This window comes from Kitasatospora sp. NPDC051914 (assembly GCF_040680995.1).
In the GTDB taxonomy this organism is placed as follows: Bacteria; Actinomycetota; Actinomycetes; order Streptomycetales; family Streptomycetaceae; genus Kitasatospora.
Genome location: NZ_JBFAXX010000015.1, coordinates 55,918 through 113,457 on the forward strand (window position 1 = coordinate 55,918; position 57,540 = coordinate 113,457).

Sequence of the window (57,540 nt, forward strand, 5' to 3'; positions counted from 1 at the left end):
CGCGAGGGCCCGCTGCGCCGCCACGCCAGGCGCTCGGACGGCACCTGGCGCGACACCCTCGTCTACGCCGTGCTCGCCACGGAGTGGCGGGACGGCCTCCGGGCCGGCATCCCCTGACGCGACCCCGCGTCCCCGGGAACGGATCCCGGGGACGCGGGGCGACGGGAGGTGCGGTCCGCACCCGAGGACGTCCGGATCAGGCCGGGGCCGCCCCGGGCTCGGGCGAGGCCGTGGATGCGACCGCGCCGATCGCCGCGCTCTTGACGAGCCACGCGACACCGAACGCGAACACCGACACCGCCTCGCCGACGTACGTCAGGGTCAGCGGGAGGTCCCACGCGAAGTGCAGCACACCGGCTGCGGCGATCATCACGGTGCAGCCGACGACGACCCACCCGCACACCAGGTAGACCCCGTTCCGGAACCGGTGTCCGGCCTGGCCCCGGCTGTTGCCGAACAGCCGGAGGCAGAAGAACGCGAGCACGCCGAACAGCCCGGCGGCGAAACAGAGGTGGAGGATGCCGACCGTCGTCTGCACCTGGGTCGGGTGCGGTGTGACGGACGACGGCGGCAGGGTCGGGAACAGGGCCACCAGGATCGCGAACACCCCGGCCAGTGAGCTCAGCCGGTCCTCGCGTCGGTCGTGGCGGTAGCAGATCAGGAAGACGCCGATGGCGCACAGACTGCCGACGAAGACGTTGCGCATGTGCGTGTAGTACGACGCGCTCATGGAGGCGAGCAGCGTGAGTCGCGCCGACGTGACGATGTTTCCGATCGGGAGGACGATCGGCAGGAGGAACCCGATGATGCCGACGCCGAAGCGAAGGCGCTGCACGGTCTGCGGGTCCTGATCCTGCGGTTCGAGTCCGGAGTTACGGCGGGTCATGAGACGCCCCCTCAGCCACCCGAAATGCTCAGTACCTCCCGATTTTCCCGCGCCCGCCTACCTCGAAACCGAGCCGCACGCACATCGAAATCCCGCCATCCACGCGGCCCCGCCCCGGCCATCCCACTCGGGTTGCCGGCCCTGCTTCTGCCGGCCGGTGGGCGTTGTGCCACCCTGTCCCCCCGGACGTACCCGTTCCTCGGCGTACACGGCCTGCCGGCCGCAGGTCTGATGTGGCGTCACGATCGAAAGGGCGAGATCCCATGGCGAGTTCCGACACTCCCCCGCCTCGTCCTGCCGAGCGTCGCCGGCGATCGCGTCCGGTGCTGCGCAGGCCGGTCGTCGCAGCCCTGGCGACCGCCCTGGTCGCAGCCGGCGGGATCGCGGTGGCCGTGTGGGACCGGCCCGGCGGCGGGGAGGGTTCGGCGGCCGGGCCGGCTGCCGCGGCCGACACGAGCCGGTCTGCCGTCCCGTCGCCGACTCCGACGGGGCCCTCCCCGGCTCCGGCATCGGCGACGGCGGCGGTGCCGTCCACGACCGGGAGCACGCCGCCCCCTGCCGCGGCCGGCGCCGAGGACCTCGGCGGGTGTCCGGTGGCCCCCGCCGACAGCATCTGGCGCACCCGGATCGACCGGCTGCCCGCTTCGCCGCGTTCTGCGGCCTACGTCGCCGCGATAGGCGCGGGCAAGCAGCTGAAGGCGGACTTCGGCTCCGGCACCTGGGAGGGCGCGCCGTTCGGCATCCCGATCACCTCGGTACCGGCCGGCACCCCGGCCGCCAAGGTGTCCTTCGACTACGCGGAAGACAGTGACAGGGGCCCGTACCCGATCCCGGCCGATGCCCTGATCGAGGGCGGCCCGCAGGCGAGCGGGGACCGCCACGTGATCGCCCTCGACAAGTCCACCTGCAAGGTGTACGAGCTCTACGACGCCCACCCGCAGGGCGGCGGATGGCACGCCGGCTCCGGAGCGGTGTTCGACCTCCGGTCCAACGCCCTGCGGCCGGCCGGCCTGACATCCGCCGACGCCGCAGGTCTGCCGATCCTCCCGGGCCTGGCCCGCTACGACGAAGCCGCCTCCGGCACGATCGACCACGCACTGCGCATCACCGTCCCGCGCAGCCGGCACGCCTACCTCTGGCCGGCCCGCCACCAGGCCTCCGGCGCCACCGACCAGGACCTGCCCCCGATGGGCCTGCGGCTGCGGCTCAAGGCCGACGTGGACATCTCCCGACTCCCCCCGCAGGCCAAGGCGATCGCACAGGCCTTGAAGACCTACGGTGCCGTCGTCGCCGACAACGGCTCCGCCTGGTACGTCAGCGGCACTCAGGACGACCGGTGGAACAACGCCGCACTCCGGCAACTCGGCACCTACAAGGGCAGCGACTTCGAGGCGGTGGACGTCTCGGGCCTGCAGATCTCCGCAGACTCCGGTGCCGCTCGCCGGCCCTGACCGCAAAGCCGCGGATGCTCCTCCGGTACGCAGGCAGCACCGGCGTGCTGGAGCCGGCAGGCGGTCCGCTCCTCGGCATCGACCGCACCGGCACCTGTCCGGAGACCCGGCCGGACCTTCCCCGCGGGTCGGTCCTCGCCCTCTACACCGACGGCCCCGTCGAGGAACGCGGCAGCGACATCGATCCGGGCATCGACGGCCTGCGGGCCTCGCCGGCCCACGCCCGCGCCGGAAGCCTCGAGGAACTCGCCGATCAACTCCTGCGGAAGGCCCGGCGCTCCCCGCACCGTTCGGACGACATCGCCCTGCTGCTCACCGGCTACCACCCGGGGCGGGCCCCGCAGGCCGGCTGACGGCCGCGGGACGAGGCCGACGCACCGAGAAATTACCGCGCAGTAACGCTTACTAAGCGCTTGCTTAGCCCATGCAGGAGTCGTAGCCTCCGTCACACACCGGTCGGCCCGGCCACCGCCCTCCCCGCCCGCTCGCCCGCATGCCAGAGCCCCGGCCCGGGCTCGACCTCCCCTCCCCCGAGCCGCACCGCGCTCATCCCACCAGGAGTTCCCTCATGAGCTTCAACCTCGCGACCATGCTGCGGGAGTCACGCCACGCCCACCCGGACAAGCCGATGTGCCACTTCGCGCACACGTCCTTCAGCTACGCGCAGGTCGACGAGATCTCCGGCCGCGTCGCGAACGGTCTTCGCGCTCTCGGACTGGAGCGCGGCGACAAGGTCGCCGTCCAGCTGCCCAACGTTCCGCAGTTCCTGTTCACGTACTTCGGGATCCTCAAGGCGGGGCTGACGATGGTCCCGCTCAACCCGCTGCTCCGCGCTCCGGAGATCGCCTATCACCTCGAGGACTCCGACGCGAAGCTGCTCGTGACCTTCGAGTCGTTCGCCGACGAGGCGCTCGAAGCCGCACGGCAGGTGGAGGGGGTGACCACGTACGTCGTCACCTCGCCGACCGGCGACGGGCTGCCGGAGGGCGCGATCCACTACGACGAGCTCCACTCCGGCCGGGACACCGACGACATCGAGCCGACCGATGCGGACGACACCGCCGCGCTGCTGTACACCTCGGGCACCACCGGTCAGCCCAAGGGTGCCGAACTCACCCACTTCCAGCTCTACATGAACTGCACCGTCGCGGGAGAACTGTTCGGCTTCCGCGACGACGACATCGCCGTGGCGGTGCTGCCGCTGTTCCACGTCTTCGGGCTGTCGAGCGTGCTCAACGCCTGCGTGCGGTACGGCGGCACGATGGTCCTGGTGCCCCGGTTCGAGCAGGACTCGGTGCTCGACGCCATCGAGCGGCACGGATGCACGATCTTCTCCGGCGTTCCCACCATGTACTTCGCCCTCCTGTCGGCCGACGTCTCCGGCCGGAACCTCGACTCGCTGCGGGTCGGCATTTCCGGCGGAGCCGCGATCCCCGGTGAAGTGATCCGCGCGTTCGAGGAGAAGTTCCCGGGCGTCGTGATCCTGGAGGGCTACGGGCTGTCGGAGACCGCGAGCACCGCGACGTTCAACATCAGCGCCCAGGCCCGGAAGGTGCTGTCGATAGGCCGACCCATCTGGGGCGTCCAGGTGCGCGTGGTCGACGAGAACGACGAGCCGCTGCCACCGGGGCCCGACCACGTCGGCGAGATCGTCATCCGCGGCCACAACGTCATGAAGGGCTACTACAAGAGGCCCGAAGCCACCGCCGAGGCGTTCAGGAACGGATGGTTCCACACCGGCGATCTCGGCCACGCCGACGACGACGGATACCTGTTCATCGTCGACCGCAAGAAGGACCTCATCATCCGCGGCGGTTACAACGTGTACCCGCGCGAGGTCGAGGAGGTCCTGTTCACGCATCCGGCGGTGGCCGAGGCGGCCGTCGTCGGCAGGCCCGACGAGAGGCTCGGCGAGGAGGTCCTGGCCTACGTCGCGCTCAAGCCCGGCGCATCGGCCACACCGGAGGAGATCGCCGTCCACTGCAAGGACAGGGTCGCCGCCTACAAGTACCCGCGCGAGGTACGCCTCGTCGACGCACTGCCCAAGGGGCCGACCGGGAAGATCCTCAAGAAGGCGCTCCGCGCCTGATCGTGGACCACCCGGCACTCCGCCGCAGTTGATCCGTGCCGCGGCGGAGTGCCGGCGCATGCCTTCGCGCCGTTGGAGCACTTCCCGGGCGGAGGCCGGCACTGCCGCGGCGAGCGGGCGGGCATGTGACGTGGTCCACACCGACCTGCCGGGTCGGACCCGTTGACGCTTCGTGTCGCACTGCTGCAGCCTGACAGCTAAGCAAGCGCTTAGTCAGTACCGAAGGGGAAAGCCATGCCCGAAGCCGTCATCGTTGCCACTGCCCGCTCGCCGATCGGCCGGGCCTTCAAGGGATCGCTGAAGGACCTGCGCCCCGACGATCTCACCGTCCAGATGGTCCGGGCCGCCCTCGCCAAGGTGCCCCAGCTCGACCCGAGGACGATCGACGACCTGGTGCTCGGCTGCGGTCAGCCCGCCGGGGAGTCCGGCTTCAACATGGCCCGGATCGTCGCCGTCCTCGCGGGGCTGGACGAGGTGCCCGGCACCACGGTGAACCGCTACTGCTCGTCCAGCCTGCAGAGCACCCGGATGGCGCTGCACGCGATCAGGGCGGGCGAGGGCGAGGTGTTCCTCTCCGCGGGTGTGGAGACCGTGAGCCGCTACACCCAGGGCAACGCGGACGGCCTGCCCGGCACCAAGAACCCGCTGTTCGCCGCGGCGGAGGCCCGCACCGAGCGGTTCGCCGCCGGTGGCCTGACGTGGGAGGACCCGCGCATTCAGGGCCTACTGCCGGACGCGTACATCACGATGGGCCAGACGGCGGAGAACGTCGCCCAGCTCAAGGGCGTCAGCCGCGCGGAACAGGACGCCTTCGGCGTCCGCAGCCAGAACCTCACCGAGAAGGCGATCGCCGACGGCTTCTGGGAGCGCGACATCACCCCCGTGACCCTGCCCGACGGCAGCCGGGTGACCGAGGACGACGGTCCGCGTGCCGGAGTGACGCTCGAAGCGGTCTCCCAACTGCAGCCCGTGTTCCGGCCCGACGGCACCGTCACCGCCGGCAACTGCTGCCCCCTGAACGACGGCGCCGCCGCGCTCGTCATCATGTCGGACACGAGGGCGGCGGAGCTCGGGATCACGCCGCTGGCCCGGATCGTCAGCACGGGCGTCTCGGGGCTGTCCCCGGAGATCATGGGCCTGGGGCCGGTCGAGGCCTCGAAGCGGGCGCTGGCGCGTGCCGGCCTGACCATCGGCGACATCGACCTGGTCGAGATCAACGAGGCGTTCGCCGCCCAGGTCATCCCGTCGGCCCGCGACCTCGGCGTGCCGGAGGAGAAGCTCAACGTCAACGGTGGCGCGATCGCCGTCGGCCACCCGTTCGGCATGACCGGTGCCCGGATCACCAGCACCCTGATCAACTCGCTGCAGTGGCACGACAAGCAGTTCGGCCTGGAGACGATGTGCGTCGGCGGCGGCCAGGGCATGGCGATGGTGCTGGAGCGGCTCTCGTGACCGCGGTGGAGGCGGTGGCCTTCGACTACGGCGGCGTGCTCACCGGCCCGGTCCGGGACTCGATCGCGGCGTGGCTCGAGGCCGACGGCATCGAGCCGGAGTCGTTCTCCCGGACGCTCAAGGCCTGGCTGTCCCGCGACGCCGAGGACGGTACTCCGATCCACCGGCTGGAGACCGGCGAGCTGACGATCGCGGAGTTCGACGCACTGCTCGCCGCCGAGCTGGTCACGGTCGACGGCGCTGCGGTCGACCCGGTCGGTGTCCTCGCGCGGCTGTTCGCCGGGATGCGGCCCGACCCGGCGATGTTCGAGCTGGCCGGCGAGCTGCGCGACCTCGGGATCCGGGTGGCCCTGCTGTCCAACAGCTGGGGCAACACCTATCCGCGCGAGCGGATCGACCCGCTCTTCGATCCCGTCGTGATCTCCGGCGAGGTCGGCCTGCGCAAGCCCCTGGCCCCGATCTACCGGCTCGCCTCGGACCTGCTCGGCGTGCCGTCCGACCGGGTGCTGTTCATCGACGACGCCGAGCCGAACGTGCTCGGAGCCCGGGCCGCCGGCATGCAGGCCCTGCTCCACGTCGACGCCGACACCACCCGGGCCGCACTCGCCGACATGGTCCCCGGGCTGGCCCGGTCGCACTCGACCGCACCCCCGACCTGATGGTCGGTCGTTTCCCACGGCCGCCACCCGCACCGCCGTGGTCAGTCGAGACAGAACTCGTTGCCCTCGACGTCCTGCATCACGATGCACGACTCGTTGTCGTCATCGGCGGGCAGCAGTCGCACGCGTACCGCGCCGAGCGCGACCAGTCGTGCGCATTCGGCCTCGAGCGTGGCCAGGCGCTCTTCACCCACGAGTCCGGTGCCGACCCGCACGTCGAGATGCAGCCGGTTCTTGGCGACCTTGCCTTCGGGAACGCGCTGGAAGTACATTCGCGGGCCCACGCCCGAGGGATCGATGCACACGAACCACGAACCCCGGTCCCCGGGCGGCAGCGACCGGTCGAAATCGCCCCACGTGGCGAACCCCTCCGGCGGCGGCGGTACGGCGTACCCCAACACCTCGCACCAGAAACGAGCGACGCGCTCGGGTTCTGCACAGTCGAAGGTGACCTGGAACTGCTTGACCGATGCCATCGGGCCACCATAGCAGTGGGCTCCGTTGCCCAATTCCGAGTGGGAATCCGCACGTTGACGGAAAGGATTGTCAGGCGTTCGTGCGTGGGCCGAAGGTGCGGCGGCGTTCAGCGCGGCACCACCCATCCCGGCACCCATGTCCCGGCGGTGCCGTGGCCGGCCGCCGTGGTGGCGAGGTGGGCGCGGAGGACGGCCAGTGCCGGGTGGGGGTTGTCGCGGTGCCAGAGGAGCGAGTGCGGGTAGACGGGCGTCGGGTCGGTGACCGGGATGCGGCGCAGGCCGTGGCCGGCGGGCCAGACGAGGCGGGTGTGTTCGCCCATGAAGGTGGCCAGGGCCGGGGTGTCCGCGATGGTGTCGAGGAGCGCGTCGGAGCCGAAGTTGGGGCCGGTCGCCTCGATGGTGAGCCCGAATTCGGCAGCGAGGTCGTCGTAGTAGGCGGCCCACTCGGTGCCGGGGACGATGCCGGGCATCCAGATCCGGTGTCCGGCGAGCCGGGCCGGGGCCACCGACCGGGCGCCCGCCAGCGCGTGGGCGGGGCCGGTGAGGAGCTGGAGCGGCTCGTCGAGCACCCGGACGGACGCGATGTCCTCGGGGAGGGGCCGGCCGGGCATGGCGACGGCGCGGAAGGACGCGTCGATCGACCCGGACCGGAGGGCGGCGACGGCCGTCTCGACGTCGAACAGCATCACCACGTCGAGGTCGATCTCGGGGTGCGCACGGTGGAAGCCGCGCATCAGGCCCGACGCCGCGACGCGCGAGGCGATCACGTCGACGCGCAGCGGACGGCGGCCGGTGCGCACGGACGCGACCGCGCGCTCGGCGACGCGGAGCAGCTCGCGGGCGTGGGGCAGGAACGCCTGCCCGTCGATGGTGAGCTCGGCACCGCGCGGGGTGCGGGTGAACAGCCGCACGCCGAGGCTGCGCTCCAGCGCGGCAATGCGCTTGGAGACGGCCTGCTGGGTGACCGCCAGCTCGGCGGCGGCCTCCTGGAACCGCCCCGCGTCGGCTGCGGCGACGAAGGTCCGGACGGTGTCGAGGTCCATGCGACCGACCCTATCGGCACAACCACCGGTTGTAGCCGGCCCGCCCTGTGGTTGTTTGACCCTCGAATACGGCGCTCGCTTTGATGCTTCCGATCACGGATCGGTTGTGCGGCTGAGCGGCGAGGGGCAGGGGCATGGGGAGTGGGCACCGGCTGGGGCGCCGGTTCGGATGGCTCTGGGGAGCGTACGGAACCAGCGCGCTCGGCACCTGGCTCGCCTTCGGCGCGTTCCCGCTGATCGCCGTCCGGGTGCTGCACGCCGGCCCGGCCGAGGTCGCCGCGCTCTCCTCCGCGGGGGCGGCGGCGGGCGCGGTCGTGGCGGTGCCGCTCGGCCCGTGGGTGGAGTTCCGCCGCAAGCGGCCGGTGCTGATCGCGACGGACCTGGTGCGGTTCGCGGCGCTGCTGACGGTCCCCGTCGCGTTCGCGCTCGGCCTGCTCACCTTCGTTCAGCTCCTGCTGGTCTCGGCCGTCGTCGCGGCGTCCGACATCGCCTTCCGCGCCGCCTCCGGCGCGTACCTGAAGGCACTGCTGCCGGCCGAGGACCTGCTCGCCGCCAACGCCCGCTTCGAGTCCACGGCCTGGACGACCACGGTCATCGGACCGCCGCTGGGCGGCGCGGCGATAGGGCTCCTCGGTCCGGTGGCGACGGTGGCGGCCGACGCGCTCAGCTACCTGCTCTCCGCCCTGGGCATCTGCGCGACGGGCCGGCACGAGCCGCGGCCCGAACGGCGCGAGGTCGCGCGCATGCGGGCCGGGGACCTGCTCGACGGCTGGCGGTACATCCTCGCGGACGCAACGCTGCGTCCGCTGTTCCTCAACACCGCCCTGTTCAACGGCCTGGTGATGGCCGCCCAGCCGCTGCTGGCCGTCCTGATGCTCGGCCGGCTCGGGTTCGCACCGTGGCAGTACGGCCTCGCCTTCGCCGTCCCGTCGATCGGCGGGCTGCTCGGTTCGCGGCTGGCCCGACCGCTCGCTGCCCGGTTCGGGCAGCACCGGGTCCTGGTCGCGGTCGGGGCGCTGCGCGCGCTGTGGCCCGTCGGCCTGGCCTTCCCGGGGCCGGGCACCGGCGGGCTGCTGCTGGTGATGGGCGTCGAGCTCGGGCTCGTCTCCTGCTGCGGGGTCTTCAACCCTCTCTGCGCCACCTACCGCCTCGAACGCACCGCGACCGACCGGGTTGCCCGCACGCTGTCCGCCTGGGCGGTGACGACCAAGGCCTCGACCGCTCTCCTGACGGCCCTCTGGGGCGTGCTGGGCGGTCTGCTCGGCCCGCGTGCGGCCGTCGCCCTGGCCGGTGTGCTCCTGCTGGCGACCCCGCCGTTGCTCCCCCGCGGCGGCCGTGGGAGTGCCGGGCGGTGCGCGCCCCGGTACGACCCGGACCGGGTTCGCCCGGACCCGGACCGGGTTCGCCCGGACCCGGGCCTGCCCCCGCCCGTCCGGGGGCGTAACGGCGGCGGAACGGGGGCGGCCGGCGGGCCCGCTACCGGTTCTCGCCGGCGATGCGTTCCTTGGTCTGCTCGGCCTGGGCCGCGATTCCCCGGACGACGGGCTCGCGCAGGCCCTTGGTGTCGCGGAAGAACGTGGCCATCCCGTCCAGGGAGCGGATGGCCCGGCCGAGGTCGCCGGTCCTGGCCTCCATCCGGGCGCGGCGGCGCATCACCCAGTTGAGGGTGAGGTTGTCGACGCCGTCCTCGCCGGTCGAGGCCTCCACGACGGAGTCGAGGTGCTGGATGCTCTCCTGCGGGTCGGCCTGCACGGTGTACAGGTTGCGGTCGGCGGTGAGGTACTTGAAGTCCCGGGACGCGTTGACGCCCTTGACCAGACGGGGGTAGACGGCGAGCGGGTGGTCGCCGTACCGCTCGATGACCTCCTGGAGTGCGTCGTTGCCGTCGGTGAGGCTCTCGGCGGAGGAGCCGAGCAGGTAGAAGAGGGTGCCCTGCTGGTCGCCCATCATCAGTTCGGCGACGTGCTCGTCGGCGTCGGTCCGCGGGGTGCGGACGGTCAGGTGCCGGACGTCGGAGAGCACGCGGGAGCCGTCGGAGGCGACGTACTGGGCGCGGAGCTGGTAGCGGCCGGGCTGTTCGAAGTAGAGGCCGTCGCGGCCGTAGCCGATGTAGGCGCTCTTGTAGACGGCGTTCTCCTCGGTGACCACGCGGGTCTGCACGTTGTCCTCGAGGCAGCGGACGAGCGGCGGGCGGTACGTCCTGACCTGGCCGGAAGGGGTGCGGACGGCGATGGTGACGAATCCGTCGGTGGGGCCGAGGCGGTCGTGGGTGACGCGGCCGCGCCGGTCGGGCGAGGAGAGTTTGAGCTCGACGACGACCGGTTGGCCGTAGGCGAAGGACCGGGCGGAGCGGAGTTCGAGGGTGAGGCCGCTGTGGTCGGTCACCGGGTCGCCGAACAGCTCGGGGTCGACCTCGGCCGCACCGACGCCGAACGGGTTGCCGCCCATGACGACGTCGCGGAAGAAGCCGTGCCGCAGGTGGACCAGTTCGTTGTCGGTGAACTGGAACGGGAAGGCGGCCCAGTAGGCGGCGTCGCCGCCGGCGGCGGGCGGCGGGGGCTGGAACTTCCAGGTGTAGTTCATCCAGGACAGGTCGCCGAGGCCGCCGTTGGGCCCGAGCGGCTGGGGCGGGTCGGCGAAGTTCTTGTCCCAGGAGTGCAGCAGGTTGAAGGCGTGGCCGAGTTCGTGGACGTAGGTGCGCAGCTGGGCGCGCTGGGTGGCCGGGTCCTGGCCCTGGATCGCGTCGTGGAACACCGCGTACCCCTGCCGCTGGAAGGAGCCGGCGGCGTCGAACATGACGCCGCGCACCCCCTGCTGCACGAAGGAGGTGGCGACCAGCAGCCAGGCCTGCCACAGCGGGGCGTCCCGCCAGAGGCTGAAGTGGTTGACCATCGCGTTGTGCAGCTCGGCCTCGTCCCACTTGGCGTCGGTGCCGGCGGTGCCGACCGGGACGGTGTTCGAGGTGCCGGCGAGCTGCACCTCGATGCCGGCCTCCTCGAAGGCCTTCGGCAGGGTGAGGGTGCGGGTCGGGCTGGACGGCGGCTGCGGCAGCGAGCCGGTGTTGTACTCGATGAACGGCACCGTGCCCGCGACCGAGTCCTGTTCCAGCTTGATGCTGCGGAAGTGCGGGGAGACGAAGCCGCAGAGGTAGGTCGCGGTGGGTGCGCCGCCGGCGGCGGAGAAGTGGACGGTGGCGGAGACCGGGCCGTGGGACGGTCCGGACGCCCGCGGGATGGCCACCCGGACGTGGCGGGCGGCCACCGGGAGGCTGAACCTGGCCGTGCCCTCGATCCTGACCACGCCGGGCGTGGAGGAGACGGTCGGGGCGTCGAGCACGAAGGAGCCGACGTAGCCGGTGGTGGTGCCGCTGGTCTGGAAGAAGTCGCCGCTGACCCGCATGGCCGGCCGGAAGCCGTCCACGTCGACCCTCAGCTCCAGCTGGCTCTCGCCGCCGACGCTGCGGTACCTGCCGCGGACCAGGCGCCGCGTCTGCGGCCCGGCGGCCCGCAGGGCGGTCTGCGCTTCCAGCAGCGCGACCTTGGCCTGGAGCTGGACCAGCTGGTCGGCGCCCTCCGGCTCTTCGACGGCCGCCTCGGCCAGGTCGTCGCGTTCGGCGAGTTCGAGCAGGTCCTCGATCTCGTACGTGCCGGGGGACCGGCTCTGGCCGTCGAGCACGGTGGGATCGGAGATGACTGACATGTCCTTGCGGGCTCCTTCGCTCAGGGTGGTGCGTCGGGTTCGGTCGAGTTCCCTCCCTGGCCACCATGGTGATCCTCGCAATTCCGGACGTATAGGACCATACAGGGGCTTTCTGACGGCGCGTCACACCGCGCCCGGCGCCGGTCGCGCATTTGTGCGCTTCATACCGGCCCCATCCACCCAGGAGCCCGTCAGGTGGACTCCTCCCGAGCACCTCCTCCGCGACGGTGTGGCCGACCTCCAGCATCCGCTCGCCGGCGGGCGTCAGCCGGTGCTCGACGCGGCGGCCGTGCCCGGGGGTGCGCTCGGTCAGGCCCTGGGCGACGAGGCGGCCGGCGAGGGCGCCGAAGGCCTGTTCGGTCTGGAAGGTCTCGGCGGCGAGGGTCCGCACCGAGGCGCCGGGCAGCCGGCCGACGGCGCGCAGCGCGTCCCACCGGGCGAGGTGGCGCCGACGGCGGCGGGCCGGCCACCGTGACCGGCCTCTCGGCACACCTGGCCCGCACCATGCACACCCTCACCCCGTCCACCCCGGCTGGGACGGCACCCACCGCCCCGGTTGGCCCACCGGTGTCGACGACCTCGCCCTCGCCCACCTGCACCTGCACCTGCTGCACGACCGCGGACTGGAGGACGTCCTGGTGGTCGGCACCTCCCTCGGCGGCCGGATCGCCGCCGGGACGGCCGTCCGGGACACCGCCGGAATCATCGGCGACCCCGTCCTGGTCAACGCCGTCGGCGTGCACGTCGAGGCGAACCGATCCGGGACGTCCTCACCCTCGACGCCCGCGGCCCGGCCGAGTACGCCTGGCACGAGCCGAGCGGTACCACGTCGACCCGGCCGGGCTGCCCGCCGCCGAACTCGCCCGCCGCCAGGGCAACACGGCAACCATGCGCACCCTCGCCGGCGACCCGTACATGCACGACCCCGAGCTGCTCCGCCGCCTCGGCCGGGTCAGGACGCCGGCGCTCCTGTCCTGGGGCGGGAGCGACCGGATCGTCACCCCCGCGTACGGCGCCGCCTACGCCCGCACCTTCGCCGTCCTCGACGCCCACCTCTCCCGACCGGCCCGCGCACCGCGACCAGGAGCAGCCGGGGGCGGCGAGTTCGGGGCCCGGCGCCGGATCACCGCAGGGAGCGGAGAAGGGGGTGGACCGCAGGCATGGGCCCTCCCGACGGCTGTGCGGCTGCCGTTGGGCAGGCGGGAGACCTGAATGGCCCCTATGTTGAGGATGAAACAGGACAAAACCATCCCCGATGCTGTTGTGGAGACGTCGTCATGAACAAAGGACAACTCGTCGAGGCGGTCGCCGGGCAACTCGGCAGCCGCACCGCCGCCGAGGACGCCGTGGACGCGGTCCTCGACGCCATGGTCCGCGCCGTGGTGGCCGGGGAGCGGGTGCAGGTCACCGGCTTCGGCACCCTGGAGAAGGTCGAGCGCGCCGGCCGCTACGCCCGCAACCCCCAGACCGGCGAGCGCGTACGGGTCAAGAAGACCAACGTGCCCCGCTTCCGCCCCGGCCAGGGCTTCAAGGACCTGGTCTCCGGCGCGAAGAAGCTCCCGAAGTCCGGCCCGGCCACGGCCAAGGCCCCCAAGGGCTCGCTCACCGCGGGGAAGAGCGCGGCCGCTGCACCCGCCCGCAAGCGGGCGGCCGCGAAGCGCACCGCCACCGCCACCGCCACCGCCGCGGTCACCACTGCGAAGAGGACCACCGCCAAGAAGGCCACCACCAAGAAGGCCGCCGCCGCGGTCAAGAAGACCGCGCCGCCCGCCAAGAAGACCACCACGGCGCGGAAGGCGACCGCCGCGGCGAAGAAGTCGGCGACGCCGGCGAAGAAGGCCGCCACCGCGAAGAAGGCCGCTCCGGGCACCGCCGAGAAGGCCGCACCGGCCAAGCGGGCCACCCGCCGCACCACGGCGTGAACCCCACAGGCCGGGCCCGGTACTCGACACCGGGCCCGGCCCCTTCACGGCGCGGGAGGTCGGCCGGAGGTCAGCGGGAGATCAACGGTTCTGGAGGGACTTGACGTTGTCGCCGAAGGTCCATCCCTTGGAGCCGTCCCAGTTGATCGACCACGTCATGAGCCCCTTCAGCGAACCGCCGAAGGCGTTCCACGACTGGCTGACCAGGCTCGGCGCCATGTAGCCACCACCCGCGCCGGGCTGGGCGGGCAGGCCGGGCACCTGCTTGTCGTAGGGCACCTTGACGGTGGTGCCCTGGATGACCAGGCCGTTGTTCAGGCAGGTGGTCTGCGCGGTGAAGCCCTGGACGGTGCCGGCCTGGTAGGAGTCGCCGGAGCAGCCGTACATGCTGCCGTTGTAGTACTGCATGTTCAGCCACCACAGGCGGCCGTTGTCGGCGTACTTCTTGATGATCGGCAGGTAGGCGCCCCAGATCGATCCGTAGGTGACGCTTCCGCCGGTGACGTACGCGGTTTCGGGGGCCATGGTCAGGCCGAAGCCCGCGGGCATCTGGGCCAGCACGCCGTCGATGATGCGCACCAGGTTGGCCTGCGAGGCGGACAGCGTGTTGATGTTGCCGCTTCCGGAGAGGCCGGTCTCGATGTCGATGTCGATTCCGTCGAAGTTGTACTTCTTGAGGATCGGGACGACGGTCGCCACGAACCGGTCGGCGACCGTGCTGGAGCTCAGGTCGATGCCCGCGGTGGCACCGCCGATCGACATCAGGATCGTCGCCCCGGCCGCCTTGGCCCGGCACATCTCGGCGGGGGTCGGGACCTTGACGCCGGCGTCCATGCCGTCCTGCCACAGGACGGTGCCGTCCGACAGGATCACCGGGAAGGCGGCGTTGATGACGTTGTAGCCGTGCGCGGCGATCCGGCTGTCCGTGATCGGGACCCAGCCCATGCCGGGGTGGACGCCGTTGGCGGCGCCGTCCCAGTTCTCCCAGTAGCCCTGCAGGACCTTGCCCGACGGCTTGGGCTTCGTGGGGCAGGTGTCGCCGCCCGTCGGGCTGCTGCTCGGCGAAGCGCTGGTCGACGGGCTGCTGCTCGGAGAGGTGCTGGTGCTCGGGGAGGCGCTGGTCGACGCGCTGGTGCTCGGCGAGGGGCTGCTGCCGCCGGGGCCGGTGAGCGACACGTCGTCCGCGTAGTACGCGGGCTGCCCGTACCAGCCGTGCACGTAGACGGTCACCGAGGTGGTGTTCGCCCCGGTGGTGAAGCTGACGCCGAGCTGTCCGTACGACGAGTTGTTCGGCGTCCAGGTGGACGGGGCCGTGGTGAGGCCGGTGCCGGTGGCGCCCAGGTAGACGTAGCTGCCCTGGACATAGGCGCTCAGCGTGTACTGGGAGTTGGGCTGCACGCTGATGGTCTGCGTGCACTGCGCGTTGTCCTGGCCGGTCGGCGTGGCCTTGAGCGCGGAGGCGCCGGAGTGGACCGGGCTGCTGACGGCCGCGCCGGAGCCGCCGGAGCAGGTCCAGCCGGAGAGCCCGTTCTCGAATCCGGAGTTGGCCACCAGGTTGGGGGTGGCGGCCCCGGCCGTGACGGAGCCGGCCACGGCGATGCCGGCACCGATGACGGCGGCGGCGCTCACCCCGGCGACGGCACGCCTCAGGACGGTCGGTCCGTGCCCGGCGCGGCCGGGCCGGTTCACCTGCGATGCGCGTTCCACGGTCGCGCGCTGCGGGCGGGGAGCTCGGAGCGGCTCGCTCCCTGCCCGGTCGCCCTCGAGGCGGCCGGGATCCGGACAGGGGCGGAAGTCGCCCGACGGACGCGGAGTGCGCGGCCTTCGACGGAACATGCTGTGCTCCCTTCCCGCCGGGCGTCATGGGCATGACCAGCGCGTGGGGGCGCGACGTCCGGCTGCGGGTGAGGTGGGGACATGTGGGGCTGTGCCGGACCGGATCGTAGGAGGGGCGGCAAACCTCGTCAATAGGTCTGGACCAATGGCGGGGGTGCGGCTCCGTCGAGCAGGGGTGATCCGCGGAAGTTCCGCGTACGGGAAGACCGGTGAGCGCCTTTCACGGCAGCCGGGGCCGGGTCGGCGCGGCAGCGATTTTCGGCGGCGTCCGGCGTGGCGTCGGACCTCGGGTTCCGTGCCGTCTGGGACGCTGGGCGGGTCGATCGGACGGAAGAGAGCGAGACATGCCGTGGCGGAGCTGACCCTCACGACGTTCCTCACCCTCGACGGTGTCGTGCAGGCCCCGGGCGGCCCGGGTGAGGACGACAGCGGCGGCTTCCGGTACGGCGGCTGGGTCGTGCCGTACTTCGACGACGACGCGGGGCGCTTCATGGCCGAGGTCTTCGAGCGCGCCGGCGCGTTCCTCCTCGGCCGCCGGACGTACGACCTCTTCGCCGGGTACTGGCCGAAGATGACGGACCCGGACGACCCGATCGCCTCCCGGCTCAACGCGCTGCCGAAGTACGTCGCGTCGACCACCCGCGACCGGGGTGACTGGCAGGGCACCACGTTCCTCGGCGGCGACGTGCCGGCCGAGGTCGCCCGGCTGAAGGAGCGGCTGCCGGACGGTGAACTCCAGATCCACGGCAGCGGGGCGCTCGCCCGGTCACTGATGGATCGCGACCTGATCGACGAGTACCGCATGCTCGTCTTCCCCGTCGTCCTCGGCACGGGCAAGCGGCTGTTCCCCGACGGGGGCCTGCCGACCGCCTTCCGGTTCACCGGCACCCGCACCACCGCCTCCGGCGTCGCCGTCCACACCTACCGGCCGACCGGGCGGGCGACCTTCGGGAGCTTCCTGCTCGACGAGTGACTCCCGGCAGTGACCCAAGCACCCGGAAGCCCGCACGGCGGACTGCTCGACCAGGCCGCCGCCCTCGCCGACGGCAGGGCCACCGCCCGCGAGCTGGTGCGCGATGCGCTGGCGCGGATCGAGGCGACCCGGGTCGGGCTCAACGCGTTCCGCCTGGTGCGCGGCGCCGCCGCCCTCGCCGAGGCGGACGACGCCGACCGGCGGCTGGCGGCAGGTGAACGGCTTCCCCTACTCGGGGTGCCGATCGCCGTCAAGGACGACATGGACGTCGCGGGCGAGCCGACGGCGTTCGGCTGCGCCGGGGACTTCCCTCCGGCAGCGGCCGACAGCGAGTGCGTACGGCGGCTGCGGTCGGCGGGCGCGATCATCGTCGGCAAGACCAACACCCCCGAGTTCGGCCAGTGGCCGTTCACCGAGGGGGCCGCGTTCGGCAGCACCCGCAACCCGTGGAACACCGACCGTACCCCCGGCGGCTCCTCGGGGGGTTCCGCGGCCGCCGTCGCCGCCGGACTGGTGCCCGCCGCCCTCGGCTCCGACGGCGCCGGCTCCGTCCGCGTGCCCGCCGCCTGGACCCACCTGGTCGGCATCAAACCCCAGCGCGGCCGGATCCCGGTCTCCCCCGGCAGCGAGGACCTGCACGACCTCACGGTTCCGGGACCGCTCGCCCGCACGGTGGCCGACGCCGCCCTCCTCCTCGACGCCGCCGTCGGCCACCGACCGCGCGGCACCCCACTGCAGTTCGCCACCCCGATGCTCGACGCCGCCCGCCGCGAGCCGGGCCGACTGCGGATCGCCCTCTCCCTGCGCGGCCCCGCCACCGGTGTCCGGGCGCCGCTGCACCCCGCGGCCCGCGCCGCCACCCTGCGGACGGCGGCCGCCATGGCGGACCTCGGCCACACCGTCCGGTCCGCCGACCCGCGGTACGGGCCGATCGGCCCCGCCCAGGTACCGCGCGCCGTCGCCGAACTCCACCACTGGGCGCGGCGCCTGCCCGGCGCCGGCCCCCTCGACTCCCGGACCCGCCGCAACATCGCACTCGGCCGGCTGCTCAGCGGCCGTGCGCTCACCCTCGCCCGCGCCGCCGAACGACCCCTGCGCCGGCGCATCGGGGCGATCTTCGACTCGTTCGACATCGTCCTCACCCCCACCACCGCCACACCGCCGCCCCGCGTCGGCTACGCCGCCCACCTGACCAACCGCCGGACCGGCCTGGCCGCCGTCGCCGCCTGCCCCTACACCTGGGCCTGGAACGTCCTCGGCTGGCCCGCCGTCAGCGTCCCCGCCGGCTTCACCGCCACCGGTCTCCCCCTCGGTGCCCAACTCCTCGGCCCCGCCGACAGCGAACCCCTCCTCGTCTCCCTCGCCGCCCAACTCGAACACCACCAGCGCTGGCCTTCCCACTGGCCGCGCCTGCCGTAGGCCCCGCAGCCCGGGCGGTGCCTTCCCGGTCGGGCGTCCCCGAAGCCGGATGGTGTGCGACTCAAGGGAGTTCGTCGGCGATGGCGTCGACGAAGGCGGCGAGCTCGGCCTGTGCGACCGGGTCGGGCACCGCCTGCGGCAGGATGTCCTGGGCCAGCCGGATGTGTTCCCTGATCCGCTCCTCCAGCCAACTGCGGCCCTGGCACTCCTCGATGAGGTCCGCGACGTGCCGGAGCCGATCGAGGGTGGGCTCGGCGGTGTCGTCGTAGAAGGCGGCCAACTGGTCGCGGGCCGGTCCCCGGGACTGCAGGGCGATCGCGGCGAAGGCCCGCGACTTCCGGCGCCGCAGGTCCGCGAACCGGTCTTCCAGCGCGTCGCGCGAGGTGCCCCACACGCCCTCCCAGTCGTCGAAGAACGCCATGGCCATCCCGGCGTGGTAACCGAACCGCTCGGCGGCCGCCACCTCCTCCTCGCCGGCGCCGCGCACCAGCGCGCCCGCGACGCAGACGCCGGCCGTGGGAAGCGCGATGGTGCTTTCCAGCAGTTCGAGCGACAGCTCGAGGCTCATCCGGGAGGATCCTTCGGTCTCCAGGTCACGGACCTGCCCCGAGCAGCACTCCCGGATGGCGTACGCGGCCCGCCGGGCCAGCACGGCCGAGACCGGCCTGGGGTCCTGAGCCAGCAGCTCGAACGCCAGGCAGTGCAGGGCGACCCCGACCTGGATCGCGGCCGGCACGCCGAACACCGTCCATACGGTCGGCCGTCCCTTGCGGACCATCTCGCGGTCGATGATGTCGTCGTGGACGGTCCCGGCCGCCGACATCAAGGTCCCCGCCACGGCGGCGGTCCGCACCGCGTCCCAGGCCTGCGCACTGCTGCCCGCGCACAGCAGCGCGACCAGCGCGGGCCGCCGCCGGAAACCGACCGGTGTCGACGGGCGCCCCTCCGCGTCGATCCAGCCGAAGTGGTACTCCACCATTCGCCGGACCGGCTGCCCCAGCAGGGCGGTGGTCTCACGCAGGGCGGGTTCCATGAAGGCGATGACGTCGCGGGTGATCTGCTGCGAAGTGCGCACGGTCTGCAAGGAGGTCTCCGACACTCTCGGGTGGCCACGGACGGGCACCGCACCGGCTCCCGGAGGAACGCACGCGCAGCCCTCCTGCCATGACGGCCCCTCCTCGCGGGGAACGCAACCCGACGAGGCCACGTGCGGGCGTGTCACCACACCCGCCCCGGCGGTCCTCCGCCCGGTCCTCACTCAGCTCGATTCCCCTACACATCGGGGTGGCTGCGGGTGAGGTGCGCGAACACCACGACGTTGCCGGTGTAGTCGCCGTTCACGAAGGCGCCGCCGCAGGTGATCAGGCGCAGCTCGGGGGTCGGCCGGGCCCCGTAGACCGCGTCGGCGGGAAAGCCGTTCTTGGGCACGACGGTGGCGGCGTCGACGGTGAACACGGCTACGGTGCCGTCCGCTCGCGTGATGTCCACTTCGTCGCCGGGCTTCGCTGCGCCCAAGGGGTAGAAGGCTGCTCTGCCGCGCGGGAGGTTCCGGGAGTCGACGTGCCCGAGGATGATCGAGGAGCCGATCGTTCCCGGAGTCGGGCTTCCGCTGTACCAGGAGGCGCGGTCGGCCTGGTTCTCGGGGGGCACGGCCAGGGAGCCGTCGGTGTTGAGTCCGCCGGCCAGGATGTCCGCGTGGATGCCCAGACGCGGGACGTCGATGTGCACCGGGACGGACGGGTTCAGGGCTTCGATCTGCGGTGCACCGGCGGTGGACCGGTCGGTCGGCAGGGTGGGCACACCGCTCTGGTCGGGCTGCGGAGGGGGTATGCGCTGGTACTCGGCGCTGGGGGCGAGGACGTACGCCCCGGCTCCGTAGCCGGCGCCGCCGAGGAGCAGGACCAGCGCCACCATCAGTGAGGGACGGCCCAGCCCTCGGCGGCGGCCCTGCTCATCGGTGCGCACCGGGGCGCCGACGACGGACGTAACGGACCACCAGTGCGGAGCCGATCGCCATCGCGGCGAGCCCCAGTCCGACGGCCGTCGGGCCGGGTCCGGTCGATGCCTGGCTGCTGCCGTCCCCGGCGGCCACACCGCCCGTGGGGGAAAGCGTCAGGATCGGGTTCTCCGTGATGGTCTCGGTCGTGGTCGCCGTCACCGTCGTCGTCGGTTGGGAGCTCGACGGGCTCGCGCTCCCCGAGGGGCTTGCAGTCGGGCTGCCCGTGGCCGCCGTGACGGTGAACGTGGCCGTGGAAGCGCTGCCGTCGCACGTCACGGACACCATGTGCGAACCCGCGGCGGCCGAGGTGGCGATCGTTGCAGTCCCGGACAGGGTGCCGGTGCCGGTAGCAGCGCCGGAAGACGACTGGGTCAGGGTCACCGGCGCCGAGAAGGCGGTGGAGGTGGCCTGGACGTTGCCGGTCGTGGTGCAGCCGGCGGCCGTGATCGACAGGGACTGTCCGGCAGCGATGCTGGTCGGGTTGACCGTGACGGTGGCGGCGATGGCCGGTGTCGCCGTCACCAGGCCGACAGCAGCCGCCAGTGCGGCTGTGCAGACGACTCGTGAGTTCATCGTGGATGGTTCCCATCGTCCGGTACGGTCCGGGCCGGCTGCACCGGTGCCGTAGGTAGCCGCGTACGGGCCGGGTCCGGATCGGACCGGCGCACAGGACCGTGCTTCTCTCATGGAAGGGGATGAAGCGTCGCGGTGCACCTCGGCCGGTCACCGCCCGTAAGGCGCAGGAGGAATCCTTGCGCCTGAGCGCGGAATTTTCCAGCCCGCCACTCGGCATTAGCCGAATGGGGGAAGGCGATCGGAGCACACCCGGCGACAACCGCGGAGAATCCTTGACCTCCCCTGCCGCGGTTGCCATTATCCGTACGTCCGGCGGTCGGGTGCAGCGACGCCCGGCCGACGGTCGGACCACTACCCGGATTTATCTCCTGCACAGGTTCGAAGGAGATGTCACCCGCCTTGAGTCTGCGCCGTGGTCGGGTTTCCGTGCGTCCGGCGTCCGCATCGGGTCGCCGGAGCCGGAAGTGGCGCTGGCTGGCGCTCCTTCTCGCCTCTGCAGCGGTGGGGGCCGCCCTCGCAGTTCTGACGCGAAGCCCGGAGCGGCATTTGGTGTTCACCGTCAAGCGGGACAATATTCGACTTACCACCCGCATGGACGGAACGGTGACGAGAGCTGCGACGTACTGGCTCTCTTTCGGCTCGGTGGTGGCCTACACCGAAACGAAACCCGGTGAAACCGGCACGTGCGGTCGGATCACCGTCGACAATCCCCCTGCCGTTCTCGGGAAAATCACGTCCCTCCCCGTCGCGGCCGGCACCCACGTCGTTGCGGGAACGGTCCTGGCGAGGGCCGACACCGCGCGCGCCCGTAGCGACCTCGCCACGGCGGAGCAGGAGCTCTCCCAAGCGACCGCCGCCCTCAAAGCCCGTCAGGCCGCCGTGAGCCGGCCGGCCCCGGCTCCGGCCGCCGGTACTTCCCGGTCCGCCTCGTCGGCCGCCTCGACACCGGGCTCCCTCCTCGGCCTCCCCGAGGAACAGCTGGCCGCGGATCAGCAGCGGGTGGCCGAGGCCCAACGACGCAAGGACCAGGCCCAGCAGGCAGTGGCCGCCAGCACGATCACCGCGCCGGCGGCCGGGTTCGTCGAGTCGGTGAACACGGCCGTCGGAGCCGACCCGTCCTGCGAGGAGCCCGTCGTGGTCCTGCGGGCGGACGAGTTGCAGGTCGAGTCGTCGATCGACGCCGCCACCTTGGCGAAGCTGCGCGTGGGACAGCAGGCCCTGGTCACGGTCCCGGACGCCAGGGCCCGTGGGACGACGGCACTCGAGGGTCTTCCGACCTCGGCCGTGACACCGGGGAGCCGGGACCAGCCCGTCTCCGGGAAGGCCGGATCCGACGCCCTGGGCGCACACGGCCCGGAGGGAGAGGAGGGCCGGATCGCGGACCTCGGCGGGCAGGCGGCCCGGTACCTCATGGAGCTGCGGCTACCGGTCCCCCCAGCGGGCGTACTGCCGGGAATACGAGCCGAAGTGACGCTGACCCTGGACTCCCGGGACCACGTACTCGCGGTGCCCCCGTCTGCGATCCACCACGACAGGGAAGGGGACTACGTCCTGGTTCTGCAGTGCGACGACATTGGAGAGAACGGGGAGTGCCGCAAGAGCGTTCCCGTTCGCACGACGGTACGACTCGGACTTGCCGGCGACCGGCTCACAGAAGTGATCTCCGGCCTCGCGGAGAACGATTCCGTCGTCCTTCCGGCCCCGGAAGAATGAGGCGGCGGTACCGCCACACCACCCTCGCCGTGCTCGCGCACGCCTTCCCGGCCCGTACGGGACCGCAGCACCACTTCGGGGATCGGGCGGCGTTCAGTCCGTTCCGGATCCGGTGTTCCAGGCGAGGCGGAGCCGCTCTTCGGCATCGGCGCCTCGACGGTGACCACTGTCTGCGCCGCGGCGGCCGCCGGTTCCTGGTGGAGCAGCTCGCGGGGAAACAGGTGCGCCTGCGGGTCGATCACGGCGAGCGTGCGGGCTCCGACCGCGAGTCGGCGTTGGTCGCCGACCGCAGGGAGCCGTCCATGTACCGGCGGCCGCCGACGGTGATCGGCGGGTAGATGCCCGGGAAGGCCGTGCTTGCCGCCACGGCGGAGGCCAGCGGTGCGCCACTCGCGCGGTCGAATACCTCCTGCTCGCCGGTCTCGGCATCCACCGCGGTGATGAGCAGCTGCCAGGACATCCGCTGACGCCCCGATGTGTCCAATTGGACGCATCGGGGCGTCAGCGGGTCGTTCGACGGCCGGGGATCAGTCGTCGTCCTTCCCGCAGGCGATGTTGTCCTTGTTCTTGTCCAGCTTGAGCTGGTCCTTGCCCTTGGCCTTGTCGTGCACCTTCAGCTCCTTGAAGCCGTGGTCCTTGAGCCACTGGCAGCGGTCCTTCGCCGTGTCGCCGACGCCCGGCGGGAAGACCAGTGGCACGCACTGCCCTTCGGTGCCGTAGCCGTGGTCGCAGCCGTCGGCGTCCGGGACCTGTGCCGGGCCGGCCGAGGTGGGCAGCTTCTTGCTGTTGCCCAGGCCGTGGGCGAAGTCCTGGACGTGCGGCGCCGGACTCGGTTGCGGCGCGTCCTGCCGAGCCGCCGCGACCGGGGCCGGGGCGGCGGGCGTCGAAGCGGTCGGTGCGGCGTGCGCCACGCCCAGGGCGGCGCCGGCGGTCACGACCGCGATCGCCAGCAGCGTGGTGGGAGTTGATTTCCGCATGACTTCCTCCGGTGAGCGGCCGGTCCGGGCTCACATCACGTGCACCCAGGTGGCGACCGACGGCACGCCCTTGGCGTCGACGACGTAGAGCATGTAGAAGCCGGGGGGTGCGAGGTTCGGGTTGGTGGTCAGGTTCAGGCTGGTGCTGCCGTCCGCGTTGACGGTCAGCGGCAGGTCCACGAAGCGCTGGTTCGGGTCGGAGGAGTGGGTCACGGCCTGCGGGCGGATCAGCTCGGCCTTGACGATGGGTGTGTCGGTGGTGATCCGATGGCTGGAGCCGTACGCCCAGTGGGTGCTGTCGGTGGAGAGGATCTTCGGCCGGGTGCCCTGGAAGAGGTAGGGCGGCGAGTAGATCGAGATCCGCATCTCGAAGGTGCCGTTGCCGGGGTTGTCGCCGATGGCCATCACCCGGCCGTCGGGCAGCAGGAAGGCCGCGGAGTGGTAGCCGCGCGGCACCGGGTCGGTGGCCATGCCCGGGGTGTAGGTGTTGGTGGCGGGATCGAACATCGAGGCCTCGTACACCGGGTCGGCCCGGTTGTGCAGCGCGCCGCCGGTCTCGAAGACCTTGCCGTCCGGCAGCAGCACGGCCGAGACGTACATCTTGCCCTGGGCGCCGGTCTCCGGTGCGCCGCCGGTCAGCGTGCCCTGCGGCAGCAGCGGGCCGGGTGTGTACGCGGGACTGGCCGCCTTGAGGTCGATCAGGTCGGAGAGGCGGTTGGCGTCGGGGTTGGTGGTGACGTTGCCGCCGCCGATGGTCAGCACCCGCTGGTCCTGGGCCGGGGGCAGCAGCACGCTCATCGACTGGTCCCGCTGGTCCTTGTTCTGCAGGCCGGGGACGTCGGTGAGGGTGTTGGCGTTGTAGTCGTAGATGGAGGCCCCCGTTCCGGGCGTGCCGTTGCCGAAGACGTGGCTCCCGGTGTAGAACAACCGCCCGTCCTGCATGAGGATCATCGACGGGTAGAGGCCGAAGTACGACCAGGTCTGGTTGACCTGCCCCAGGGACTGCCACTGCTTGGTGGCGTCGGAGAACAGCTCCTGGGTGACGCTGCCGCTGGAGTCCTCGCGCAGGCCGCCGATGGAGAGGACGTCACCGTTGCCCAACTCGGTGTACGAGGGGTACCAGTGGCCGTCGTTCATGTCGTTGGTGGCGGTGTAGGTGTTGGTCGCCGGGTCGAAGATGTAGGAGTTCTTCAGCCCCTCGTACCCGTGGCTGCCGTCGGCCGCCGGGTACGCCTTGTTGCCGCCCATGATCAGCGTGCGGCCGTCCGACAGTTGCACGTGCCCGGCACAGAACAGGTCGACCGGTGTCGGGACGACGGTGAAGGAGCCGTTCTGCGGGTCGTAGACGGCCGAGGTGAAGGTGCCTGCGGCGAACAGGTCCGGGTCGTTGCCGGAGCCGGCCATCAGCAGCACCTTGCCGTTGCTCAGCACGCTGGCGTGCATGCTGCGCACGGGGTTGTTCGTCGGCTGCACCTGCCACGAGCCCTTGGTGCAGGCGTCGCCCGCGGTGCAGCCGCCGGGGGGCGGCGTCGGGACGGTGGCGTCCTCCATCGTGTAGTCGTCGGTGGTCAGCGTGCCGTTGCCGTAGACGGCCGCGCCCCAGGTGATCTGGTCCGTGTTGGGCGGGATCTGCGGGGTGCGCACGGTGGACCTGGTCCAGGTCCCGGTGACCGGGAGGGTCTGCAGGTCGGTCCAGTACTGCCAGCCGCTGACGGTGTCGTGGCGGAAGGCGGTGAGCACCGTGTTCGGCGTGTTCGTCTTGTACCAGAGGCCGAGGTCGTACTGGCGCCCGACCGTCACTTTGGGTGCACAGGACGGGGTTTCGTACATCATCGTCTTGCGGTCGCCGACGGTCACGCCGGAGACGGTGAGCCGCACCGCCTTGGAGCCTCCGTGGGCGTCGGGGACGACCTGGTAGGACGCGGTGCCGTTGCCCCAGCCGGATTTCTCCCAGCACTTGGGCCAGCCGGCCGAGTCGAGCTTCTCGAAGCCCGCATTGTCGACGAGGTTGGGGGCCGCCTTGGCGTCGTAGGTGGTCATGAGTGCGAACATGGCCAGGGAGCCGAGGAGGACCGTGGCTTGGCGGCGGAAGGCGTTCATGACCATGGCAGCAACTCTTCTCAGGATGTGCGGGACGAGTCGGTCCGGCCGCGCCGCAGCGGGGCCGGGAGGTAGATGGCGCGCTCCGCGACCGTGAAGCGCAGCAGGCAGGACACGACCAGGGCGAGCACCGTCGCCAGGGCCGGGTCGAGGCCCCATCCGCTGACCATCAGCGTCATCAGCGGTATCCGGAGCAGCAGGTCGAGATTGGAGACGCCGAAGAAGCGCAGCACGCGGTCGGCCGCGTGGCGGTACCTGCGGTGGCGGTAGACGGACCGCTCCAGCAGGAAGAAGTTCCAGGCGATGCCCGCCTGGTTGGCGAGGATCGCGGCGGGCAGGTAGTACACACCGAACTCGTTGGTCAGCAGCTCGAGAACGAGCAGGTTCGGCAGCAGCCCGCTCAGTCCGATCAGTGCGAACGCGACGGCCCGGCCGAGCGGGGTGGACAGCCGGAGCCGGGCGAGTTGCGCCAGGGTGAGCAGCCCCTCGTGCAGGCCGGTGCCGGACTTCTCGACGAGGGGGGTGCCGAGGCGGTAGGACACTTCGACGATCCGGCGCAGCCCGCCGCGTACGGCCAGTTCCATCAGGATGCGGGGTCCGGGCAGGTGGAGCCCGGCCAGGTCCACGGCGCCGCGGCGGACGGCGAAGAGCCCGCTCGTCGGGTCGCTGATCCGCCGCAGCTCGCGGGCGAAGAGGAGCCGGGTGAGCAACGCGGAGGGGCGGGGCAGGTGCCGTCGGCGGCGGCCGTCCGCGTCCGCGGGGGAATGTGGGGCGGCCACCGCCAGATCGGCGCCGGCGGCTCGGCCGGCCGCGACCAACTGCGGTACCAGCTGCGGAAGGTGGGCGAAGCCGCTGCCCATCACCACGGCCCATTCGCCCTCGGCGGCGCGCAGTCCCTCGGTGACCGCGCCGCCGAGGCCGCCGTCGGGATCCTCCCGGTGCAGGAGGGTGACCGGCAGCGGGCAGTCGCGCGCGGCCGCCCGGATCAGGGTGGGCGTGTGGTCGGTGCTGTCGTCGACGAAGAGCAGCCGCGGCACGGGTCCGGCGGTCCGTGCGCCGAGGGCGGAGACGAGCCGGGTGAGCAGTTCGACGGCGGTGTCCGGCTCGTTGCGGGTCGGGATGACGACGGTGAAGGGGATGTCGTCCGGCGTGAGGTCGAGGGAGGTCATGGCTTCTCCACGGCGGCCGGGGTGACGATCCGCCGGATCTCCAGCAGGTCGCTGCCGCTGCCGAAGGAGGCGACGACGGTGGAGTTCGCCAGTGCGGCCCGGACGGTGGCGAGCCGCTGGTTCGACGGCTGCCGGAGGGTGGGGCTGGAGACGATGTAGTCGAGGTCGTGCCAGCCGTTCGGCAGTTGCTTGCTCACGGCCGGGTCGAGGTCCATCTTGTAGAACCAGATCGCCCCGGTGCCGGGGTGCAGTCCGTGGCGCACCAGGTCCAGCCAGAGCACGTCGTCCACGGCGACCCGGGCGCGTCCGGGGTCGGGGATGTGGGTGCGCAGCCACTGCGCGGCCCGGTCGTATCCGGCGTTGGCGCGGGCGGTGACGGCGGTGCGGTCACCGCGGTACCACTGCGGGCCGACGATGCCGGCGGCGAGTGCCCCGAGCAGGGCGACCGCCGTCCAACGCAACGGCCGCCACCGGGGGATGCCGGGTTTCGCCGTGCGGTGGGCGAGCACGACCACGCGTTCGGCCGCGGCAGCCAGCGCGAGTGCGAGGAAGGGCAGTGCCTGGATGACGTACATCGCCGGCAGGTATCCGGGGCGGGCCGCGATCGCCGCCAGCAGGAGCACGGCCAGGGCGATCGGCCGCAGCGGGCGTCTGGCGAGCAGGAGGAGGGCTGCGACCGTTCCGCCGATCAGCAGCACCCTGTCGTAGTAGAGCCAGGATTCGAGCATCTGACGGTTGGCCGACCCCGGTGTCAGCAGGGAGCCGCCGCCCGGGCGGGTCAGCTGGAAGCGGAGTCCTTCCCACAGCGAGACGTGTCCCTGACCGGGCAGCAGTTCGGTCTTGAGCACCGCGTAGAGCGGGTAGAGGACGGTGGTCAGCGCGAACACGCCGGCCGCGCCGGCCAGGGAGTACTTGCGGGTGCTCGGGTGGCTGCGCTGCCACAGCAGCAGGGCCAGGGCGGGCAGCAGGACGACGATGGTCTCCTTGGAGAGCACGGCCATGCCGGCTGCGGCGCCGGCCAGCGTGTGGTGCCACAGGTCCCGGCGGGGCGAGGCGCACAGCACCATGGCGGCGAGGATCCACAGCACGGCGAAGTTGTCGAGCAGCACCTCGCGCTGGAGGTTCACCGACAGCGGCGAGAGCCCGAAGAGCAGGACGGCGAGCGAGCCGGCCCAGCGGGGCAGGCCGAGCCTCCGGGCGAGGAGGTACAGCAGCAGGCAGTTGGCCGCGGTGACCGGCAGCATCACCGGTCGCAGCGAGGCGGTGAGCACGTGGTCCGGGGAGGCGAGAAGGGTCGGCAGCCAGGACAGCGCGGCGATCTGGAGCCAGCCGACGGGCGGGTGGTCGTACCAGTAGGTGTAGTGCGCGAGGCCGTGGCCGTTCTGGACGGCCCAGGCCTGGGACACGTAGGTGCCCTCGTCGTCGTTGGCCATGGGCCAGCCCGTGATGTTCCACGCCTGGACCGTGAGGACGACCAGGGTGGGCACCAGCACGGCGACCGGTCCGAGCCAGGTGGGGCTGCGGCCCCGGCGGTGTGCCGCCGCCGGCCCGGGCGGCCGGATCGAGACGTCGTGGGCGGTGGAGGTCACAGCTCATCCCTTGTTCGGAATCTCCTGGATGTGGGCGCCCACGTGGCGGGTGAGCTCCCAGCCGTGCTGGCCTCGCGTCTCGCGCCAGACCGCCCGCATGGCCGCTGCGGAGAGGACCAGTTGGTAGAGCGGGCTGCCGGCGATCAGCTTGACGTAGTGCCTGGGTCGGACCCGCATGCCGTACTGCACCCCGAAGTCGTGCAGCCCGACCGCCTCGAAGGCGACGGTCAGCAGGGCCGGCAGGAGCGGCACGAAGGTGATCATGGCTGCCGCGACCGGGATCTCGGCGAGCAGCGCCAGGGCGATGCCGATCGGGATCACCACGCCGGCGGCTGCCTGCAGGAACGGGTTGCCGAGGGTCCACCGGGCCAGCAGCCGCTGCTGCCGGGCGGGCAGCCCGGTCCACTCGCGCTTGCGGTAGACCTGGAGGAAGCCCTGGTTCCACCGGGTGCGCTGCTTGAGCAGGCCGTACAGCGAGTCCGGGGTCTCCTCGCGGGTGACGAGCTCGGCGTCGTACGCGACGACGACCCTGGCACCCCGGCAGGACAGCCGGACACCCAGGTCGCAGTCCTCCGCGAGGCAGTCCGGGTCCCATCCGCCGGCGTCGCGCAGCACCTCGCTGCGGACGAAGACGGTGTTCCCTCCGAGCGGGATGAAGCCGTGTCGGGCGTGCAGGTGCAGCCGGCTGCGGAACCAGAAGAAGTACTCCATGCAGTTGCGCAGGCTGTACCAGCTGGAGTCGAAGTTGATCAACTGGACGCCGCCCTGGACCACCGCCACGTCGGCGGAGCGGAAGGCGTGGTCCACATGACCGAGCAGGTCCGGGTGCACCTGGTCCTCGGCGTCGAAGACGCCCACGACGTCGCCACGGCAGTGCGGCAGTGCGGTGTTGAGCGCCTTCGGCTTGCTCTTGGTCTCGTGCGTGTCGACCACCACGCGCACCCGTCCGGGGTGGCGGGCGGTCAGTTCGTTCGCCACGGCGGTGGTTCCCGGATCGTCGTGCCCGACGATCACCAGCACCTCGTAGTGGCGGTACCGGCTCGTCAGCAGGCGGTCGACCGTGTGGGCGAGCACCTCCTGCTCGTGCCGGGCCGGCACCAGCAGTGAGAAGGACAGCCGTTCGGCCCCGTCCGCCTCCGCGAACCGGGTGTCCTCCAGGTTCTCCGGCGTCCGCCAGGCGTGCATCATCCACCACAGCGTTCCGGTGGCCATGCCGAACAGGAAGACCGAGAAGACGATCAGGACGATGGAGACGATCATGGTCGGTTCCCCGTCTCAGGTCGGCGTCGGCTCGTCGGACGGACGGCCGAGCGCGGCGCGGATCCGCCGGCAGGCCCGCCGCCCCCTGGCGCGGAAGGACTCGGGCAGCGGCGCGACCGGGGCCCCGACACCACGGAGCCACGCGTCGAAGCGCTCCGACGAGGTGTCGGCCCGCACTCTCAGCCGCGCGATCCGCGGCGGATCGTCGGTCGGTGAGCTCAGAGCCGTCCCGGCGAGGGCGGCCGAGATCCGGCCGGCATCGGCCACCCGGCGCCGGACGACGGGGCCGGCGGGGCCGCCCGGACGGGCGAACGCGGTCGCGGGACGGCCCACCGCGTTCTCCAGGTCCGGCTTGCAGCCGTCGATCTCCTCGCCGAGGCGGTGACCGGGGAGGGTGTCCGGCTCGGCATGGGTGCGCGAGTGGCCGCCGATCTCGACCCCGAGCGCGTCCAGGTCGGCGATCTGTCGACGGCTCAGCATCTCCGCGGGCGGCAGCCGGCTCCGCCAGGGCGGCCGGCCCGGGTCGTGGACGGCGCTGGTGGTGACGTACAGGGTGGCGGGCAGGCGACGGTCGGTGAGGGCCTGGGCGACCGTCCGGTAGAAGTCGGCGAAACCGTCGTCGAAGGTGAGTACCGCGCAGTGGGGAGGCACCGGCGGGCCCCCGCGCAGTGCGGACACCAGTCGGCGCAGCGGGACGACGGTCCGGCCGCTGTCGGCGATCCGGTCGAGCTGTTCGACGAAGGTCCGCGGTGTCACGGTGTGCGGTGCGATCCACGGCTCCGGGTGCTCGGACACCGCGTGGTACAGGAGGACCGGAACGGGGGCGGTCACGGCACGCCGCCCGGATCGCGGCCCCCCGGACGGGCGGTGTGCAGCCCGGCCGGCTTCGTGCGGGCGGCTGCGAACGGGGTGCCCGGCAGCACCGGGTACGGCCCCCGACACGAACGTCCGCACGCCGGAGGGGAGCGCGGCGGTGACGGCCCGACACCGCTCCGCCTCCGTCCGCGGTCATGAAGAACGCACGATCGGTGGCGGATCCGGCTCTCGCCGCATCGCCCGGGCAAGGTCGTCGGCGACCGCCGGGCCGGTGCAGGCCCGATTCCGTCGCAGGACGGGACGAAGCTCATCGCACAAGCCCCTCGAAGGGGCACAGGGGTGCCCACGGAGAGTGAAGAGGAGACGCTGCCACGACGCACAGACCCGGAACGCAACCCCCGGTGCGATGCCCCCACCGCTGCCCCGCCCGCACAACCCCGGGCCCCAAAAGACGTCGGCCGTCTCGGGCGCCTCAGCGCCGACCACCACGCCTGGCTACTAGGGTCCAGGCCCCCATCATCGTCACCTCACTCACAATGAGTCAAGGGGTTTTGTCCGATTTTGCGGCGTATGAACCAACTCCACTGCACCGCCTCTAACCGAGGGTGACTGGTCGGACGGACGCTGACGAACGGTCATCCTGGCCGGGTGCCCCCGGCGGGAGCGCCCCGCACCCACGGCCGTCACCACGTGCGACGAGCGACAGGCGCTGCGCAGCAGAAGTTGAGGCGGTGAGGCCAGTCAGCACGTGGCTCGGTCGAAGGACCAGCCCCTGCGCGTCGACGGTACGCCGGCGCCGGTGGCCCGCACCCGGAGTTCTCGGTGCCCGCAGCAAGTCTCGCCTCGAAGTTGAACGTTCAGGCGTACGGGCGACGGGGCGACTCCGGTGCCGTCAGCCCGGGCTCGGCAGTGTCCGGCAGGCGTGCCGCAGGACGGTGCGGACCGGCTGCGCGGGCGGCGCTCGGTGTCGCAGCGGGTCAGTGCCGATTCGGCGGACCGGGCCGGTCAGAGGACGCACGTGAGCAGCGGGATCCGACCGGCCGTCATGAAGCAGCACTCGTACGTACCGCCGGGGCGTGCACGGAAATGCAGCCGACCTTCGTCCCACGCTGCTCGCCGTTCGCCGTTCGCCGTTCGCCGAGGAGACCGGTTCGGCGCGCTCGCCCGGTGCTGAACGCCCCGGTGCTGCGGGCCACCCGCCCCGCGACGCCCGTCACGCCCGTGCCGGCGCGGCTCCCCGTACGGTTGCCGCCGCGCGGGCCGCGGCGAGGAGCAGCACCCGCTCGAGGCCGGGGAGCAGCGGGGGTGCCAGGGCCGCGACGCCGATCGACAGGGCGACACCCGCCCAGGCCACCGGCCCGAGCGGGGTGCAGCCGAAGAAGCGACTGACGCCGGGGGTCTGGACGACGAGGGCCAGTACGGCGGCGGAGCCGAGGACGGTGCAGAGGACCAGGCGGCTGCGCCGGCGTCCGGCCAGGGTCTGGACGAGCTGGGCGCCGACGACGCCGCAGAGCGCCATGGTGCTGGTGCGCCGGGCGGATCCGGGGGTGAGGGTGCCGATCAGCCAGGCCGTGGTCGCGCCGGCCGCGGTGACCAGACCCCGGTGGCGGATCTGTCGGACGAGGGCCTCGTCCAGCGCGTCGAGGCCCGTCCGGGGGGCTCCGGCGGCCTCGTCCACCCGGGTGTCGTCAGGCGGGGTGACGGCGACCGCCATCGAGGGGAACAGGTCGGTGAGCAGGTTGACCAGCAGGATCTGCCGGGTGGACATCGGCGCGGTGCCGGACAGCAGGGTGCCGAGCACGGAGAAGCCGATCTCGCCGGCGTTGCCGCCGATCAGGATGCCGATCGCGTCCGCCGCGCTGCGCCACAGCGCGCGTCCCTCGGTGACGGCGTCGATCAGTGCCGTCAGCTCCTCGTTGGTGATCACCAGGTCCGCCGCGTTGCGGGCGGCCGCCGAGCCGCGGACGGCGAGGCCGACGCCGATGTCGGCGGCGCGGATGGCCGCGGCGTCGTTGGCGCCGTCCCCGACCATCGCCACGACCCGGCCCGACTCCCGGAGGGCCTCGACGACGTCCAGCTTCTGTTCCGGCGCCACCCGGGCGACGACGTCGCAGTCGTGCAGCCGTCGGGCCCGGCCCGTGCGGTCGAGGCCGGACAGTTCCTCGCCGGTCGCCACCTCGACGTCCTCGGGCCAGCCCAGGGCGACGGCGACCGCGCGGGCGGTCGCGGGGTGGTCGCCGGTGAGCATGACGGGCCGCACCCCGGCGCGTCGCAGGCCGTCGACCAGGGGCGCGGACGCGGCGCGCGGGGTGTCGGCCAGGGCCACGAAGCCGACCAGCTCCAGCTGCTCGAGCGGCCGGTCCGGCGTCCCGTCCTCGCCCGGCGGGTGGGGCCGCGCCGCGACGGCGAGGACCCGCAGGCCGTCGTCGGCGAGCACGGCCATGGCGGCCGACGCCTCGTCACCGGCGTTGCGGCAGGCCGGGAGGACGGCCTCCGGTGCGCCTTTGACGGCCATCAGGCGTTCGCCGTCGTCGTCGCCGGTCGCGGCCGCGTATCCACGGCCGGCCTCGAAGGGCAGGCTGTCGGCGGGGGCCCAGCCGGGGTCGTCCGGGGCTGCGGCGAGGATCGCCTCGTCGGTGGGGTGGGCGTGGACGGCCTCCTCGTCGTCGGGCGGCGGGCAGGCGCGGGCCGCCGTTCGCAGCACGGGCGCCGCCGCCCCGGCGTCCGGGGCGTGCACGGCGCCGTCCGCAGTGGCGACCCGGGCGACGCGGAGGCGGTTCTCGGTCAGGGTGCCGGTCTTGTCGAAGCAGACCGTGTCCGTCCGGCCCAGTGCTTCCAGGGTGCGCGGCGCCCGTACCAGGACGCCGTGCCGGCTCAGCCGGCGTGCCGCCGCCAGTTGGGCGACCGTCGCCACCAGTGGCAGCCCCTCCGGCACCGCGGCCACCGCGACCGCGAGCCCGCCCCGGACGGCCTCCCGCACCGGGTGTCCGCGCAGCAGCGCGAGACCGGCGACGGCCGCGCCGCCGAGCAGCGTGTACGGCAGCACACGGTTCGTCAGTTCGCGCAGCCGGGCCTGGACACCGCCTGCCGGCGGTGTGCGGGAGGCGAGGTGGGCTGCGCGGCCCGCCTCGGTGTCGTTCCCGGTGCCCACGACGACCGACCGGCCGTGGCCGGCGACCACGGTGGTGCCGTCGAAGACCATGCAGCGCCGGTCCGGGACGGCCGCCTGCGGGGTGGCGTCCACCTGCTTGGCGGCCGGCAAGGACTCGCCGGTGAGTGACGACTCGTCGACCTCCAGCTCGTCGACCTCGACCAGCCTGGCGTCGGCGGGCACCACGTCCCCCGTCTCGAGGTCGACGAGCTGTCCCGGCGTCAGTCCGGCGGCCGGGACGATCGTCCGGCGGCCGTCGCGGACCAGCCGCGCCTTCCGTCGTTGGCCCGTCTCCAGGGTCGACAGGGCCCGTTCTGCGCGCAGCCGCTGCACTCCGCCGACCAGGGCGTTCATCCCCATGGCACCGGCGACCAGCAGTGCGTCCACGGTCGAGCCGAGCAGGGCCGAGGCGAGCGCACCGACCAGCAGCACCGGCGTCAGCGGATCGTCGAACTCCGAGCGGACGGCCGCGACCAGACCCGCCGTCAGGCGGAGCGGGGCGAACACCGGGAGCCGGAGCACGCGGAGCGCCGCGTCCCGCGCGGCGGACAGCGGGTTCCGGCCGGCGGTGCCGCCGAGCCGGGCCAGGACCTGCTGGGGTGCCATCGCGTGCCACGGCACGCGCGGCGGGGGGTGGGGAGCGCTGCGGACGGTGATGCGCGCCGCCGCCCGCCAGCCCGACACGAGGGATGCGGCGGTCGCGGCGTTGACGGGACCGATCCGCATGCCGACCGGGAGGGTGCCGGCGGTGCGCCGGCCCCTGGTGAGGACCAGCAGTCCGGAGAGCGCGGCTCCCGCCTGGGCGAGGATCCGGGAGTGCCCGGTGACGGTACGGGTGGCGGGGATCGCGGCCAGCAGCCGCCAGGCGGCCGCCGGTCCACGGGTCAGGAGGACGTCCGCTCCCCAGGGCAGTGCGCAGCCCCCGTCGACGACCGCCACCGCCAGGTCGCTCCGCAGCAGGCCGGCGAGCACCTCGCCGCCGGTCCCGGGCAGCCGGGATCCGCTGTCGGCGGCGACGCGCGCCAGGGTGAGCACCACCCGGCCGTTCGCCCGGAGCTCCCGTACCACCTCAGCCAACGACCTTTCGTGGCTTTCCAGTTGGTCGGCAAGTGCGCCGAATTCGCCGAGCGTGCCGTCGTCGGTCATCACGACGTGGAGTCCGGCCCGGCGGGCCGCGTCCAGGGCGGCCTCGGCGAGCGGGTCGATCTCCCGGCCGACCAGGACGGTGCCGATGTCCTTGCCGGCGTCGGAGGCGACCATCAGCCCGGTCCCGGCGTCCTCCCGACCGGGCGGCGGACGCAGTTCGAGGCCGGTCTCGGTACCGGCACCGGAGGGGGCCAGGGCGGCGGAGGCCGCCTGCCACAACCGGTCGTGGTCCCAGCCGTCCGCGTCCGGATGCACCTCCAGGAGCATCCGGGCGGGGCCGCGCAGGGCCTCGGGGTGCAGCACCACGGTGTCGACGAGTTCCAGCCGGCGCAGGCGTTCCACGTTGCGGACGAGGGCGCCTTCGCGGGCCAGTGCGGTGCCGAGCACGGACGTGAAGGCGGCGGGGCCGTACCGGGCGGCCTTCGGGTTGCCGGCCACCAGGGCCTCGGCGGCCTCGTCGAGGTCGTGGGCGAACAGTGCCGCCGATGCGGCACCGATCAGGGCCGCGGGCACGGCCTCCCCCGCGTACTCCTCGCAGGGCAGCGGGCGCAGGGGTGGCCGGGGGGTTCCGTCGCCGCCCACGCCCGGCCGCCCGGCCCCGCAGGGACCGTCCTGCACGGCGTCGAAGGCGGCGGCGCCCGCGATCGCCTCCATCAGGCGTCCGGTGCGCAGGACCGCGTCCAGGACCAGCCCGGTGGGCGACCGGCCGATCCCGTGCGCCGCCGCCCCGGCGGCGGCCAGCAGCAGGTCGGCGGAGGTCTCTCCGAGTCTGCGGCGCAGCACGTCGTGGACCAGGGGGTCCTCGCGCAGCAGGGCCGTGGCCGCGGTGAGGAGTCGCGGTGACCGTTTGAGTCCGACCACCCGGGACCCCACCGCCGCGGTGAGGCCCACCGCGTCGGTCGCGAGACCGAGTGCCTGCGCGCGGACACCGCCGATGCGGTCCGGGTGCGCCGGCTCCAGGACGTCCTCCCGGGTGCACTCGAGCCGCTGCGCGGCGGCGAGTTCGGTCGCCCGCTCCACCACGCGGTCGGTGACCGCGTCCTGGGCCAGCTGGACCACGAGCCTGGCGAGCCCGCCGTCCCAGTAGGCGGCGACGACGTCCTTACGCCGGGCGAGCGCGAGTGCGACCTTCCGCGCGGCGGCCTCCCCGCCGCCCGGGCCGCCGGCGCCGCCGGCGGCACCCGGACCCGGCCGCAGGGGGATCTGCAGCCGGGAGCCCGCCTGCCAGTAACCGCGGCCCGCCTCCGCCGCGTTGCGGCCCACTCGGCCCACGCGCCGCGTCGTGGTGGCCGCGACGGCCGCCGTCCGCACTGTGGTCCGGACCCCGGCCCCGGCCGCGTCGACGGCCAGTTCGGCGGCGGCCCGTGCCGCGGGGACGGCCTTCCGTGCCACGGCCGTCGGCCCGGCCGTGGTCAGGCCGAGTCCCAGTGCGGTCAGCCTGGTCAGCAGGCGCAGGACCATGGCGCACCTACAACCGTGCCGGGCCGCTCACCGCTCGGCGGACCGGGACGACGCCCCGGTCCCCCCGGTCCGGCCCTTGGCCGTCCCGCCCGCGGCGGAGCGGCCCGTTCCACCGGGCTTGCTCGCCCCACCGGACTTGCTCGCCCCACCGGACTTGCTCGTTGCCCCGGTCTTGGAGGCGCGGGATGTCCGCGAGGTCCGGGCGGAGGTCTTCGATGCCCGGGAGGTCCGGGACGCGGACTGCCCGTCGTCTCCCGGACGCGGCTGGGTCAGCCACACCGCCGCCGCCCCGGCCGCTGCCAGCGGCCACTCGACCACACCGGCCGCGCCGAGCAGCCCGGCACCGGTGTAGGCGGCGATGCGGCGTGCCCGGGGCGACACCAGTCCGACGGTCCCCAGCACCCCGCTGAACGCGCCACCGACGGTGTCGGCACCCGGAATGCGATGCATGGTGGAGCCCACCGTGCCGACCGGGTCGAGCAGCTTCGACTTGGTCTGCGAGGCGATGGACGCGCTCGTGTGCTCGTCCATGACAGTTCCGATCAGCGTTCTCGGGTCCGATCAGCGTTCTCGGGCCGCCGTGTCCTCGAGGCGGGCGGCCCGTCCGTTCTCAGTCATCGCGTGTGCCCGGCGACGCGCGGACAAACCCCGCCGGGGTCCCCGATTGCGCGGTCGAACGGCGGCACGACCCGTCCCCGCCGGTCACCGGGTCCCGGCCCGGGGAGCGGCCCGCTGCTCAGCCCGACGAGGGGATGAACCACTGCTGCGACCGGTTGCCCGGCGTGCAGGTCTGCATGGTGGCGGCGCTGCCCGCGCCGTTGTCGGTCAGGCAGGTCGAGCCGCTGTAGTCCTTGAGGTAGACGGCGCCCTGGGTGGGGGCACTGTTCACCGTCCAGCGATACGTGACGCTGAAGCCCGAGGAGAGTTCGACCTTGTTGCCGTTCTGGACGAGTTGTGGCTTGCTCATGTTGCAGGGGTAGAGGCTGTACCAGCCGCCGGGGTCGGGGGCCGAGCGGATCCAGCCGTAGGACGTGTTGCGGCCCACCACCGCGCTGGTCCCGCCTGCCAGGCCCGAGGCGGCGAGGCCCAACCGCTGGCCGCTGCCGACCCCGGTGATGTAGCCCCAGCCGGCGCCGCCGCAGCCCTGGGGCGGCCCGGTCTGCGCCGGGGCGGTCGCGGGTGCCGTGGTGGCCGGGTTGTTGGCGGGCGGCCGGGCGGCTCCCCCGGTATCGGTGGCACCCTCGCCCGTACCGGTGCCTGCGGCACCACCACCGGCGGCACCACCCGCTCCGACACCGCCCTGGTCGGGCACCGGGCTGCCCGGCTGCTGCCCCGGCGCGGCCTGCGGGTCGGTGGCGCTGCCCGACGGCAGCGACGCCGCGCCGGCGCCGCCCGGGCCGCTCGCCCCGGCCGACGCGGCGCCCGGGCTGACCGGCGCCGCTACCGAGGGCTGCGGCCCGGTGCCCTGCGCGCGGGACTGCCACGGGGCCTGCTCGATCAGGACCACACTGCCGACCCCGGCCGAGATCACCACCGGGATGATGATCGGGACGATCAGTCGGCTGCGCCGCGGGCGTTCGGCGAGGGCGGTGCGGGGGGTCTCGGCCGGCGGCGCCTCCCGCGGGACGGGCTCGGGCACGGTGGCGAACACGGTGGGTTCACGCACCGCCTGCCCCGCGCCCGGCCGGGCCGCTGCCGCGCGGGCGGCGGCCGCCATCGCGCCGGCGTCCGGGAAGCGCTGTGCCGGGTCCTTGGCGAGGGCGGTGGCGACGAAGTCGCGGACGGCCCGCGGGAACTCGTCGGACAGCCGGGGCGGAGGCTGCTGGATGTGCTTGAGCACGATCTCCAGAACCGTCTCCCCGGTGAACGGCAGCCGACCGGTGAGCAGTTCGAAGCAGACCACTCCGACCGAGTACAGGTCGCAGAGCGGGGTGGTGGACTTGCCGTCGGCCTGCTCGGGTGCGATGTAGAGGGCGGTGCCGAGCACCGAGTTGGAGGTGGTGATCTTCGTCCCGGCCATGGCGTGGGCGATGCCGAAGTCGGTCACCGTCACACCGCCGTCGCTGCGCACCATCAGGTTGGACGGCTTCAGGTCGCGGTGCACGATGTCCTGCCGGTGCGCGGCGTGCAGCGCGTCCAGCGCGTCGGCCAGGATGCCGAGCGCCCGCGCGGGCACCATGGGGCCCTCGGCCGCCAGGACGGAGTTCAGCGGCTTCCCGTCGATGAACTCCATGACGATGTAGGCGATCTGCTCGTCCGAATCGCCGGCCGGCTCGGCGTAGTCGTGCACGTGAACGATGCCCGGGTGCCGGAGGGTGGCGAGGATTCGCGCCTCGCGCCTGAACCGCTCGGTGAAACTGCGATCCGCCAGCAGCCCGGGCTGCATGATCTTGACGGCGACCTGCCGCTTCAGCACGCCGTCGTCGGCGCGCCACACCTCGCCCATACCGCCGACTCCGACCCTGTCGGTGAGCGTGTAGCGCCCACCGAGCACGGTCCCCCGCCCCCACATGCCGGCCCCCTCGTCGCCACCCGTCGGCGATAGATCGTCAATTCGCGGCTCAGTCTGCCAGATGACGAACCATCGGATCCGACCTCGGGAGTACCGGCTGTGTCACAGCGCCCGCCGACGGCCACGGCGGGGCGAGGCCCCGGTCGGCCGGTGCGGCGGGCGGGCGGCGCGATCCGGACCGGCGGAGCCCTCATACCGGGTCCGAACCCCGACGTCCCGCACCGGCGCGTCCGGTCCGCAGCCGCTCCGGCTCCGAGACCCGCTTCCCGGGCCCACCGGCACGGCCCGGACGGCCGGGCCCCGGGACCGGGCCTCACGGCCCCGTCGCACCGCCCTGCCGCACCCGGCCGTCCCAGCGCCACGCGCCCGCCGCGCGGCGCGGGCGGTCCGGCAGGGCGGTCCGGCCGGTGCACCAGAGCAGGGCGTCGCCCGCGGCGTGACCGTCCGGCACGTCCGGGAAGAGGCGGGCCAGGGCCGGCTGCGCGAGGTGGCCGGGCAGCTGCCGGTCCAGGCCCAGCGTCCCGGCCATGTCCCAGGTGTGGATGAGGAGTTCGACGATGCCCATGGCCGCGAAGCCGGGGCCGTCCGACGGCCCCCAGGGGTGCCAGGCGCGGGCGTTCGCCGGGGTGTCCCGCACGGTGGTGGCGAGCAGGCCCGCGGCGATCCGCAGACCTTCGAGGCAGTGCGGGACGGGCGCGGCCGGGTCGAGCGAACCGAACAGGGTGATGTACCGGTCGGTGGGGCGGGCCGTGAGCAGGCCCGCGTAGCCGAGGAGGCCGAGGGCGAGGTGGTCGAGGGTGGCCCGGCAGGTCCACTCGCTGCCGACGGGTCGACGGGTCCAGTCGGCGTCGGCGGCCTGTTCCAGGAGACCGGTGGTGGTCGCGGCCGCCTCGCGGACGAGCGCGGACCAGTCGAGCCGGTCGAGCCGGTCGACGGCGTCGCCGGGGACGGCACCGGTGCCGGGGGTTGCGGCGGCGGTGCTCACTTGGCGATCACCTCGATCAGGCGGGTGTAGCCGTCGGCCCCGTGGCCGTCCGCGACGGCCTGCCGCACCTGGCGGGCGAACAACTCGGGCAGGGCGGTGTCGACGCCGCGCGCGGTGCTGGCGTGCAACAAGTGCTCCATGGCTGCGAGGTGGACATCGAGGGTGGCGTCGTCGCCCGGATACCGGCGGGCGTCGGCCTGGGCCGCGTAGCGGGTGATGAAGCCGCTGACCGCGCCGGAGAGCCAACGGGTGGCGACCGGCGTGAAGTCGGCGGCCGGCACGCCGTCGGCACGGGTGAGGGCGACACCGTGCAGCCACCCGCCGAGTGCGGACCACATCAGGCCGAGCAGGGCGGTGTCGTACAGTCCGGCGCGTCCGGCGTCGGGCCCGAGGTCGACGACCTCGCCGAGGACGGCGAGGGTGGCCCGGTGCCGGACGAGCGCATCGGGCGAGCCACTGTAGAGCAGGACGGCGTCGGGTCCGCCGATACCGGGCGGGGTGATCATGATCGCGCCGTCGAGGTAGTCGATGCCGTGTTCGGCGGCCCAGGTGGCGAACTCGCGGGCCTGCTCGGGCGAGCCGGAGGTGAGGTTGACCAGGGTCCGTCCGGCCAGGGCCGGTTCGTGGCCGGCCAGCACCGCGCGGAGCGCGTCGTAGTCGAGCACGCAGGCGACGGTCAGCTCACCGGCGGTGAGGGCGTCGGCGGGCGAGGAGGCACGAACGGCGCCGCGGGCGGCGAGCGGTTCGGTCCTGGCGGGAGAGCGGTTCCAGACGGTGGTGGGGTGGCCGGCGGCGAGGAACGCGTCGGCGAGTGCGGTGCCCATCGCGCCGAGTCCGAGGACGGCGACCGGCTCGCGGGCGGGATCGTGCGGCATGGGAGTACTCCTGACGTGCTGTCATGGCGGACGGCGGTTCGGTGTCTTGATCGACGTCCACCACCCTCGCAGCGGGCCGCTGCGGGCCGACAGTGGCAGGATCGCCCTTTGTCGCACGGTTCCTGCCAGGTACGGTGGCGGGCGTGAAGACCTCGGCACCGACCTCTCCCCGCGGCCCCGGCACGGTGGCCGTTGCCGTGATCGACCACACCGAGCTCCCGCTCTGGGACCTCTACGAACTCGGCATGGCCTGCGCGGTGTTCGGCATCCCGCAGCCCGATCTCGCCGAGCACTGGTACGAGTTGCGGCTCTGCGCCGAGACCCCGGACGAGACGACTCCGACGCGCGCACCCGGCGGGTTCGGCTTCTCGCTGCGCGCCGAGTACGGCTGGGACGCGCTGGCCGGCGCCGACACCGTGATCGTGACCTCCGTCCCGGACGCCTGCGTGACCGGCGAACGCGAGGTGCCGCCGGCGTTGGTGGCGGAGCTCCGGCGCGCAGCCGAGGCGGGCGCGCGCATGGTGTCTCTGTGCACCGGCGCGTTCGCACTCGCGGCCGCCGGCCTGCTGGACGGACGCCGGGCCACGGCGCACTGGTCGCACACCACCGACCTGGCCCGCCGCCATCCGGCCGTCACCGTGGACGACGGCGTGCTCTACGTGGACGACGGCGACGTGCTCACCAGCGCGGGCGTGGCCGCCGGCCTCGACCTGTGCCTGCACATCGTCCGCCGCGACCTCGGCGCACACGTCGCCAACCGGCTGGCCCGCCGACTGGTCGTCCCGGCCCACCGGCCGGGCGGACAGGCGCAGTTCGTCGACCTGTCGGTGCCCGCCACGGACGACGAAAGCCTCGCACCGGTACTGGCGTGGGCCACCGCCAACCTCGAACGACCCCTCACAGTCGACGAGTTGGCGCGCCGCGCCCGGATGAGCCCGCGCACCTTCTTCCGCCGGCTGCAGGCCGCCACCGGCACCACACCGCTCCAGTGGCTGCTCGACCAGCGCCTCGCACACGCCCAGTCACTGCTGGAGGCCACCGACCTGCCCGTGGAACAGATCGGCGAGCGCAGCGGCCTCGGCAGCGCCACCAACCTCCGCCGCCACTTCACCGCCCGCGTCGGCGTGAGCCCCACCGACTACCGCCGCGCCTTCACCCGCCGCACCGCACCACCCACCCGGCCCTGACCGCCACAGCACCGCGCACGTCCTGCACCGGTCGAACGACGAGCACCGGGGCCGGGGCCGGGGCAAGCACGAGCCTCGGCACGCACGGCATCGTGGTCAACGGGTGGCGGTGGTCGCTGCTCCGACGAGATGGAGGACGGCCTGTCCGAGTGGGGTGGTGGCGATCAGGATGCCGAAGGTGGCGGCGCTGAGCACCGTCACTGTCTCGTCCGTGCGGGATCGGGCCTCGGTCCGTCGGCGGAGACGGACGAGGATGACGATCGCGAGGAAGACGCTCGCGCTGACGCTGTACTGCATGCCCCACCCCTGGTCGCGCCCTGACAACTCCGGGTGATCATGTCAGAGCGCACGGCAGTGGGGCCGGAGATCCGGAAACTCGGCCGATCCGGGGAGGGTGGTTCGGCCGCCGACCAGCGCGATCCGGTCAACTCACCCTGCTCGGCCGACCAGTTCACCCGGTTCCCGGCAACCGACCGGCGGCCGCTTCTGCGATCACCGGCACATTGTGGTCCAAGGCGGAGTCGTCGTGAGGTGTCCGTCGGCCCACGCCGGGTGCCGGGGCGGGCGGGCCGCCCGACGGACGGCCCGCCCCCGCCTCAGCGCAGCGCGGTGAGCGGCGCGGCCCCCGAGCAGATCCGTTGCCCGGAGACCCGGTCGCCCTGCCGCACGTCCCACACCAGGTAGGCCCCGCCCGCCAGCAGCGCCGCCCCCGCCACCATCGCCACCACGGCGAGCGGGTCGAGCCGCACCCGCCCGGCGAACCGCAGCAGCAGCGGCACCACCAGGGCCAGCAGGCCGCAGCAGAGCACGGCCCAGGAGCCAAGCCTCATCCCGGTGTTGGCCGGCAGGTCGATGCAGGACACGAGCACCGCGCGGTGCCGCTCGTCGTACGCCGCGGAGAACCACCAGACGGCGAGCCCGCCGAGGCCGGCGGCCGTCGCACCGAGCAGACCGCCCGCCCCGGGTGTGAGTCGGCGCTCCATCTCAGTACCAGCTCGGGGAGACGCGGACGATGCGCACGCGCTGCTCGCCCTCGGCCTTCTCGGTGGCCGGGAGCCGGCCGTCCAGGCTCACGTTCTGCCGCGACGTGGTGTGCTGGGTGTACTTGATGTCGCCGTCCGGGGTGACCGCGGTGACCACTGCAGCGTGGTGGGTGTTGCCCTTCTCGATGTGCTCGTTCTCCCCGGCCTGCTCGTAGAAGACCAGGTCGCCCGGGCGGGCCTCGGACGCCGGCACCTCGTAACCGCCGTTCTCCAGCATGAAGTTCTGCAGGTTCTCGGCGGCACCCCAGCTCTTGGAGTAGTCCGTCCGCTCGTCCAGCCAGCCCGAGTCCGCGTCGTCGTCGCGGCCCCAGCTGTCGTCCGACCAGCCCGGGCCCCAACCGCTGTCGGGCTTCTCCTTCACCCCGCCCTGGCGCAGCGACTCGGAGGCGAAGTTGGTGCAGTTGTTGTCGAGCTTGTCGATCGAGGTGTCGTTCCAGTGCTCCAGCGCCCACTGGACCTGCTTGACCCGGTCGTACTTGCCGTCGCGGCCGCGCAGGTCCTGCTTCACGTCCTCCGGGATGCCGTCCAGGTTGGCGATCTTCACCGGCTCGGCCAGCATCAGCTGGCGCTGCTCCTCGGCGGTCAGCCCGGCCCACCAGTCCCGGACCACCTGTGGGTCGTCGCCCTTGGGGATGCCGGCGGCGAGGATGTTCATCTGGGTGTGCGAGGCGGAGGTCTGCGCCTCGTCCAGCGCCTTCGCCGGGTCGGCCTCGCAGGTCCCGCTCATCAGCCTGTTCAGCTCGGGCAGGGCGAGGGCGTCGGCCTCCCGCGCCTGGCGCAGTGCCTCCTTGATGAGGTCGGAGACGTCGGTCATGTGGGTGAGCTTCTCCGAGGTCACCTCGCCCCGGGTCGAGACGCTGCCGTCGGCGTCCACGTCGAGCTCGTACGCCTCGGCCAGGTCCAGCGCGTGGAGCAGGGTGCGCTGGGCGTACTCCATCGCGGAGGCCAGCCCGTCGACCACCATGGTGACGCCGCGCATGATGTCGGCGCCTGCCTCGAACCGGTCGGCGAGGTACCGGAGTTCGCCGGCCGCCTGCTGGCCGACCGCGTCCGTCCAGTTGTCCTTCAGCGGGCGGCTGCCCTGGTCCCGGATCTCCTGCGCCGCCTCCAGGGCGTGCTTGGACAGCGACAGCCAGTCCTCGGCCGCCGCCTGCCAGGAGGACGGGTGGGCGTTCTTCAGTGCGGCGAAGTCGACCATGCCGCTCACGCCCTTCCCAGCTCGTTCATGGCCGCCCGCATCCGGGCCTCCGCCTCCGCGTCGGCCGCGTCGTAGCCGTCCGCCGAACTGTGCAGCTGGTCCGAGAGCTGCTGCATGCGGTCCGCGAGCGACACCATGTGCCGCTCCCACTCCGCCGCGCAGGCGCCCAGCGCCGCGGCCGACGACCAGCCGCCGTCCGTACCGCGGACGGCCTCGCTGGAGTCCAGGGCCCCGGAGAGCCGGCCCTTCGTCCGGGCGCTCAGCTCGGCCATGGACTGGCCGGCCCGGCGCAGCCCGTGGGTGGCGATGTCCACCTCAGGCATTCGATTCCCCCGTATGTCGCCGATTGCCGATCTGCGGAGATGCTAGCGAACACCACCGTCGGGTGCGCCGGACGGCATGACTTCGGGTCAGGCCACTACACGTCTTCGCAGCACGACGGCCTGAGGACCCGCCGGCCCGCCGGTCCTACGAATGACCGGCTCGGACCCACGCCCGGATGGCGGGAGGAGCTCAGAAGCAGTCCGCGGGCATGTCGAGGGTGGTGCGGTCGAGGCTTTCCAGCAGCGCGAACTGCGCCTCCGTCTTAGGCAGTTCGCATCGGAAGAAGTACTGGCCCGCCCGGCGCTTGCCCTCGTAGAAGGCGCCGCTGCGTCCGGCGGCGGCCAGCATCTGCTCCAGCCACATCCAGCCCACCACGACGTGTCCCACGGCCTCCAGATAGACCGAGGCGTTGGCGAGGGCGCTCTCGGCGTCCCCGGCCTCCCACAGGCGCCGCGTCACGGTGGCGACGCGGGCGACGGAGGTGTCCAGCTGCCGTCCGAAGCCGGCGACCCGGTCGTCCGCGGCCGCCGCGCGGGCGGTCGCCGTGGAGATGGTCTCGACGAGCAGGCGGAGCCCCGCGCCGCCGTCCATGACGACCTTCCGGCCCAGCAGGTCGAGGCCGTGGACGCCGTGCGTCCCCTCGTGGATGGGGTTGAGGCGGTTGTCCCGGTAGAACTGCTCGACGTTGTACTCGCGGGTGTAGCCGTAGCCGCCGTGGACCTGGATGGCGAGGCTGTTGGCTTCCAGGCACCACTGGGAGGGCCAGCTCTTGGCGATCGGGGTGAGCACGTCCAGCAGGAGCCCGGCCCTGGCCCGCTCCTCGGCCGTCGGGGCGGTGCGCTCGTCGTCCAGCAGCCGCCCGCAGTACAGGACGAGGGCCAGCGCGCCTTCGACGTACGACTTCTGGGCGAGGAGCATGCGCCGGACATCGGGATGCCCGACGATCGGGATCTGGGGGGTGGTGGCGTCCCTGGCCGTGAGCGGGCGCCCCTGGGGCCGGGTGCGCGCGTAGTCCAGGGCGTGCAGGTAGCCGGTGTAACCGAGCGCCGTGGCACCGAGTCCGACACCGATGCGGGCCTCGTTCATCATGTGGAACATGTAGGACAGTCCGCAGTGGGGCTCCCCGACCAGGAAGCCGATGGCACCGGGGGCCCCGCCGGGCCGGAAAGCGCCCTCACCGAAGTTCAGCAGCGTGTTGGTCGTCCCTCGGTACCCCATCTTGTGGTTGAGGCCGGCCAGGGCGACGTCGTTGCGCTCGCCGAGCGTCCCGTCGGCCCCCACCAGGACCTTGGGGACGATGAAGAGCGAGAGTCCCTTCACCCCGGGCGGGCCGCCGGGGATCCTGGCCAGGACCAGGTGGACGATGTTCTCCGTCAGTTCGTGGTCGCCACCCGAAATCCACATCTTGTTGCCGAACAGGCGGTAGGTGCCGTCGTCGGCCGGTTCCGCGCGGGTACGCACATCGGCCAGCGAGGAGCCCGCCTGTGGTTCCGACAGGCACATGGTCCCGGAGAAACGGCCCTCGACCATCGGGCGGACATAGGTGTCGATCTGCTCGGGGGTGCCGTGGGCCAGCAGCAGGTTCGCGTTGCCGATGGTGAGGAAGGGGTAGGCGGCCGTTCCCACGTTGGCGGCCTGGAACCAGGCGAAGCAGGCGTTGGCCACCACGCTCGGCAACTGCATGCCGCCCACCTCGTGGTCCATGCCTCCGCCGATCAGCCCGGCGCCGGCGAAGACCTTCAGGGCCTCTTCGACTTCGGGGATCGTGTGCACCCGCTCGCCGTCGAAGTGCGGCTCCTGGGTGTCGTTCTTCTTGTTGTGCGGGGCGAAGTGCCGGGCGGCGATCGTCTCGCCGAGGTCCAGTACCGCGTCGAAGGTTTCGCGCGAGTGGTCGGCGAAGCGGGGGCGCGCGGTCAGGGATTCGACGTCGAGCCACTCGTGCAGCAGGAAGTCGAGGTCTCGGCGGGAGAGCAGGAGGGAGGCCATGGTGCTCTTCTTCTCGGGTTCGGGTTGCTTGTGCGAGGGGAGGGAGGCCGTCGCCGGCAGGTCAGACCGTGGTGCCGAGGCCGCCGTCGACGGGGATGACGGCGCCGGTGACGTAGGCGCCCGCGCGGCTGGCCAGATAGACGGCGACGCCCGCCATGTCGTCCGGCCGCCCGATCCGGCGCAGCGGAGCCGCCTCCGCGATCGCCTCGCCCATGGCGTCCAGGGTCGCGGCCATCATCTTCGACTCGAAGGGGCCGGGGGCGATGGCGTTCACCGTGATGCCCTGTGGCCCGAGCTCCTTCGCCAGGACGCGGGTCAGGTGGTGCAGGCCCGCCTTGCTGGCCGCGTAGGAGTAGGCCGGGACCAGGCTGACGTGCAGTCCGTCGATGGATCCGACGTTGATGATCCGCGCCGGGTCCTCCGTCGACCCGCCGGCGCGCAGTTTCGGCAGGAGGGCCTGGGTGAGCAGGAAGGGGCTGCGCAGGTTGAGGTCCATCACCTTGTCCCAGCCGCTGACCGGGAACTCGTCCAGGGACGCGCCCCAGGTGGCGCCGGCGTTGTTCACCAGGATGTGCAGCCGCTCCTCCCGTTCGCCGATGTCTGCGGCAAGTCGGTGGCACTCCTCCTCGCGCGACAGGTCGGCGGGCAGCGCGATCGCCCGGCCGGGACCGGGAAGCCCGCGGACGGCCTCCTCGCAGGCTTCCGCCTTGCGGGAGCTGATGTAGACCTTGGCTCCCGCTTCGACCAGGCCCCGGGCGATCATCAGGCCTATGCCGCGGGAACCGCCGGTCACGAGGGCGGTTTTGCCGGAGAGGGAGAACAGCGAGGTCACGGTGGACTCCTGCGGGAGAGGGGCGGCTCGGGTCGGCTGGTCCGGCCCGGGACGGATACTAAGCAGTCGCTTAACATCCGACCCGGAGCGAGATACTAAGCAGTCGCTTAGCCGCTGTTCAAGCCTTGCGCCCGGCCCTGTTCGCCGGGGACGTCAGTCGCCGACCGCCGACCGCAGGCGCTCCCGGTGCGCCTGCGCCATGGTCACCCGATGCGCCTGCGCCATGGCCATCAGCCCGGCGAGGGCGTCCCGGGTGCGCACGAGATCGGCGATGCGCTCGGACAGCCGGTCGTGCTCCTGCGCCATCCGCTCCAGCGCGGCGTCGGAGTTCTCCTCGCTGGGGGAATCGACGCACGGCAGCAGTTCGGCGATGGTACGGCTGGACAGTCCTGCGGCGAACAACCGCTGGATGAACACGACCCGTTCGACCTCGTGGTCCGTGTAGTGCCGCTGCCCGCTGGCACTGCGGGTGCTGGTGAGGAGCCCCTGCTCCTCGTAGTAGCGCAGGGACCGGACGCTGACCCCCGCCCGCGATGCCAGCTCCCCGATGCGCACGCCGTCTCCCTCCGCGCTGTGAGCCGAGGCACACCCCTTGCCTCTGACATCAATGTCAGGTTCTAGCGTAGCCGCCGCGACCGGTTGTCCGGTGCCGATCACGAAGGAGCCATGACATGACGACCTTGTTCACCCCGTACCAGCTGGGGGACCTCACGCTGCCCAACCGGGTGGTGATGGCCCCGATGTCACGGGTCCGTGCCGCCGCCGGCGGTCTGGCGACACCGTCGATGGCGACCTACTACGCCCAGCGGGCCACGGCCGGACTGATCGTGAGCGAGGGGGTGCAGCCGAACGCGGTCGGGCAGTCCAACCCCGGCACGCCGGGACTGCACACCGACGAGCAGGTCTCCTCGTGGCGCCCCGTCACCGATGCGGTGCACGCCAACGGCGGACGGATCTTCGCCCAGATCATGCACGGCGGACGGATCTCGCACCCCGACACCACCGGTGTGCAGCCGGTCGGCCCCTCGGCAGTCGCGGCCGAAGGGTGGAAGGTGTTCACCCCGACCGGGCCCCAGCCGGTACCGGTCCCGCGCGCCCTGGACACCGCCGAGGTGTCCGAGCAGGCCGAGTCGTACGCCCGGGCCGCCCGCCGCGCCGTCGACGCCGGCTTCGACGGCGTGGAGCTGCACGGCGCCAACGGCTACCTCATCTCGCAGTTCCTCTCGTCCAACGCCAACCTGCGCACCGACCGCTACGGAGGCTCGGTGAGCAACCGGATCCGCTTCGCCGTCGAGGCGGTGTCCGCAACCGCCGAGGCCATAGGCGCGGCCAGGACCGGAATCCGCCTGTCGCCGGGCGTGACCTTCTGGGGAGTCGAGGAGACCGACGTCCCCGAGCTCTACACCGCGCTACTGACCGAACTGTCCCGCCTCGGGCTGGCCTACATCCACCTCGAAGCCACCGCCGAGGAGGAGGTGCTGTCCGGCCTGCGCCGCGCATGGCAGGGTCCCCTGATCATGAACCCGGTGCTCCCGATGGGACCGAAGCACACCGGCCGGGACGAGGCCGACCACTGGCTCGGCCTGGGGGCCGAACTCATCAGCTTCGGCCGCGCCTTCATCTCCAACCCCGACCTGGTCGAGCGGCTGCGCACCGGAGTGCCGCTCGCTCCCGTCGACGAGGCCACGTACTACCAGGGCGGCGACGCGGGGTACCTGACCTACCCGGCGTACCAGTACACGGCCTGACACCCGCCCCTGCGCACAGAGGCGGACAGCACGGTGCGGCGGCCGGGCGCGACACCGGCTGATCAAACGCGCGTACGCCACGCCGGGACGGCGCGCTCGCTCGTCCCGATTCGCTGCCCGCCGTCCCGCTCGCCGCCCGGGACCGGCACGACGCCGGACGCGCGATCCCGTCGGCGGCGGACGGCTCCGCAGCCGGCAGGGCGCGGAGCCGTCCGGAGGATCGCTACGGGAGGACCGGCTTGAAGAGGGTCGTCGGGAAGTCGTAGATCGGCCGGGACACCTTGAGGCGGTATTCCAGGCTGACGTCGTCGATGAGGAACGGCGCGGTGTTGCCGCGCTCCTCCCAGTGGGTGAACTGCAGGCTCACCTTGCGGGTGGTGCCGCTGTAGAAGGAGTCCGGGAAGGTGACGGTCGCCTGCTCGTAGCCGCCGCTGCCGCCGGCCGCGTTGTAGCGGGTGTACAGCGGGGTGCGGGTGCCGTCCTCGGTGACCGCCTCGACCACGAGCCGGTGGGTGATGCCGACGTAGTCGGCCTTCATCCAGAAGGACAGCACCGGAACCCGGTACGCCGGGATGGTGACGGTCTGGTCGATCCGGTGGCCGGCGTAGCCGAAGCCGCCGAGCTTGGCCTTCCAGGTGCCGGAGTGGGCGGGGTAGGCCGGGTTGTCGGTCACCAGATACCCGTACATCCCGCGGACGTACCAGTCGTCCACCGACACCTGGCCCCACGAGCCGTCGTTGCCCGACTCGAAACCCGGGTTGACGATCCCCTGGTTCGCGGCGGCGGCGCCGGGGGCCGCGATGAACACGCCGGCGGCGGCGAGGGCTATGGCGCCGGCGGCGAGGCGCGCCGAACGCAAGGTCATTCTCATACTTCTCCTGTCACGCTACTGCTCTGAATCCCCGTCCGGGGAACGGCCGTCCGGCGGGCCGGTACGGGCGGTACGGGCCGTTCGGGAACATGCCGTCCCCGTAAGGCCTCAGGCGCATGCCCTGACGGGCTCTCATGAGGGTGGTGCAGAAGACGGCGCAGCAGGCAGCCGTCCCGACCAGGTGCACACTCTATCGAGAGTTACTGACGGGTTCGTACAGACGAAGGCGGCGCGCACTCGGTCGATCGGCAGCCGCGGACGAGCCTGCGGCCGCTCGCAACCCGGGCAGGCCCGCCGCAGCGCAGGCGCATCAGTTCGACCTCCTCGCCGTCGGCCGGTTCCGCCTCCCGCGGGCGAAGGCCCGCGGGTGGTTGTCGCGTCGTTCCGGCCGGCCCGGCAGGTCCGGTCGCACCGCCCGGAGGCCCGGCCTGCCATTTTCTGTTATGCCAATTGACACATCGTTAAATGACGGCCTAGGGTCCTGCCATGGAGGAGCGCAGAGGACGCGGTCGGCCCCGGAAGAATCCGGAGCAGCTCGCGCGATGGACACCGCCCGAAGGCTGGTCCCGACTGGTCGCCTGGATCTCGCCCGAGGAGAAGAAGGCGCTGAAGCGGGTTGCCGTCGAGGCCGAGGTCTCGGTCGCGGACCTGGTCCGCGCACTGGCGGGCGGCCTGGCGGCGGGTGCCATCACTCACGAGGAACTGATCGGCCACGTCAGGAAGGGCATGCAGGTCATGGAGAAGATCCCCACGCTGTTCGAGCGGGACGGCGACTTCCGGGTCGTCGACCGGCCCCAGGCGGAGTGTGCATGGGTGTTCGACGGTGAGGGGGCCCCGACGGAGAAGCTCGACGGAACCAACGTCCGCCTCACCGTCCGGGCCGGCCGGCTGGTGCGGGTGGAAAAGCGGCGCAACCCGAGCAAGCTGCAGAAGGAACAGGGGATCAAGGACGGCTGGTACGTCGACACCGCCGAGGGTGCCGCGGAGGACAAGTGGGTCCTCGCCGCCGCCCGCAATACCGACGTCACGTCGTGGCCGGACGGCGAGCACTCCTGCGAAGCGCTCGGCCCCCGCATCCAGGGCAACCCCCTGGGGCTGGACGACCACCGGTGCGTGCCGTTCAACCTGGAGGTGCCGGTCTACCGGGACGTGCCGCGCGACTACGCCGGCCTTCGCGACTTCCTCGCCGAACTGGAGAGCCGCTTCGCCCCCGGCACCCTGGCCGAGGGCATCGTCTTCCACCACCCGGACGGTCGTCGCGCCAAGATCAAGCGCAAGGACTTCCCCGCCTCGGCTTAGGGGACCGCTGAAGATCTCGCTCCGACTCCCAGTGCCTGCTGCCGAAGAGCCGGCCCTGGGACCTGTTGCCCGATCCGCGCGGGGGCAGCCACATCGCGGGGTGCGGGAACGACGGGGCGGGCAAAGCGAGGGGAGGACCGCGCAATGGGAACGTCACTGGCGCTGGCGTTGGGATTCGGCCTGATCGTGGCCGTGTTCCGCCACCTCGCTTCCGGTGCAAGTGAGGAGGACCCTCACCTCGCTGTTCGCGTGCAGGCGAGCATCGAGCGGTTCGAGCGGTACAAGCGCCTACCGGAGCCGGTGTTCGAGATGAACGCCTCCGAATTCGAGGAATACATCGCCGGCCTGTGCCGTCGCGACGGGTGCACCGACGTGCAGCGGGTCAGGGGCGACACGCTGGGCGGCCAGCTGACCGGCTGTCTGCCGGACGGCCGGAAGGCTGCCGTGAAGTGCACACGAGAGTGCGGCGACCGCCCTGTGGACGCCCGCCACCTCCGAACGTTCGACGACGCCGCTCGCGCACGGCTCGGCGCCGAGGTGACCGTCCTTGTCGCCCTCGGGCCGCTCGGCAAGCACGAACGCAGGACCGCCGCTCGCCGTCGCTTGACGCTGATCGACGTCGACCGGCTCGAGTCCTGGATGAAGGGCACCCCGTTGAGCGCGCTACTGGCACCGGAGACCGGCAGGTCGGGCATGCACCGCACGAGCACCCACGGCTGACAGGGCACGGTGCCAGTGGCGCGGGCGCGGTGAGGCCGGTGCGCTGTCGGCCGTCAGAAGGGCAGGCTGCTGGGGTCCCTCGGGGCAGGGGAGGCACTGGTGCAGGGGGCTTCGGTCCTCGCCTTCGGGGCGGCCGGACCGGGGGTGCCGCGTCCCTGGGCACGCAGGGCGTCGACGGCCCTGCCGACGCCGCCACTGCTCAGGGGAAGGAGGGCAGGAGAGTTCGGGCGACGGACTCGGCCGGGGGGAGGAAACGACTCGCCGCGTCGCCCAGCAGGTGGGTGTGCAGGGCGCGTTGGTACGCCGCGCCGATGAGGACCACCGCAGCCGCGAGCGGATCGGGATGGTCGGGGAAGTGCTCGCCCAGCGCTTCGGCGGCGGCTCCGCTTCGTCGGCGACCGCATCAGCGAGCGGCACGCCGTCATCGACCGCCTCGGCCTGATGCAACAGCTCACGGACGAGCAGCCGTGAGCGGCGGGCACCACGGTCCTCCACGCGTCCCCCTTCGAGCCCGTGGTACGGCCGCTCAGTGCCAGACACTGTTCCAGTCCTGATTCGCAGGGCCGGTGTCCATGTCCACGTCGGACAGGAGGACAACCAGGATCAGGACCACCACGATCAGTCCGAGCGCCACCCAGAAGTTGTCCTCGGGCCCGGGACGGTGCGGGCGGGGTGGGCGGTCCGGCTGCTCACCGCTCCCGTCGTCGCTCCCCCGCCGCCCCGGCCCTCGGCGTTGTCGCCCTCCGGCAGCATGCTTCCCCCTCCGGCTCCACGGCACCGCGACACGGGCTCGACCGGGCACTTGGCGGCTACAGCAGTAGTCGTCACGCCATCCGGAAGGTAATGTCTGCTGTGCGACCATGCCTGTTACCACGTGGGGGGGGTTGGGCCATGTCGGACGGCACGATCGGCGAGCTCGTGCGGGCCTGGATCGACGGTTGGGTGGTCTCGCGCGGCGCGGCGGATCCGGTCGATGAGCCGTGGGGTTGGACGATCGACGTCGGACAGGCCCGGCATGTCCGGCGGCATGTGGTCCCCGAGCCGACCGAGGTTACGGTTCGCAAGATCGCTGCCGGCACGAGCGCGCCCTGGACCTGGCTGAAGCTGCTCGCCGAGGACGACGAGGTCCGGCCGTGGGTCGGGCCGGGTTGGCGGTTCGACCGGCCCGGCGTCCTGATGACCTGCTCACTGGCGGCCGACCGGCCTGCGGTGCCGGCTGGGTACACGGTGACCTCGTGGACTCGCGGCGGTGTCACCCGGGTGCTCGTCCGCACCGTCGAAGGGCAGTTCGCGGCCCGCGGACAGATCGCCCAGGGCTCAGGTGCCGGAGTCAGGGCCGGCGCGATCGCGGACCAGATCGAGACCGCGCCCGAGCACCGGCGCAGGGGGCTGGGCGGCCTGGTGATGCGCACACTGCAGAACGCGGCGTACGAAGCCGGAGCCCGAACCGGCGTGCTGGTCGGCACGCCCGAGGGTCGTGAGCTCTACACCTCGCTGGGGTGGACCGCCCGGTCGCCGATGGCGAGCCTCTGGTACGAGCCGGCTCCCGGGGCGGCGACAGTGCCGTGACGCAAGTGCCGACGCGGCGCTCGCGTCCGGCCCCTCGGGGACGGGTCCCCCGGCCGGCCCTCCTCGCCGTCGACGTCCTTGAGGAACCTTCCGCTTCGGCCCCGCCCTCGCCCGAAGAAGCCCACCACCGACTGCAGGCAGCCGACGCGCCCGGTCGACGGCCCCGACACCGTCCTGCCCCTCCTCGCCGACGGAACCCGTACCGCAACACCCGCGGGCAGCGCTCTCAGCGGTGTTCGGGGTTCTCGAAGTCGAAGCGGCAGCCGGCGTCCCACTCGGAGCGCTGGTTGCCGTGGGCCGGGATGCCGCCGGCGTCCTTGAGCATCCGGGCCAGGTGCATCAGGTTCCACGTCATGAAGGTGGTGTTGCGGTTGGTGAAGTCGTTCTCCGGCCCGCCCGAGCCCTCGTCCGGGTAGGACGGGCCGGGACCGGCCGGGCCGACCCAGCCCGCGTCGGCCTGCGGCGGGATGACGTAACCGAGGTGCTGCAGGCTGTAGATGACGTTCATCGCACAGTGCTTGGCACCGTCCTCGTTGCCGGTGACCAGGCAGCCGCCCACCCGCCCGTAGTACGCGTACTGGCCCTGGGAGTTGAGGATCGACGAGCAGGCGTACAGCCGCTCGATCACCTTCTTCGTCACCGAGGAGTTGTCGCCGAGCCAGATCGGCGGAACACTCTGGCACCCTACCTGACCTGTGGACGAGTCGAAGAGGGGCGGCTCGCGACGGATGGCGCCAGGTGCGTCCAGGGACTTCGCCGGTCGCCCGACGCGCGGTGGCCACCGGCTCCTGCCAGCACGCTCCCCGCCACGAGCCTGAAGCCCAGAGGATTCGCCGCCCCGCCGTCAAAGCTCCTGCCCTTCCGTCGAACTCGGCCCGGGACGTGACCATCGTCACCGACCGCAAGTCCTCCACGAGTCCCGACCGGAATCCCCGTATCAGCCGCCGAGGGCACCGCGACCCGCGGCCCCGCCCTACGCCGGAGCAGCCCCGGCCGATTCGTATACCAGCGAACTGTCAGCGCGCTTCCGTAGGCCGCCGAACAGGCGGGGGGTTGTGACTACTGGCCGGTAGGGCCGAATCCGGCCGGGTTGATTGACACGCTTCAAAATGCTTCTATACGGCCCATGGGGAGGAATCGGGGCGCCACCTGCTCGCTGAGCTCGGTGGAAGCGCTCTCAGTCATGCGCGACGGCCAGGTGCTGGTCCGCAGGCCGCAGGAGCGTGACGCCGACACGCTGCGGGCGGGGTCCCGCGATCCCCTGGTGCGCGAGTTCATGCAGGGCGTCCTGAGCCACCCAGACCGGGAGTCCGCCGTCCGCTGGATCACCGAGGTCGCCCCCAGACTCTGGGACGCCGACAAGGCCGCGTACTTCGCCGTGGCCCTGGCGGCCGAGGGCTCCGAGGGCGAGGGCAACGGCAACGAGGGCCCGGGCGACGAGGGCGGGCCCGCGATCGGGCTGGCCGAACTGGTGGACCTGAGACCGAAGGAGGGCGCGGCCGAGATCTCGATCTGGCTGCTGCCCGAGCACCGGCGATTGCGCACCGCGGCCTCCGCGATGCGACTGGTCTGCCGGTTCGGTTTCGAGGAGTTGGGTCTGCGGCGGATCGACGCGTACGCCGCGGCCGAGAACATGGGGGTGCAGGTGGTCGGGGCCTCCATCGGTTTCCGCCGGGCCGGGTACCGGCCCGCACTGTTCCGCAGCTCCCGGACTCAGAAGCTGCATGACGCCGTCTACGCGACCCTGGCACCCGAGGACCTCTGTTGAACCGCGGGCGCCACCGGGCGCTTCACACATACTGATCCACGCTGATCCACGTGCACATTTGATCTACGCGCATAGCGCGGTTGGCTTGTCCATGTACCAGGGCTGGGGGTTCGGAAGATGTCGGGACTGGTGGAGTTCTCGGTCGGCGGGGAGCAAATGCCGGGAGGCAGACTCGAACTGACCCTCGACCAGACCGGGGCGCTGCGGGTGCGCCACCACAGCGGCGGCACCAAGGTGGTACGCACCGCGACGGTGGACCCGGCGGTGCCCGCCCGAGTGCTCAACGCCCTGCGCAATGCCGCTCCCGGGCTCGGTGGCGGGGCCGCCGAGGCACGGCGGCTGGTGGCCGGCGAGCTGACCTGGGCGGACGGCACCGACACCCCGGTGCCCGGCATCGCCCGGATGCTGGAGGCGCTCGCCGGTCAGCTGATCCAGCCCGCCGAACCAGCTCAACTCCCCGGCAATCTGGTCCAGTTGGCCGCCGCTGATCCGGCCGAAGCGGCCCCGACGGCCGCCATCGGCACCGTCTCCGGCCGTCCGGCCTTCGCCCTCGCGGTGGCCGGCCGGGGCTTCGGCCTGGCCGAACTCGCCGACCACGGCGCCTCGCTGGGCGACTCGGACGAGGAGGCCGGACTGCTGCCCACCGCCGTGGCCCTGGGCCGGGTCGGCGAGCGGGACCTGTTCACGGTCGGCGCGCAGGACGGCGCCGTCCAGGTCTGGGACGCCGCCACCGGCGCACTGCTGCACGGGACTTCGGGTGGCGAGGGCGCTCAGGTGGTGGCCGCCGCAGTGGTCGAGGGCGTGCCGCTGGCCTTCTCCGGCGGCCGGGACGGCGAGGTGCGGGCCTGGCGGGCCGAGGACGGCAAGGGCTTGGGGCTGCTCGCGGTGAACGGCCGGGGCGCCTCCGCCCTGGTGCACGCTCGCTGCGCCGGGCTCGACCTGGTCGCCGCCGCCGGCGGGGACGGCACCGTCCGGGTCTGGGACGCGGCGGCCGGGGCCCGGCTGCACCTGCTGGTCGGCCACAGCGAGCGGGTCACCTCCCTGGCGGTGCTCTCGCTGGGTGACCAGGCGGTGCTGGCCTCGGCCGGCGTGGACCGCGAGATCCGGCTCTGGGACCTGGCCACCGGCGAGCCGCTGGCCGTGCTGGTCGGCCACTCGGCCACCGTCACCGGACTGGCCTTCACCGAGCTGGCCGGCGAACCGGTGCTCGCCTCCTGCGCTTTGGACGGCACGGTGCGCACCTGGGACGTCTACCGGGGCACCGGGCTGAACGGCTGGGCCGTCCGCGGCGTCTGGCTGACGGCGCTGGCGGTCGTCCGGCACGGCGATGCCGCGGCGCTGGCGGTGGGTGACGAGCGCGGCCGGATCAGGCTCTTCGACCCGGCCGACGGCACGGCGCTGGCGACCTGGGAGCCGGCCGGGCCAGCCACCGCCCCGCGCCCGGTGAACGCGCTGGCGACCGCGACCACCGCGGACGGCGCCCAGGTGCTGGCCGCCGGGTACGGCGACGGCACCGTGCGGCTCTGGGAGAGCGGCGTCGAGCGTCTCCAACTCGCCAACGACGGCGGGTCGGTGAGCTCCGTCGCGGTGACCGAGGGCCTGCTGGTCTGCGGTACCGTGACCGGCGCGGTGCGCTGCCACCGGCTGGCCGACGGCACCCCGCTCTCCGTCCCCACTCCGCACACCGGCCCGGTGACCTGTCTGGCGCTCGGAGCCACCACCCTGGTCTCCGGCGGCGCGGACGGCGTGGTGCGGGTGCGCGGCGCGCTGGACGGCGCCCCGCTGCTCCGACTGGCGGGCCACCAGCAGGGCGTCACCGCGCTGGCGATCGGCCCGCAGCTGCCGCGTCCGCTGATCGCCACCGCGGGTGGCGACGGCACCCTGCGCGTCTGGGACGCCGTCACCGGCGCCCCGGGCCCGGTGGTGAGCGGGCTGGCCGTCCCGGTCGCGGCGCTGGCCTTCGCCACCCACGCCGGGCGGCCGGTGGTGCTGGCGGGTACGGCCGACGGCGCCGTCCGGGCCTTCGACGCGGAGGACGGCCGGGCGGTCACCGAATTGGCCGGGGGCGCGGCGCGGGTCCGCACGCTGGTCTGCCAGGAGATGGACGGCGAGACTCTGGTCGCGGCCGGGGACGAGCAGAACACCGTGCGGCTCTGGCACCTGGGTAGCGGCACGCTGCTGAACGAGGCGCCGCTGGACCGTGCGCCGCTGGCCATCTCCTTCACCGAGACGGGCCTGTACGTGGTCGGCCCGGACGGGGCCGTCACTCTCTGACGTCACGCCAGTGGTCGTTGAGCAAGAGCGAGTTCACCGCCGGTGGCCTTCGGGGCGTCGGCCATCGATGCGCAGAAGCAAGGGGTGGGAAATGGCGGAGGGGAAGTTCCGGATCGACCTCGAACAGGTCGAAGCGGCGGCGAAGATGATCCAGACCATGCTGGACGACCTGGAACGGCCCACCGCCGAGCTGAAGGCGGCGGTCGCACAGATCAAGCCGACGGTCTACGGCACCGATCGGCTCGCCAAGTCGCTGACCGGATCCACCGGGTCGGTCGGCGGCCTGGCGGACCACCAGGAGCAGGTGCTGGAGGGCATCCAGAAGTTCCTCGCGAACAGCGCCCAGGTCGCGGCGAACCTGCGCTTGATGGTCGCCAACTACACCGCCGCGGACGAGTCCAATGCGATGTCGCTGCGGGCCATCGAGGGCGCGGACGCGCCGGTCGCGCAGGTCCCTCCGACCACCCGGGACAAGCCCGTCACCGTG

General features: G+C 72.7%; 48 protein-coding genes and 3 pseudogenes (2 of these 51 cut by a window edge). 22 read left to right on the forward strand and 29 right to left on the reverse strand.

Features of this window, described 5'->3' with window-relative positions:
* Positions 1-117, forward strand: the end of a protein-coding gene (locus tag AB0M03_RS12445; protein WP_363491347.1) for a GNAT family protein. It extends 471 nt beyond the left edge of the window; the window shows 117 of its 588 coding nt (coding positions 472-588); the start codon falls outside the window, past its left edge; the stop codon is at positions 115-117.
* 79 nt (positions 118-196) lie between these two features.
* Here the strand turns inward: AB0M03_RS12445 and AB0M03_RS12450 are convergent, their stop codons facing one another.
* Positions 197-886 (reverse strand): DUF998 domain-containing protein, encoded by a 690-nt coding sequence (locus AB0M03_RS12450; RefSeq protein ID WP_363491348.1) that lies wholly within the window; start codon positions 884-886, stop codon positions 197-199.
* A 593-nt stretch (positions 887-1,479) separates the two neighbouring features.
* Here AB0M03_RS12450 and AB0M03_RS12455 point away from each other — a divergent pair.
* The 5 genes from AB0M03_RS12455 (at position 1,480) to AB0M03_RS12475 (ending at position 6,537) form a co-directional block, all read left to right on the forward strand.
* Positions 1,480-2,337: a hypothetical protein gene (locus tag AB0M03_RS12455; RefSeq protein WP_363491349.1), complete on the forward strand. Its 858-nt coding sequence runs from the start codon at positions 1,480-1,482 to the stop codon at positions 2,335-2,337.
* 14 nt (positions 2,338-2,351) lie between these two features.
* Entirely contained in the window at positions 2,352-2,690 is a 339-nt protein-coding gene (locus tag AB0M03_RS12460) for a SpoIIE family protein phosphatase (RefSeq protein ID WP_363491350.1), read from the forward strand.
* Positions 2,691-2,905: 215 nt separating this feature from the next.
* Positions 2,906-4,426: a long-chain fatty acid--CoA ligase gene (locus AB0M03_RS12465; protein ID WP_363491351.1), complete on the forward strand. Its 1,521-nt coding sequence runs from the start codon at positions 2,906-2,908 to the stop codon at positions 4,424-4,426.
* 234 nt (positions 4,427-4,660) lie between these two features.
* Positions 4,661-5,878 carry an acetyl-CoA C-acetyltransferase gene (locus tag AB0M03_RS12470; protein ID WP_363491352.1) on the forward strand — a complete coding sequence of 406 codons (1,218 nt, stop codon included), beginning with the start codon at positions 4,661-4,663 and terminating at the stop codon, positions 5,876-5,878.
* A complete protein-coding gene (locus tag AB0M03_RS12475) occupies positions 5,875-6,537 on the forward strand; it encodes an HAD family phosphatase (RefSeq protein WP_363491353.1) in 663 nt (220 codons plus the stop codon). The genes AB0M03_RS12470 and AB0M03_RS12475 overlap by 4 nt, the downstream gene beginning before the upstream one ends.
* Before the next feature lie 41 nt (positions 6,538-6,578).
* Here AB0M03_RS12475 and AB0M03_RS12480 read toward each other — a convergent pair whose 3' ends face one another.
* Both AB0M03_RS12480 and AB0M03_RS12485 read right to left on the reverse strand, forming a co-directional pair.
* Positions 6,579-7,013: a VOC family protein gene (locus tag AB0M03_RS12480; RefSeq protein ID WP_363491354.1), complete on the reverse strand. Its 435-nt coding sequence runs from the start codon at positions 7,011-7,013 to the stop codon at positions 6,579-6,581.
* A 107-nt stretch (positions 7,014-7,120) separates the two neighbouring features.
* Entirely contained in the window at positions 7,121-8,056 is a 936-nt protein-coding gene (locus AB0M03_RS12485) for a LysR family transcriptional regulator (protein WP_363491355.1), read from the reverse strand.
* 134 nt (positions 8,057-8,190) lie between these two features.
* Between AB0M03_RS12485 and AB0M03_RS12490 the strand changes: the two are divergent.
* Positions 8,191-9,384: pseudogene (locus AB0M03_RS12490) on the forward strand (MFS transporter); the annotation flags it as partial.
* Positions 9,385-9,532: 148 nt separating this feature from the next.
* On the opposite strand, the gene AB0M03_RS12495 reads toward AB0M03_RS12490, so the two are convergent.
* Positions 9,533-11,755, reverse strand: coding sequence for a hypothetical protein (locus AB0M03_RS12495; protein ID WP_363491356.1), 2,223 nt, complete (start codon positions 11,753-11,755; stop codon positions 9,533-9,535).
* 229 nt (positions 11,756-11,984) lie between these two features.
* Between AB0M03_RS12495 and AB0M03_RS12500 the strand changes: the two genes are divergently transcribed.
* The 3 genes from AB0M03_RS12500 (at position 11,985) to AB0M03_RS12510 (ending at position 13,677) form a co-directional block, all read left to right on the forward strand.
* Positions 11,985-12,230 (forward strand): hypothetical protein, encoded by a 246-nt coding sequence (locus AB0M03_RS12500; protein ID WP_363491357.1) that lies wholly within the window; start codon positions 11,985-11,987, stop codon positions 12,228-12,230.
* A 413-nt stretch (positions 12,231-12,643) separates the two neighbouring features.
* Complete coding sequence (locus tag AB0M03_RS12505; protein ID WP_363491358.1) at positions 12,644-12,967, forward strand: hypothetical protein; 324 nt, start codon at positions 12,644-12,646, stop codon at positions 12,965-12,967.
* Between the two features lie 65 nt (positions 12,968-13,032).
* Entirely contained in the window at positions 13,033-13,677 is a 645-nt protein-coding gene (locus AB0M03_RS12510; RefSeq protein WP_363491359.1) for an HU family DNA-binding protein, read from the forward strand.
* Positions 13,678-13,758: 81 nt separating this feature from the next.
* Here the strand turns inward: AB0M03_RS12510 and AB0M03_RS12515 are convergent, their stop codons facing one another.
* Together AB0M03_RS12515 and AB0M03_RS12520 are read right to left on the reverse strand one after the other, a co-directional pair.
* Positions 13,759-14,853 (reverse strand): chitinase, encoded by a 1,095-nt coding sequence (locus AB0M03_RS12515; RefSeq protein WP_363491411.1) that lies wholly within the window; start codon positions 14,851-14,853, stop codon positions 13,759-13,761.
* A gap of 42 nt (positions 14,854-14,895) precedes the next feature.
* Positions 14,896-15,513 (reverse strand): annotated as a pseudogene (locus AB0M03_RS12520) (carbohydrate binding domain-containing protein); the annotation flags it as partial.
* Positions 15,514-15,862: 349 nt separating this feature from the next.
* Between AB0M03_RS12520 and AB0M03_RS12525 the strand changes: the two are divergent.
* Both AB0M03_RS12525 and AB0M03_RS12530 read left to right on the forward strand, forming a co-directional pair.
* A complete protein-coding gene (locus AB0M03_RS12525; RefSeq protein WP_363491360.1) occupies positions 15,863-16,486 on the forward strand; it encodes a dihydrofolate reductase family protein in 624 nt (207 codons plus the stop codon).
* 9 nt (positions 16,487-16,495) lie between these two features.
* Positions 16,496-17,905, forward strand: coding sequence for an amidase (locus AB0M03_RS12530; protein WP_363491361.1), 1,410 nt, complete (start codon positions 16,496-16,498; stop codon positions 17,903-17,905).
* A gap of 61 nt (positions 17,906-17,966) precedes the next feature.
* On the opposite strand, the gene AB0M03_RS12535 is transcribed toward AB0M03_RS12530, so the two are convergent.
* Positions 17,967-18,980: a polyprenyl synthetase family protein gene (locus tag AB0M03_RS12535; RefSeq protein WP_363491362.1), complete on the reverse strand. Its 1,014-nt coding sequence runs from the start codon at positions 18,978-18,980 to the stop codon at positions 17,967-17,969.
* 197 nt (positions 18,981-19,177) lie between these two features.
* A complete protein-coding gene (locus tag AB0M03_RS12540; RefSeq protein ID WP_363491363.1) occupies positions 19,178-19,870 on the reverse strand; it encodes a class F sortase in 693 nt (230 codons plus the stop codon).
* 179 nt (positions 19,871-20,049) lie between these two features.
* Here AB0M03_RS12540 and AB0M03_RS12545 point away from each other — a divergent pair, with 179 nt between their 5' ends.
* Together AB0M03_RS12545 and AB0M03_RS12550 are read left to right on the forward strand one after the other, a co-directional pair.
* Positions 20,050-20,532, forward strand: coding sequence for a hypothetical protein (locus AB0M03_RS12545; RefSeq protein WP_363491364.1), 483 nt, complete (start codon positions 20,050-20,052; stop codon positions 20,530-20,532).
* 497 nt (positions 20,533-21,029) lie between these two features.
* Positions 21,030-22,193, forward strand: a complete 1,164-nt coding sequence (locus tag AB0M03_RS12550) for a hypothetical protein (protein WP_363491365.1) — start codon at positions 21,030-21,032, stop codon at positions 22,191-22,193.
* A gap of 238 nt (positions 22,194-22,431) precedes the next feature.
* Here AB0M03_RS12550 and AB0M03_RS12555 read toward each other — a convergent pair whose 3' ends face one another.
* The 12 genes from AB0M03_RS12555 to AB0M03_RS12610 all read right to left on the reverse strand — a co-directional run bounded on the left by AB0M03_RS12555 (position 22,432) and on the right by AB0M03_RS12610 (position 40,234).
* Complete coding sequence (locus tag AB0M03_RS12555) at positions 22,432-22,653, reverse strand: patatin-like phospholipase family protein (RefSeq protein WP_363491366.1); 222 nt, start codon at positions 22,651-22,653, stop codon at positions 22,432-22,434.
* Positions 22,654-22,720: 67 nt separating this feature from the next.
* The gene (locus tag AB0M03_RS12560; protein WP_363491367.1) at positions 22,721-23,170 is read right to left on the reverse strand and encodes a hypothetical protein; all 450 of its coding nucleotides are present in this window, start codon (positions 23,168-23,170) and stop codon (positions 22,721-22,723) included.
* 30 nt (positions 23,171-23,200) lie between these two features.
* On the reverse strand, positions 23,201-25,270 hold the full coding sequence (locus tag AB0M03_RS12565) for a galactose oxidase early set domain-containing protein (protein ID WP_363491412.1): 2,070 nt from the start codon (positions 25,268-25,270) through the stop codon (positions 23,201-23,203).
* A gap of 20 nt (positions 25,271-25,290) precedes the next feature.
* Positions 25,291-26,439 (reverse strand): glycosyltransferase, encoded by a 1,149-nt coding sequence (locus AB0M03_RS12570; protein WP_363491368.1) that lies wholly within the window; start codon positions 26,437-26,439, stop codon positions 25,291-25,293.
* Positions 26,436-28,028, reverse strand: coding sequence for a glycosyltransferase family 39 protein (locus tag AB0M03_RS12575; protein WP_363491369.1), 1,593 nt, complete (start codon positions 28,026-28,028; stop codon positions 26,436-26,438). Before AB0M03_RS12575 ends, AB0M03_RS12570 begins: the two co-directional genes overlap by 4 nt.
* A 3-nt stretch (positions 28,029-28,031) precedes the next feature.
* The gene (locus tag AB0M03_RS12580) at positions 28,032-29,288 is read right to left on the reverse strand and encodes a glycosyltransferase (protein ID WP_363491370.1); all 1,257 of its coding nucleotides are present in this window, start codon (positions 29,286-29,288) and stop codon (positions 28,032-28,034) included.
* A gap of 15 nt (positions 29,289-29,303) precedes the next feature.
* A complete protein-coding gene (locus AB0M03_RS12585) occupies positions 29,304-30,119 on the reverse strand; it encodes a polysaccharide deacetylase family protein (RefSeq protein WP_363491371.1) in 816 nt (271 codons plus the stop codon).
* A gap of 1,198 nt (positions 30,120-31,317) precedes the next feature.
* A complete protein-coding gene (locus tag AB0M03_RS12590; protein ID WP_363491372.1) occupies positions 31,318-35,862 on the reverse strand; it encodes a cation-translocating P-type ATPase in 4,545 nt (1,514 codons plus the stop codon).
* 27 nt (positions 35,863-35,889) lie between these two features.
* The gene (locus tag AB0M03_RS12595) at positions 35,890-36,393 is read right to left on the reverse strand and encodes a hypothetical protein (protein WP_363491373.1); all 504 of its coding nucleotides are present in this window, start codon (positions 36,391-36,393) and stop codon (positions 35,890-35,892) included.
* 205 nt (positions 36,394-36,598) lie between these two features.
* On the reverse strand, positions 36,599-38,374 hold the full coding sequence (locus tag AB0M03_RS12600) for a serine/threonine protein kinase (protein ID WP_363491374.1): 1,776 nt from the start codon (positions 38,372-38,374) through the stop codon (positions 36,599-36,601).
* 313 nt (positions 38,375-38,687) lie between these two features.
* A complete protein-coding gene (locus AB0M03_RS12605; RefSeq protein WP_363491375.1) occupies positions 38,688-39,359 on the reverse strand; it encodes a maleylpyruvate isomerase N-terminal domain-containing protein in 672 nt (223 codons plus the stop codon).
* Positions 39,356-40,234, reverse strand: a complete 879-nt coding sequence (locus tag AB0M03_RS12610; RefSeq protein WP_363491376.1) for an NAD(P)-binding domain-containing protein — start codon at positions 40,232-40,234, stop codon at positions 39,356-39,358. The genes AB0M03_RS12605 and AB0M03_RS12610 overlap by 4 nt, the downstream gene beginning before the upstream one ends.
* Before the next feature lie 245 nt (positions 40,235-40,479).
* On the opposite strand from AB0M03_RS12610, the gene AB0M03_RS12615 reads away from it, so the two are divergent.
* The gene (locus tag AB0M03_RS12615) at positions 40,480-41,421 is read left to right on the forward strand and encodes a helix-turn-helix domain-containing protein (RefSeq protein WP_363491413.1); all 942 of its coding nucleotides are present in this window, start codon (positions 40,480-40,482) and stop codon (positions 41,419-41,421) included.
* A 96-nt stretch (positions 41,422-41,517) separates the two neighbouring features.
* On the opposite strand, the gene AB0M03_RS12620 is transcribed toward AB0M03_RS12615, so the two are convergent.
* From AB0M03_RS12620 to AB0M03_RS12650, 7 genes are all read right to left on the reverse strand, one after another.
* Positions 41,518-41,718, reverse strand: coding sequence for a hypothetical protein (locus tag AB0M03_RS12620; RefSeq protein WP_363491377.1), 201 nt, complete (start codon positions 41,716-41,718; stop codon positions 41,518-41,520).
* Between the two features lie 299 nt (positions 41,719-42,017).
* Complete coding sequence (locus AB0M03_RS12625; protein WP_363491378.1) at positions 42,018-42,404, reverse strand: hypothetical protein; 387 nt, start codon at positions 42,402-42,404, stop codon at positions 42,018-42,020.
* Position 42,405: 1 nt separating this feature from the next.
* Positions 42,406-43,662, reverse strand: coding sequence for an amidase domain-containing protein (locus tag AB0M03_RS12630; RefSeq protein ID WP_363491414.1), 1,257 nt, complete (start codon positions 43,660-43,662; stop codon positions 42,406-42,408).
* A 5-nt stretch (positions 43,663-43,667) separates the two neighbouring features.
* Complete coding sequence (locus AB0M03_RS12635) at positions 43,668-43,976, reverse strand: type VII secretion target (protein ID WP_363491379.1); 309 nt, start codon at positions 43,974-43,976, stop codon at positions 43,668-43,670.
* A 199-nt stretch (positions 43,977-44,175) separates the two neighbouring features.
* Positions 44,176-45,972, reverse strand: a complete 1,797-nt coding sequence (locus AB0M03_RS12640) for an acyl-CoA dehydrogenase (protein ID WP_363491380.1) — start codon at positions 45,970-45,972, stop codon at positions 44,176-44,178.
* Positions 45,973-46,033: 61 nt separating this feature from the next.
* On the reverse strand, positions 46,034-46,804 hold the full coding sequence (locus AB0M03_RS12645; RefSeq protein ID WP_363491381.1) for an SDR family oxidoreductase: 771 nt from the start codon (positions 46,802-46,804) through the stop codon (positions 46,034-46,036).
* 153 nt (positions 46,805-46,957) lie between these two features.
* Complete coding sequence (locus AB0M03_RS12650; RefSeq protein ID WP_363491382.1) at positions 46,958-47,359, reverse strand: MerR family transcriptional regulator; 402 nt, start codon at positions 47,357-47,359, stop codon at positions 46,958-46,960.
* A 116-nt stretch (positions 47,360-47,475) separates the two neighbouring features.
* Between AB0M03_RS12650 and AB0M03_RS12655 the strand changes: the two genes are divergently transcribed.
* Positions 47,476-48,552, forward strand: a complete 1,077-nt coding sequence (locus AB0M03_RS12655) for an alkene reductase (protein WP_363491383.1) — start codon at positions 47,476-47,478, stop codon at positions 48,550-48,552.
* A gap of 223 nt (positions 48,553-48,775) precedes the next feature.
* Here the strand turns inward: AB0M03_RS12655 and AB0M03_RS12660 are convergent, their stop codons facing one another.
* Positions 48,776-49,417, reverse strand: coding sequence for a hypothetical protein (locus tag AB0M03_RS12660; protein ID WP_363491384.1), 642 nt, complete (start codon positions 49,415-49,417; stop codon positions 48,776-48,778).
* A gap of 492 nt (positions 49,418-49,909) precedes the next feature.
* Here AB0M03_RS12660 and AB0M03_RS12665 point away from each other — a divergent pair, with 492 nt between their 5' ends.
* The 3 genes from AB0M03_RS12665 (at position 49,910) to AB0M03_RS12675 (ending at position 53,011) form a co-directional block, all read left to right on the forward strand.
* Positions 49,910-50,722, forward strand: coding sequence for a hypothetical protein (locus AB0M03_RS12665; protein ID WP_363491385.1), 813 nt, complete (start codon positions 49,910-49,912; stop codon positions 50,720-50,722).
* A gap of 144 nt (positions 50,723-50,866) precedes the next feature.
* Entirely contained in the window at positions 50,867-51,442 is a 576-nt protein-coding gene (locus tag AB0M03_RS12670; RefSeq protein WP_363491386.1) for a restriction endonuclease, read from the forward strand.
* An 891-nt stretch (positions 51,443-52,333) separates the two neighbouring features.
* Positions 52,334-53,011 carry a GNAT family N-acetyltransferase gene (locus tag AB0M03_RS12675; protein WP_363491387.1) on the forward strand — a complete coding sequence of 226 codons (678 nt, stop codon included), beginning with the start codon at positions 52,334-52,336 and terminating at the stop codon, positions 53,009-53,011.
* Positions 53,012-53,237: 226 nt separating this feature from the next.
* Here AB0M03_RS12675 and AB0M03_RS12680 read toward each other — a convergent pair.
* Positions 53,238-53,678: pseudogene (locus AB0M03_RS12680) on the reverse strand (flavodoxin family protein); the annotation flags it as partial.
* A 498-nt stretch (positions 53,679-54,176) separates the two neighbouring features.
* Between AB0M03_RS12680 and AB0M03_RS12685 the strand changes: the two are divergent.
* The 3 genes from AB0M03_RS12685 to AB0M03_RS12695 all read left to right on the forward strand — a co-directional run.
* Positions 54,177-54,779, forward strand: a complete 603-nt coding sequence (locus AB0M03_RS12685; protein ID WP_363491388.1) for a GNAT family N-acetyltransferase — start codon at positions 54,177-54,179, stop codon at positions 54,777-54,779.
* A gap of 117 nt (positions 54,780-54,896) precedes the next feature.
* Positions 54,897-57,053, forward strand: coding sequence for a hypothetical protein (locus AB0M03_RS12690; protein WP_363491389.1), 2,157 nt, complete (start codon positions 54,897-54,899; stop codon positions 57,051-57,053).
* 91 nt (positions 57,054-57,144) lie between these two features.
* A protein-coding gene (locus AB0M03_RS12695; protein ID WP_363491390.1) for a hypothetical protein crosses the window boundary here: on the forward strand, positions 57,145-57,540 show its 5' portion. It continues 147 nt past the right edge of the window; the window shows 396 of its 543 coding nt (coding positions 1-396); its start codon is at positions 57,145-57,147; its stop codon lies beyond the right edge, outside the window.

Excerpts from the sequence above, each read along its gene's own strand:
- AB0M03_RS12580 (WP_363491370.1), bottom strand. The coding sequence starts at position 29,288 with ATGATCGTCTCCATCGTCCTGATCGTCTTCTCGGTCTTCCTGTTCGGC.
- AB0M03_RS12630 (WP_363491414.1), bottom strand. The coding sequence starts at position 43,662 with ATGGTCGACTTCGCCGCACTGAAGAACGCCCACCCGTCCTCCTGGCAG.
- AB0M03_RS12690 (WP_363491389.1), top strand. The coding sequence starts at position 54,897 with ATGTCGGGACTGGTGGAGTTCTCGGTCGGCGGGGAGCAAATGCCGGGA.
- AB0M03_RS12495 (WP_363491356.1), bottom strand. The coding sequence starts at position 11,755 with ATGTCAGTCATCTCCGATCCCACCGTGCTCGACGGCCAGAGCCGGTCC.
- AB0M03_RS12460 (WP_363491350.1), top strand. The coding sequence starts at position 2,352 with ATGCTCCTCCGGTACGCAGGCAGCACCGGCGTGCTGGAGCCGGCAGGC.
- AB0M03_RS12625 (WP_363491378.1), bottom strand. The coding sequence starts at position 42,404 with ATGGAGCGCCGACTCACACCCGGGGCGGGCGGTCTGCTCGGTGCGACG.
- AB0M03_RS12560 (WP_363491367.1), bottom strand. The coding sequence starts at position 23,170 with ATGCGGAAATCAACTCCCACCACGCTGCTGGCGATCGCGGTCGTGACC.
- AB0M03_RS12565 (WP_363491412.1), bottom strand. The coding sequence starts at position 25,270 with ATGAACGCCTTCCGCCGCCAAGCCACGGTCCTCCTCGGCTCCCTGGCC.
- AB0M03_RS12600 (WP_363491374.1), bottom strand. The coding sequence starts at position 38,374 with ATGTGGGGGCGGGGGACCGTGCTCGGTGGGCGCTACACGCTCACCGAC.
- AB0M03_RS12670 (WP_363491386.1), top strand. The coding sequence starts at position 50,867 with ATGGGAACGTCACTGGCGCTGGCGTTGGGATTCGGCCTGATCGTGGCC.
- AB0M03_RS12485 (WP_363491355.1), bottom strand. The coding sequence starts at position 8,056 with ATGGACCTCGACACCGTCCGGACCTTCGTCGCCGCAGCCGACGCGGGG.
- AB0M03_RS12675 (WP_363491387.1), top strand. The coding sequence starts at position 52,334 with ATGTCGGACGGCACGATCGGCGAGCTCGTGCGGGCCTGGATCGACGGT.
- AB0M03_RS12590 (WP_363491372.1), bottom strand. The coding sequence starts at position 35,862 with ATGGTCCTGCGCCTGCTGACCAGGCTGACCGCACTGGGACTCGGCCTG.
- AB0M03_RS12655 (WP_363491383.1), top strand. The coding sequence starts at position 47,476 with ATGACGACCTTGTTCACCCCGTACCAGCTGGGGGACCTCACGCTGCCC.
- AB0M03_RS12660 (WP_363491384.1), bottom strand. The coding sequence starts at position 49,417 with ATGACCTTGCGTTCGGCGCGCCTCGCCGCCGGCGCCATAGCCCTCGCC.
- AB0M03_RS12465 (WP_363491351.1), top strand. The coding sequence starts at position 2,906 with ATGAGCTTCAACCTCGCGACCATGCTGCGGGAGTCACGCCACGCCCAC.
- AB0M03_RS12505 (WP_363491358.1), top strand. The coding sequence starts at position 12,644 with ATGCGCACCCTCGCCGGCGACCCGTACATGCACGACCCCGAGCTGCTC.
- AB0M03_RS12615 (WP_363491413.1), top strand. The coding sequence starts at position 40,480 with ATGGCCTGCGCGGTGTTCGGCATCCCGCAGCCCGATCTCGCCGAGCAC.
- AB0M03_RS12640 (WP_363491380.1), bottom strand. The coding sequence starts at position 45,972 with ATGGCCTCCCTCCTGCTCTCCCGCCGAGACCTCGACTTCCTGCTGCAC.
- AB0M03_RS12570 (WP_363491368.1), bottom strand. The coding sequence starts at position 26,439 with ATGACCTCCCTCGACCTCACGCCGGACGACATCCCCTTCACCGTCGTC.
- AB0M03_RS12510 (WP_363491359.1), top strand. The coding sequence starts at position 13,033 with ATGAACAAAGGACAACTCGTCGAGGCGGTCGCCGGGCAACTCGGCAGC.
- AB0M03_RS12665 (WP_363491385.1), top strand. The coding sequence starts at position 49,910 with ATGGAGGAGCGCAGAGGACGCGGTCGGCCCCGGAAGAATCCGGAGCAG.
- AB0M03_RS12620 (WP_363491377.1), bottom strand. The coding sequence starts at position 41,718 with ATGCAGTACAGCGTCAGCGCGAGCGTCTTCCTCGCGATCGTCATCCTC.
- AB0M03_RS12555 (WP_363491366.1), bottom strand. The coding sequence starts at position 22,653 with ATGTCCTGGCAGCTGCTCATCACCGCGGTGGATGCCGAGACCGGCGAG.
- AB0M03_RS12450 (WP_363491348.1), bottom strand. The coding sequence starts at position 886 with ATGACCCGCCGTAACTCCGGACTCGAACCGCAGGATCAGGACCCGCAG.
- AB0M03_RS12610 (WP_363491376.1), bottom strand. The coding sequence starts at position 40,234 with ATGCCGCACGATCCCGCCCGCGAGCCGGTCGCCGTCCTCGGACTCGGC.
- AB0M03_RS12480 (WP_363491354.1), bottom strand. The coding sequence starts at position 7,013 with ATGGCATCGGTCAAGCAGTTCCAGGTCACCTTCGACTGTGCAGAACCC.
- AB0M03_RS12470 (WP_363491352.1), top strand. The coding sequence starts at position 4,661 with ATGCCCGAAGCCGTCATCGTTGCCACTGCCCGCTCGCCGATCGGCCGG.
- AB0M03_RS12595 (WP_363491373.1), bottom strand. The coding sequence starts at position 36,393 with ATGGACGAGCACACGAGCGCGTCCATCGCCTCGCAGACCAAGTCGAAG.